Consider the following 54,208-nt stretch of genomic DNA (forward strand, 5'->3'; position numbering starts at 1 on the left):
CAGGCGGGCATGACGACCGAGCCGACGATCACCCGGCTGCTCAAGACCGGCGAGGCGTCGGTTCTCATCGACATGCGCACCGTGGAAGGCACCAAGGCCGCGCTCGGCGGCACCTATCCGGCTGCATCGCTCTACATGCAGACCGAGTGGGTCGACGCCCATAAGGACACCGTGCAGAAGCTTGCCAACGCCTTCGTCAAGACGCTGCAGTTCATCAACACGCATAGCGGTGCCGAGATCGCCGACAAGATGCCGAAAGACTACTATGTCGGCGACAAGGAAGGCTATGTGAAGGCGCTCGACGCGGGCAAGGCGATGTTCACCGCCGACGGCGTCATGCCGCAGGGCGGCCCGGAGACGGTGCTCGCGGTTCTTTCGGCATTCAAGAAGGAACTGCAGGGCAAGCAGATCGACCTCTCCAAGACCTACACCACGGAATTCGTGAAGAACGTGAAATAGCGAACCGGCCGGCGCGAGGGGTTCGACCTCGCGCCGGCGCCCAAACCTGTTTCTACGTCCGGTGATCCCCGCGCGGCGATCGCCTGTTCTTGGAGTATGCGCATCATGGCCACCGAAAAGATCGCTCCGGCGATCGAGCTGATCAATGTCAGCCGTCGCTTCCTTTCCCCCACCGGCAAATCGCTGACGGCGATCCGTGATTTCACCATGACGGTCGAGCGCGGCGAATTCGTCGCCGTGGTAGGGCCGACGGGCTGCGGCAAGTCGACGACGCTCAACCTGGTCACCGGGCTTGCCAGCCCGAGCGCCGGCGAGGTCCGCGTCATGGGCGCGCCGGTCAAGGGCATCGACCCGCGCATCGGCTTCGTGTTCCAGACCGACGCGCTGTTTCCCTGGCGCACGGTGATCGAGAATGTCATGGCCGGACCGCTGTTTCGCGGCAAGCCGAAGGCGGAAGCCCAGGCGGCGGCCCGCGACTGGCTGGCACGCGTCGGCCTTGTGCGTTTCGAGCAGCACTATCCGCACCAGCTTTCCGGCGGCATGCGCAAGCGCGTGGCGCTGGCCCAGACCTTCATCAACGGCCCCGAGATCCTGCTCATGGACGAGCCTTTCTCGGCGCTCGACGTGCAGACCCGCGTGATGATGCATGAGGAGCTTTTGCGCCTGTGGTCCGACGCAAAGGCCTCAGTGGTCTTCGTCACCCACGATCTCGAGGAGGCGATCGCGCTGGCCGACAAGGTCTATGTGCTGACGGCAGGACCGGCGACGGTGAAATCGGTCTACACGATCGACCTGCCGCGCCCGCGCGTCGTCGCCGACATCCGCTACGAGCAGAGCTTCATCGACTATTCGCGCACCATCTGGGCCGACCTCAAGGAAGAGGTCGAGACCAGCTATGCCCGCGCGGCCGCGTAAGGGAGGCTTGCATGACAGACGCTACCATCAACATCAGCAACGGAGCCTTCAGGCCCGGCACTTCGGATGCGGAAATCGAGGCGGCCGCCGCCAAGGCTACACAGCATCGCCGCCGCATGGTGATGTTCTGGCGCATTGCCATCCTGATCGCCTTCCTCGGCTTGTGGGAAATCGCCGGCCGCATGGCCTGGATCGATCCCTTCTTCTACGCAATGCCGAGCACGATAGCCGGACGCCTCTACGAATGGGCGACCGAGGGAACGTCGGAAGGCCCGCTCTGGTACCACCTCTATGTCACCATGGAGGAATCGGTGCTGGGCTTCGTCACCGGGTCGGTGGCCGGCATCATCATCGGCGTCGCGCTCGGCCGCAACCGCATGGCCGCCGATATCTTCTCCATCTACATCAAGGTGATCAATTCCATCCCGCGTGTGGTGCTGGCGCCGATCTTCATCATGATCCTGGGCCTCGGGCTTGCCTCGAAGGTGGCGCTGGCCTTCATCATGGTCTTCTTCGTCGTCTTCCACAACGCCTTCCAGGGCGTGCGCGAGGCCGACCGGGCGATGATCGCCAATGCCCGCATCCTTGGGGCTTCCGACTGGCAGTTGACCCGTTCGGTCATCGTGCCATCGGCGATGAGCTGGATCTTCGCCAGCCTGCATGTCAGCTTCGGCTTCGCCATCATCGGCGCCATCGTCGGCGAGTTTGTCGGCTCGCGCTACGGCATTGGCCTGTTGATCAACATCGCCAAGGGCTCCTTCGACGCGGCCGGCATGTATGCGGCGATCGTCATCGTCATGGTGGTGGCGCTGGGCGCCGAGTACCTGATGACGATGGTCGAGAACCGGCTGGCGAAATGGCGGCCGCAGCCGCTGCACGAGACCCAGTGAGCCCGATCAGTCCTGCCGGTATGCCGGCAAACTGACACATGCGTTCAGTCCGGGCGGCGGCTGCCGCCCGGAAAGCACAATCTCACCGTCATGCGATGAGACGATCTCGCGCACGATGGCGAGGCCGAGGCCGGTGCCTTCGCTGCCGGCATCGGCGCCGCGATAGAAGCGTTCGAACACCTTCTCCCGGTCCGCTTCGGCAATGCCCGGCCCGGTATCCTCGACCCGCAGCACAACCCGCTCGCCATCGCGGCCGATCCGTGCGGTCACCGAGCCGCCCTCCGGCGTGTAGCGCAGGGCATTGTCGACGAGGTTGATGACAAGTTCGCGCAACAGCGTCGGATGGCCCCACACGACAAGCCCCTCTTCCTCGGCCTCGAACCCGAGGTCGATGTGCCGCGACAGCGCCGCTTGCGTCAGTCCCTCCAGCGCATCCCTGGCCACGGCGCCGAAATCGACTTCCGACTTCATCAGCGACGAGCTGCCTTGCTCGGCACGGGCCAGCGACAAGAGCTGGTTCGACAGCCGTGCCATGCCGTCGACCGACCTGTCGGCGGCGGCCAAAGCTTCCTCCTTGGCGGCAACACCCTTCTCGCGCAAGCCGACGCCAACCTGTGTCTTCAGGAGCGCCAGCGGGGTGCGCAGTTGATGCGCGGCATTGGCGACGAAGCGTCTTTGCGCCGCCATCTGCCGCTGGATGCGCTCGAACGCCTCGTTGAGCGCCTCGACCAGCGGCCGCAACTCGCTCTGCACGGCGTTGGCGGCGAACGGCTTGAGTTCCGCCGGATCACGCTCCACCACATCATTGCGGAGCCTGAGAATGGGCGCCAGGCCGCGGCGCAGTCCGAAGACGCCAAGCAGGCCGGCCGCCGCCACCAGCAGCACCTGATCGCGCAGCGCCTTCAGCCACAGGCTGGTCATCAGCTGGTCGTGCGCCCGCAGCGTCTGCCCGACGGCGACGATCGCGCTGCCCGGGTTCTGCGCGCTGACGATCGGCTGGGCAATGGCGACCGCGCGCATCGGCTGCTCGCGAAACCTGGTCTGGAAATAGACCGGCTCGAGGCCGACAGGCTCCCCCGGCGGCGCGATCACGTCGGGATACCCTGCAATGATCCGGCCGCGCGGCGTCGCCACGCGGTAGACGACGCGGTCGGGCGGATCGGAGGCGAACATTTCGAGCGCCGCCGGCGGGATCGGCGCTTCGAGCACCCCATCATTCTCGCGGATGTTCTCGGCGATCACCCTGGCGGACGCCAGCAGCGTGCGGTCGGTGATCAGGTCAGCGGTTTCGGCCGCGTTCCAATAGGTCGTCCAGACGTTGAACGAGACGACCGCCGTCAGCGGCACGACCAGCCAGGCAAGCAGTTCGCGCTGCAGGCTTCTACTTGGCATCATCGATCCGGAGCGCGTAGCCAAGACCGCGCAGCGTGGTGATGCCCACTCCGCTGCCTTCGAGCTTCTTGCGGACCCGGTGGATGCAGATCTCGAGCGCGTTGGGATTGGTCTCGTCATCGAAGCCGAAGATGTTCTCGGCGAGCACCGTCTTCTGCACAGGCCGGCCCGCGCGCAGGATCATCGTTTCGAGAACGGCATGTTCCCTGCCCGTCAGGTGAAGCGGCGTCTCGCCCAGCATGAAAGTCCGACCGTGCGTGTCGAAGGCAAGGCTGCCGAAGCGCACCACGGGATCGAAATTCGCCCTGCCCCGCCGAAGCTGGGCACGCACACGCGCCTCGAACTCATCGACGTTGAAAGGCTTGACCAGGTAGTCGTCGGCGCCGCTGTCGAGGCCGCGCACGCGGCTGGAGACGGCGTCGTTGGCGGTGAGGATGATGACCGGCGTCGTGCTGCCGCGGCCGCGCAGCCGGCGCAGCACTTCGATGCCATCGAGATGCGGCAGCGCAAGGTCAAGGATCACCAGCGCATAGTCCTGGCTGGCGAGCGCGGCGTCGGCGTCGTCGCCGCGATAGACGCAGTCGATCACGTAATTATCGCGCCTGAGCAGGCGGGAAAGCCAGGTCGACAATTCGCGATTGTCTTCGGCAAGCAGAATGCGCATCACTCGTTCCGTCCGCAGCCTTGCGTGAGGTTGGCTGCCTTGCGGCGTATAAGAACATCAGCACCTGCGCAAAAGCGCAATCGCCGGCTCCCGGACGAACGAAAAAGAGCCCGGCCGTGGCGCGGCCGGGCTCTGCTGAATGGTGCAGGACCGCTCAGTGCAGGATCTGCGACAGGAACAGCTTCGTGCGCTCATGGCGCGGATGGTCGAAGAACTCGGCCGGCGTGTTCTGCTCGACGATCTGGCCCTGGTCCATGAAGATCACGCGGTTGGCGACCTTGCGGGCGAAACCCATCTCGTGGGTGACGCAGAGCATGGTCATGCCTTCCTCGGCCAGCCCAACCATGGTCTCCAGCACTTCCTTGATCATTTCCGGATCGAGCGCCGAGGTCGGCTCGTCGAACAGCATGATGCGCGGGTTCATGCATAGCGAGCGGGCGATCGCCACGCGCTGCTGCTGGCCGCCGGAGAGCTGACCCGGATATTTGTTGGCCTGTTCCGGGATTTTCACGCGCTTGAGGAAATGCATGGCGATTTCCTCGGCCTGCTTCTTCGGCGTCTTGCGCACCCAGATCGGCGCCAGCGTGCAGTTTTCCAGGATGGTCAGATGCGGGAACAAATTGAAGTGCTGGAACACCATGCCGACCTCGCGGCGCACCTCGTCGATCTTTTTCAGATCGTTGGTGAGTTCCTTGCCGTCAACGATAATCTTGCCCTTCTGGTGCTCCTCCAGGCGGTTGATGCAGCGGATCATGGTCGACTTGCCGGAGCCGGACGGGCCGCAGATGACAATGCGCTCGCCGCGCATCACCTTGAGGTTGATGTCCTTCAGAACATGGAACTCGCCATACCATTTGTGCATGGCGATGATGTCGATGGCGACATCGGTGGTCGAGATGTGCATCTTCTTGGCATCGACCTTGATTTCTTCCGCGCTGACGGCGTTTTCGGTGGCCATGGCCGGGTTCCCCTTTTTATCGTTGGATTTTGATGCATGTCGTTACCCCAAAACCGCTACACATTTCTGGGCGACATGCATCAGCGTTTGTAGCCGGTGTCGAGCCGGCGTTCGGTATACATTGAATAGCGCGACATGCCGAAGCAGAACAGCCAGAACACAAAGGCGGCGAAGATCAGGCCGGATTTCGCCGTTTGCGGCGTCGCCCAGTTGGCGTCCGACAGGTTCTGCTTGACCACGCCCAACAGGTCGAAGATCGAGATGATGAGCACCAGGCTGGTGTCTTTGAACATGCCGATGAAGGTGTTGACGATGGCCGGGATGACCAGCTTCAGCGCCTGCGGCAGCACGATCAGGCCCATCTTCTGCCAATAGCCGAGGCCGAGCGAATCGGCGCCCTCATACTGACCCTTCGGGATCGCCTGCAGGCCGCCGCGCACCACTTCGGCCATGTAGGCGGCGGCAAACAGCGACACGCCGATCAGCGCGCGCAGGAACTTGTCGAAGGTCACGCCCTCCGGCAGGAACAGCGGCAGCATGACGCTGGCGAAGAACAGCACCGTGATCAGCGGAATGCCGCGCACGAACTCGATGAAGATGACACACAGGAGCTTGACGATCGGCATTTTCGATCGGCGGCCGAGCGCCAGCACCGTGCCCAGCGGCAGCGATACCACAATGCCGACGAAGGAGAGGCTGAGCGTGACCAGGAGGCCGCCCCAGCGCGAGGTCTCGACATGCGGCAGCCCGAACACGCCGCCGGACAGCAGAAAGAAGGAGACGACCGGAAGCACCAGGAAGAGCAGGATCGCGTTCAGCCCCTTGCGCGGCACGCGCGGGATCAGCATCGGCACCAAAAGAACCACCAGCAGGACCGCAACCAGGATCGGCCGCCAGCGCTCTTCGATCGGATAGGTGCCGAAGATGAACTGCCCGAACTTGGCGTTGACGAAGGCCCAGCAGGCGCCGCTCCAGCCATCCGGCTGGATGCCGCCTTGCGCGACGGTGGCGCAGACGGTGCGGTTCGGCCCGGTCCACTGGGCGTTGATGAAAGCCCAGTTGATGACCTGCGGCAGGATCATCGCAACGATGGCGATGCCAAGCACGGTCAGGATCGTGTCGCCGACCGATCCGATGAGGTTCTTGCGCACCCAGGCGACAGGGCCGCGCACGCTTAGCGGCGCGGGTTCGGCCAGCGCCATTTCGGTGCGCACCCAGGACATATCGTGTTCCTGCATGGCCCTACCTCTCCACCAGCGCCATTCTGGCATTGACCACGTTCATGACCGCCGAGGTGACGAGGCTCAGCACCAGATAGGCAATCATCATGATGAAGACGCCCTCAACCGCCTGCCCCGTCTGGTTGAGGACCGTGCCGGCGGTGGCGGTGAGATCGGGATAGCCGATGGCGATCGCCAGCGAGGAGTTCTTGGTCAGGTTCAGGTATTGGCTGGTCATCGGCGGAATGACGATGCGCATGGCCTGCGGCACCACGACAAGGCGCAGGATCGGGCTGGAGCGCAGGCCGAGTGCCGCGGCCGCCTCGGTCTGGCCTTTGCTGACGCCCCTGATGCCGGCGCGCACGATCTCGGCGATGAAGGCTGCCGTGTAGAAGGAGAGCGCCAGCAAGAGCGACAGGAATTCCGGCTTGAGCAGGAAGCCGCCGGTCAGGTTGAAGGTCGACTGTTTCGGAAAATCGAAGGCGAGCGGCATGCCGGCAAGCAGGAAGGCAAGCACCGGCAGGCCGACAATCAGCGCGGCGGAGGTCCAGAACACCGGGAATTGCTGACCGGTCGCCATCTGCCGCTGGCGCGCCATGCGGGCGACGAACCAGGCCATGGCAATCGCCACAAGGAGCGCGACCAGGATCAGCCAGGAGCCAGCACCCCAGATAGCGCGCGGAAAATAGAAGCCGCGCTGGTTGAGGAGGGAGCCGAACGGCAGATGAATGCTCTCGCGCGGCGGCGGCAGCACGGCCAGCACGCCCGAATACCAGAAGAAAATGACGAGCAGCGGCGGAATATTGCGGAAGATCTCGACATAGACGGTGCAGATCTTGCGGATCAGCCAGTTGTGCGACAGCCGGCCGATGCCGATGATGAAGCCGACGATGGTGGCAATGACGATGCCGGCAACGGCAATGATGATCGTGTTGAGGAGGCCGACGACGATGGCGCGGAAATAGGTCGAATCTGACGTGTAGGCGATCGGCGTGTCGGAGATATCGAAGCCTGCCCTGCCCCTGAGGAAGCCGAAGCCCGACGCGATGTGGAGACGGTGAAGGTTATCGATAACGTTCAGCACGATCCAGTAGATCGAGCCGAACAAAAGGATGATCACCAGCGTCTGGAAGAAGAGACTGCGTATTTTCGGGTCATTGACGAAGGAGCCGCGGCTCGGCTCCTCGCGTAGGATTTCCTGCGAAGCCATGCGACCATCCCCTGGAAAGAGAAACCGGAAGGCAGAGGATCTGCCTCCCGGATCACATTTCAATCAGCGGATCGGCGGAGCGTATTGCAGGCCGCCCTTGGTCCACAGCGCGTTAATGCCGCGGGCAATCTTGAGCGGGCTGCCCGAGCCGACATTCCTCTCGAACATTTCACCGTAATTGCCGACGGCCTTGACGATGTTGACGACCCAGTCGTTGGACACGCCTAGATCGGTGCCGATCTTGGTGTCGGCTTCCTGGCCGAGGACGCGCTTGATCTCGGGATTGTCCGAATTCTTCATCTCGTCGACATTGGCCTTGGTGATGCCGAGCTCCTCCGCGTCGAGCAGCGCGAACAGGGTCCACTTGACGATGTGGTACCACTGGTCGTCGCCCTGGCGCACGGCCGGGCCGAGCGGCTCCTTGGAGATGATCTCGGGCAGCACGACATGGTCGGCCGGCGAACCCAGCGTCAGGCGGATGCCGTATAGGCCCGACTGATCGGTGGTGTAGACGTCGCAGCGGCCGGCATCATAAGCGGCGTTGACCTCTTCCAGCTTCTCGAACACGACCGGGTTGTATTCCATCTTGTTCGACTTGAAATAGTCGGCAAGGTTGAGCTCGGTCGTAGTGCCGCTCTGCACGCAGACGGCGGCGCCCGAGAGCTGCAACGCCGAGTTCACGCCCGGCAGCTTCTTGGCGTTGATCATGAAACCCTGGCCGTCATAGTAAGTGACGCCGACGAAGTTCAGGCCAAGCGCGGTATCACGGTTGATCGTCCAGGTGGTGTTGCGCGACAGGATGTCGATTTCGCCCGATTGCAGCGCGGTGAAACGCTCCTTGGCGCTGAGCGGCGTGAACTTGACCTTGGTGCCGTCGCCGAAGACGGCGGCCGCGACGGCGCGGCAGAAATCCGCGTCGATGCCTTGCCATTCACCCTTGTCGTCCGGTGCCGAGAAGCCGGCGAGGCCGGTCGAGACGCCGCACTGGATGAAGCCCTTCTGCTTCACGGTGTCCAGCGTGCCGGCCGAAGCGGCCGACGCCGCGAACCCGAATGCGGCGGCGCCAAGAATGCCGATTGCAATGTGTTTCATGACCCACAGACCCTTTTCTGCTTACAGGCGCCCCTGCTTCCCAGGCAGCCCTGATTTTTTCGAGTGTGAATGCAGCTCCCACTTACGGCCCACTCCCGGACCCGCATCATTGCCGATGCACTGCCTCCCATTCACGAAACGCATCGAAGGCGATTATTCCTGTGAGGTCAAGGGAAATGACCGGATGCGCACGCCTTTGAAAAGCAATTGCCGCAAATGCGCGGATTGCAGACAAACACGCTAACAAATCGGCTAATCTTGCCAATAAAGTCGGCAAAGGCCGGTCAGCCGGATCGGCATGATATTCTGGAAATTGCTGCTTCGGCTTTACTGCGGGTCACGGCGCTTTGCCAATTAACCGCTTTGTCGGCATTCTCGCGCCATATGGTAAAACCGCGGGACGGTCAGATCGTCACGACGACCTTGCCGAACTGTTCGTTCGATTCCAGGAAGCGGTAGGCGTCGGCGATCTGTTCGAAGGGGAAGGTCCTGGCGATAACCGGCCTGAGGTCACCCGCCTCCAGCCCTGCGAGGATGAATTTCCTGGCCTCTTCGAGCTTGCCTGGATTGCCGGTGATCTCATGGACGAGATAGCCGCGCAGTGTCAGGCACTTGGCGAGCACCGTGGATAGGGGAAAGGGCGTGGGTTCGGGGCTCAGGCCGCCATACTCCAGCAGAATGCCGCCGCGCGACATCGCTGCCGTCAGCGGCGCGAAAATCGGACCGCCGACCGCCTCGAGCACGACGCGCACCCCGTCGCGGCCGGCGATGTGCTTCAGCCGGGCCTCGAGGTCTTCCTCCGCCATCGCGATGACATGCGCAGCGCCCGCCTCGTGCAACGCCTGCCTTTTGCGGGACGTGCGGGTCACGGCGACCGCCGTTGCCCCGACCATATTGGCGATCTGGATTGCGGCGAGGCCGACGCTGCTCGAGGCCGCGGTAATGACGACGAAGTCGCCGCTGCCCAGCCTGGCAATGTCGACCAGCGCGCCGTAAGCGGTCAGATATTTCATCCACAGCGCCGCCGCGGCTCCCCAGCTAAGAGACGGCGGATGCCTGACGACAAGCCCGGCGGGAACGGTAACGAGCTCGCCATGGGTAGGCCAACGGATCATCGAGACCGGCGGCACGATGCTGACGGCGTCGCCCACGGCCAGCCCCTCGACGCCTTGGCCAAGGGACTCGACGACACCGGCAGCCTCCAGGCCGAGCCCGGAAGGCAATTGCGCGGTCTCGATGTAGGTGCCCGCCCGAAACGATACCTCGGCGCGATTGAGGCCCAGCGCTTTGACGCTGATCCGCACCTCGCCTGGAACTGGCGGCGGCACCTCTACATCCTCGATGCACAGAACCTCGGGACCGCCGAGGCGATGAAAGCGAACCACTCGTGCCATCCGGCCAACTCCAAAAAGATTGAACGGAATGAGCTATGCCGGCGGACTTCCTGACGATAAATAGCTCGCGGAACAGAACAGTCGAAACTGTGGGTTTTGAATATGGACCGGCTTGCCAGTATGGAAGTGTTCGTCAAGGCCGTCGACCAAGGCTCGTTCGCCGCGGCTGCGGCCGCGCTCGATCTCTCCGCACCGATGGTCGGCAAGCATGTCCGGTTTCTCGAAGAGCGGCTCGGCGTGCGCCTCATCAACCGAACGACGCGACGCCGGAGCCTGACCGATTTCGGACGCGCCTATTATGAACGATGCCGGGTAGTGCTCGCCGAGGCCGAGGCGGCGGACGCGCTGGCGGCCGACCAGCTCTCCGAGCCGCGCGGCAAGCTGCGCGTCACCATGCCGGCGCATTTCGGCCGGCGCTGCGTTTTGCCGATTCTGCTCGAGCTTGCGCGGCACCGTCCGACGCTGGAGCTCGATTTGTCGCTGAACGACCGCTTCGCCGACCTTGCCGAGGATGGCTACGATCTTGCCATCCGCACCGGCGACCTGGAAGACAGAGCCGGGGTGATCGCACGGCGCGTCGCACGCCAGCGCATGGTGGTGTGCGCGTCACCTTCCTATCTCGAAAAGCATGGCGAGCCGCGACAGATCGAGGAGTTGGACGGGCACGACGCCATCATCTATCGCCGCTCGGACCGCATCGTTCAACCGTGGCTGTTTCCGCGAAGCGGGCAACAGCAACTGGAGGTGATGCCGGCCAGCCGTCTGCGGCTCGACGACCTCGATGCAATCGCCGATGCCGCGACCGCCGGCCTTGGGCTTGCCTGGCTGCCCGTCTGGCTGGTTCGCGAGCGCATCCAGGCGGGCGCGCTGACCCTGCTTTGGCCGGACCGGCCGGAGTATCTCTACGATGTCCATGTGCTGTGGCTGCGAACGCCGCATTTGCCGCTCAAGGTCCGCGTCGCCGTCGACGCGCTGGCCGCCGGATTGCCGAAGCTTGTGGGCTGAGGCGAGGAATGGCGGGGGACAAATGGCCGCCGTCGGTTTGCGAGCTGCGCGCCATGAGGACGATTTGGCCCACCCGAACACCGCCGCTTGGCGGGTTCGCGGCGGTTGCACGGCCTTTGCCGCCGCTCTATGGCTGGGCCCTGACATCTTTCGACGGGTAACGAACCATGGCAACAAACGGCAGCGAGATCGGCATCAACACGCGGCTTGCCCATTCCGGCAACAACCCTCGCGACTATTTCGGCTTCGTCAATCCGCCGGTGGTGCATGCCTCGACCGTGCTCTATCCAGACGCCGCCTCGATGGTCACACGCGCACAGAAATACACCTATGGGACACGCGGCACGCCGACGATGGATGCGCTCACGCTCGCCGTCGATGCGCTGGAGGGTTCGGCAGGCACCATCGCCGTGCCGTCCGGGCTCGCGGCGGTGACGGTGCCGCTCATCACCTTCCTCGCCGCCGGCGACCATTTGCTGATCGTCGACAGCATCTACCACCCGACGCGCCATTTCGCCGACACGATGCTGAAGCGGCTCGGCGTCGAGGTCGAATATTACGATCCGCGCATCGGCGCCGGCATCGCCGCGCTGATCAAGCCCAACACCAGGGTCGTATTCACGGAATCGCCAGCGTCAAACACCTATGAGGTGCAGGACATTCCGGCGATCGCCAAGGCGGCACACGCGGCGAACGCCATCGTCATGATGGACAACACCTGGGCAACGCCGATCTATTTCAAGCCGCTCGATCATGACGTCGACATCTCGATCCATGCGGCGACGAAATACCCGGCCGGCCATTCCGACGTGCTGCTCGGCCTCGTCTCGGCCAACGAGGCGTGCTGGAAGCAGCTCTACGAAGGGTTCTGCACGCTGGGCTGCTGCTCCGGCCCGGACGACATCTATCAGGTGCTGCGCGGCCTGCGCACGATGGGGGTGCGGCTGGAGCACCACCAGAAAAGCGCGTTGGCGATCGCGCGCTGGCTGGAGGAACAGCCGGGCGTCGCGCAAGTGCTGCATCCGGCGCTGCCGAGCCACCCGGATCACGCACTGTGGAAGCGCGATTTCTGCGGCTCCAGCGGCATCTTCTCGATCGTGCTCAAGGGCGGCGGGCAGAAGGCGCAGCATGCCTTCCTCGACGCGCTGACGATCTTCGGCCTCGGTTATTCCTGGGGCGGCTACGAAAGCCTCGCCGTGCCGGTCTTCCTCGGCGACCGCACCGTCGCCAGGGGTTCCTATGAAGGACCGCTGCTGCGCCTGCAGATCGGGCTGGAGGATGTCGAGGACCTCAAGGCCGACCTGTTGCGCGGGCTCGCCGCGGCGGCCGAAGCCTGAGTGAGGGCCGACCGGCGGGAACTCTTAGGACCTGCCTGATGGTGACGTTCCTTCAGGCACAAGCCGGTTGCCGAACCGATTCCGCAAAAGGCCGTAACGCCTTGGCGCAATTGAGAAAGCCGAGGCCGCTAGCGGTGAGGCGCGTGTATCGTCTCGCGCAATAATATTCTTCCCGGTCGCGAATATACGAATTGGTTTGGCTTCCAAATCCGTGGCTTCGGCGGCATTGCGAGCAGCGCAAAATCATCATTCGATACCTCAAGCTACTGGGCCTGCCATGGCGTTCCGCCTCTTCGTTCCGATCCTGGCCGGCGCTACACTGCGCGAGCGGTTGCTCGCCTGCATCGGCGCCACCATCGGCATCGCGCTGACCGGCGTGATCAGCGGGCTCGCCATGGGTGGCGGCCCGCATGTGGCGATGCTGGTAGCGCCGATGGGCGCTTCGGCCGTGCTGCTCTTTGCCGTGCCGTCGAGCCCATTGGCGCAGCCCTGGTCGATCATCGGCGGCAATTCGATCTCGGCGTTGGTCGGCGTGACGGTGGCGCATTTCGTGCATGACCCGGTGATCGCGTCCGGCCTTGCCGTGGCCCTGGCGATTGCCGCGATGTCATTCACCCGCTGCCTGCATCCGCCGGGCGGTGCCGCGGCACTGACCGGCGTGCTCGGCGGACCGGCCGTGGTCAGCGCCGGCTTCCTGTTCCCTTTCGTGCCGGTGGCGCTGAACTCGACCATCCTCGTCGCGCTCGGCTTCTTCTTCCACCTGCTGTCGCGGCGCAACTATCCGCATGTCCATGTGCCGACCGCGAACAGCCACGGCACTTCCGACCGGCCGCCGACCGAGCGCGTTGGCTTCCGGCCCGAGGATGTCGATGCGGCGCTCAAGGCGCTCGACGAAACCTTCGACATCGACCGCGACGACCTCGAGCGGCTGCTGCGCCAGGTCGAGCTGCAGGCGATGGTGCGCTCGCACCGGACGCTGCTCTGCCAGGACATCATGTCCCGCGACGTGATCTCGGTGCCGGAGCATGCGTCGACCGACGAGGCGCGAATGCAATTGCTCGACCACAACCTTCGCACCCTGCCGGTGGTCGACGCCGAGGCAAGGCTGGCCGGAGCCGTCGGCCTGCGCGAGCTGACCAGGGCGATCGACACGGTGAAGAGCGTCATGTCGAAGGCAGGCACCGCTTCGCCCGAGACGCCGGCGATGAGCCTGCTTCCGGTGCTCACCGACGGGCGCAGCCACGCGGTGGTGATCGTCGATGCCGAGCGACGCATTCTCGGCCTGATCACCCAGACAGACCTTCTGGCGGCCGCCGCGCGCATGCCGGCGGCAGACAAGGCGCCGCTCAAGGCTGTAGCGTAGCGGCAGGCCGCCAGCTTCGGGAACCTTTTTCCGGCAGGCGCGTCCAATGCGCGACGGAATCGTCTGCAGGGAGAGATCAGGGTCACGATGAGGAAGCTTGCTATACCGGCGGCTGCGGTTGCCTCAAACGGCGACATGGCGCTGGTGCGCCGGGCGCTGGCCCGCGAGGCGGATGCCTTTCGCCTGATCATCAAGACGCACAACCAGCGGCTCTACCGCATCGCGCGCGGCGTGGTGCGCAACGACGCCGAGGCCGAGGACATCGTCCAGGAGGCCTATGTTCGGGCTTTTTCCAATCTTGGCGCCTTTCGCGGCGATGCCTCGCTCTCCACCTGGCTGTCGCGCATCGTCATCAACGAGGCGCTCGGCCGGCTGCGTAAAGGCAAGCGTACGGTGGTGATGGCAGACAATCCGGAGGCGCAGATCATCCGCTTCCCCTTGAATCCAAGCGACGATCCGGAGCGGACGATGGCGCAGCGGCAGATCCTCGGCCTTGTCGAACGGGCGACCGACAGTCTGCCCGATGTCTATCGCACCGTCTTCGTCGCTCGCGTCATCGAGGGCCTCAGCATCGAGGAAACCGCCGACCTGCTCGGCGTCAAGCCGGAGACGGTGAAGACCAGGCTGCACCGCGCCCGCGCGTTGGTGCGCAAGGCGCTGGACGACGAGATCGGGCCTGTGCTGCTCGATGCCTTCCCCTTCGCCGGCCGGCGCTGCGAGCGGCTGACCCAGGCGGTGATGAGAAGGCTCGGCGTCGAGAGCTGATTTTTGGGGAACGTTTTGCCGCCGCCCGCATCCAATGTGCGTCAACCCCAGATGAAGCCTTGGCAAAAGCTGCCGGGCGAAGGAGATGCCATGTTTAACCGACCGACCGCAGCCCTTGCCGGCCTGCTTCTTGTCAGCGCCGCACCGCTGGCGCAGGCCGCCGACAAGCCGACCGACCCGCAGATCGCCCATATCGCCTATACGGCAGGCACCATCGACATCGAGGCGGCCAAGCTGGCGATCAAGAAGTCGAAGACCAAGGAGATCGTCGATTTCGCCAAGGACATGGAGCGCGACCATGTGGCGGTGAACAAGCAGGCGCTGGACCTGGTCAAGAAGCTGAAAGTCACGCCGGAAGACAACGCCACCAGCCAGTCGCTGACCAAGGCGGCGAAGGAGGAACGCGCCAAGCTCGCCAAGTTGAAGGGCGCCGCTTTCGATAAAGCCTATATCGAAAGCGAGGTCGCCTATCACAAGCAGGTCGACAGCGCGCTGGAAACGCTGCTCATCCCCTCGGCCAGCAATGCCGAGCTGAAGAGCCTGCTCGAAACCGGCCTGAAGATCTTCCAGGGCCATGAGCAGCATGCCGAACACGTCGCCGGCATGCTGAAATGAAAGCGGGCGCGTTGACGCTTTTCGGCGCCCTGGCGCTGGCCTTCGTAGCCAGGCCGGTGTCGGCGGCCACGATCGAGGTGACGATCGACAAGCTGGTCTTTTCACCGGCAAGCGTCGAAGCCAAGGTCGGCGACACGATCGAATGGGTGAACAAGGACGCGCTTGCCCACACCGCCACGGTGAAGGGCGGCTGGGAGGTGATGATCGCGCCGAAGTCGAAGGGCAGGACGACGCTGAAGACGGCGGGAGCAGTCGACTATTTCTGCCGCTTCCACCCGAACATGAAAGGTCATCTCGACGTCTCGCCCTGAGCTGTCCGGACCGGCGGCCCGACTTGCCGCCGGCCCTTCTATAGACCGCTTTGCCAAGCGACCGCGTCGAGGCAGACGCCGACGAGATCCGACCTGGCATCGGTCAGATCCTCGAACACGTCGAAATGGTGTTTTCCGGTGGCCGGCGTCCAGGGGCAGTTCCATGCCTCCGACAGCAGCCTTGCCTGCCAAAGGAAGGACGGACGCTCCTGGGCGCCGACCCAGACATGGGCGGAGCAATCCGAACGCAGTGCCAGCCTGGCCGGGCTCTCGGCGGCAATTTCCGCCGCGTCGAGGCGCAATTCGGCGTTCATGCTGGTGGCGGCAAGTGGCTCCAGATCGGACAGCGGCGAGATCGGCACGACCCGCACGACATCGGCCGCGAGGCGCATGTCGGCGCAGCCCATGCGGGCTGAAAGATGGCCGCCGGCGGAATGGCCGGTCACCACCACCGGTCCGCTCACGAGCGTCGATGCGGCCTCGATGGAGCGTGCGACTTCCTGCGTGATGTCGCGTATCCGCGCGGCGGGCGCCTGCGTGTAGGAAGGCATCGAGACCGCAAAACCACGCTCGACGGCGCCGGCGGCGAGATGCGACCAGCTTTCGCGGCCGGTCTCCAGCCAGTAGCCGCCATGGACGAAGACCAGCAGCCCTTTCGCCTCGCCCTGCGGCAGGAACAGGTCGAAGCGGTTTCGCTCAAGCGGCCCGTAGGCGAGGCCGAGTTTTGCGCGCGCGCCGAGCGCGCTACGAAAGGCGGCCGCCTCGCGCTCCCAGCGCGGCGGATAGGTCTCGGCGCCGGCGATGAAGGCGCTATTGGCGTAGGCGCTGTCGTAATCCATGATTCCTCGTCTCAATGCCCGTTCCGCCAGTGTCCGCAAATGCCTGTTTCATTTGGGCTGGCTGCAACATCGCATGGCTTAGCCACATTGCGCCTCGGCCGTAAGCAGTGTTTTCTGCGCGGGCTGCCAAGACCGGCCAGATTCCATCAGGTTTCCAGATGACCGATTTTTCCAGGACGCGCCAGTTGTTCGATTTGCCCGACGGCGTCATCTATCTCGATGGCAATTCGCTCGGGCCGTTGCCCAAGGCGGCGGTGGCAGCGGTGAACCGGCTGATGACCGAGGAATGGGGCAAGGACCTGATCCGCGCCTGGAACACGCGCGGCTGGATCGCCAAGCCGCGCACGGTGGGCGACAGGATCGCCAGGCTGATCGGCACGCCGCCAAACAGCGTCGTCGTCGGCGACACCTTGTCGATCAAGGTCTACCAGGCATTGGCGTCGGCGCTTGCCTTGCGGCCGCAGCGGCGCGTCATTCTCTCCGACAGCGGCAATTTCCCGAGCGACCTCTATATGGCGGAAGGGCTGATCGCGCTGCTCGACCGCGGCTATGAACTGCGCACGCCGGAACCGGAGGATGTCGAGGCGGCGATTAACGAGGATGTAGCGGTGGTCATGCTGACCGAAGTCGACTATCGCACCGGGCGCATCCACGACATGGGCGGGGTCACCGCGAAAGTCCACGCCGCCGGTGCGGTCACCATCTGGGATCTCGCTCATTCGGCCGGCGCCATGCCGATCGATCTTGTCGGCGCGCGCGCCGATTTTGCCGTCGGCTGCACCTATAAATACCTCAATGGCGGCCCCGGCGCGCCGGCCTTCATCTATGTCGCGGAGCAGCATATCGCCGGCGCGCGCCCTGCCCTTTCGGGCTGGCTCGGCCATGGCGCGCCGTTCGATTTCGACCTGCACTACCGGCCGGCCGAAACCGTCGAGCGGTTGCGCATCGGCACGCCGCCGCTGCTGTCCTTCGCCGCACTCGAGGCGGCGCTCGAGGTGTGGGACGAGGTCGACCTGCACGATCTCCGCGCGCGCTCGATCGAGCTCTCCGAACTGTTCATCGCCGAGGTCGAGGCGCGCTGCCCCGAGCTGGCGCTCGCCAGTCCGCGCGACCCAAACCGGCGCGGCAGCCAGGTGTCGTTCCGTTTCCCGGACGGCTACGCCGCCATGCAGGCGCTGATCGCGCGCGGCGTGATCGGTGATTTCCGCGCCCCCGACATCATGCGCTTCGGCTTCACGCCGCTCTATATCGGCCGCGAGGATATTCTGGCCGCTGTCGACATCCTCGAAGACGTGATGACGAACCGGCTTTGGGACAATGCGACCTACAGGCGCCGCGCGGCGGTGACGTGACGGGCAGGCCGGCCTGAACTCATGACGGAAGCGGCTGGCGAAGGACGTGATAGAGGCCAGCCTCGTCGGCATCGGCCTTGCCTTGCCGAGTTCGCCGCACTCTATGGCCCGATGACCGTGTGCCCTTCTCTCTCCCCCGCTATCGTCGCGAACCACCGGGCTAGACTAGGTGCGGCCCGCACGCGTCTCGGCAGCCTTGCGCGCTGCTTTTTTTCGTCCAGCCGCCCCCTTGGTCTGCGCTGCCTTGCGCGCGGCGGCCGAGCGGCCGGATGCGCCCTTCGTCTCGGCGGCCTTCTTGGCCGCAGCCGAACGTTCCTTCACGGTCCGGCGTGATGCCGCGCCTTTGGTTTGCCGTGACAGCGCCTGATGTGATGCCGTGCTCTTCGGTTCATGCTCAAGCACCTCGGAGACAGCCTTCGAGACCTTCGGGCGGCGCTGCGTTTTGCGCTCTCCCTGGCCCGCCTCATAGGCGTATTCCGCGCTCTTGCGTGTACTCTCCTTGGCCTTGCCTTTCTTGGGCGGCGGCAGGTCGACCCCTGCGCGGCGCGCCTCGGAAAGGCCGATGGCGATGGCCTGCTTCGTCGAGCGCGCTCCGTGCTCGCCGCGGCGGATCTTGTCAATCTCTTCGTGCACAAACTCGCCGGCCTGGGTGGTCGGCGACTTGCCTTCGCGCTTGTCCTTTTGCGCCTTCTCGATGGTTTTCTTGTCCGGCATCGCGTTTCTCCTTTCTTGTTTTCTTGCTGCTCCGACTACTCGACAAGCATCCAGGTACCAATCAGGCGTTCTTTGATGATATTGATGGTATTTGTGTCGTTCATCGCGTTGCCTGCTGGATGCTGGACCGCGTCATGATCATCGGGAACCGGAGGCCTCGTTGTCCGGCGCCGGGCGTCAAACCAACGCCCCCGCGCGGTGGATGTTCCGCGGTTCTCAGCGCGGCTGGAACCGTGCCTCCGCTATTCTTTTCTTCAGGCACTCAACCTGTCCAGCCAGCATTCCGCCATTCGGCCTGTGCAAGTCCGCGAATCTCTGGCTTCGCAGCCGGCACTCGGCATTGCGGCTTTAGGCGCGTCGCTACGCGCCAAGTCCAAAGGGCGGCAGAAGACCTGAGAAGTTAGAGGAGCGCTGGACGGCACACGCAACAAGGACTTCGCCAGTAGATTGCCGACCGGCATGTCGCGGCTGAGCCCTATTTCGGCCCCGGCCGTCCCTGGGTCCACGCCCCACTCCCCCAAAGCGCCCGCTGGATCAAATTCCGTTTGCGCTTGAGCGGGACGAGGTTGACATCACTGACCAGCCTGGCGCCGCCCTTCTGCCGCTCCAGCGTGATCTTGCGGGTATGGAAGGCTTCGAGCTCGGCGCGGTGCGCCACGCTGACGATGGTGACCTTGGGCAATTCGCGCATCACGATTCCCATCATGTTGTCCTGGCTCTTCTCGTCCAGCGCCGAAGTCGCTTCGTCCAGCACGACGATGTCGGGGGCATGCAACAAGAGCCGTGCAAATGCCAGTCGCTGCTTTTCGCCGCCCGACAGCGTCTGGTCCCACGGCGCCTCTTCCTCAAGTTTGGCGGCGAGATAGGCGAGACCGACCTTGTCGAGGACAGCCTTGATTTCCTTGCTCGTCCAGTTGTCGGCGGCGGCGGGGTAGGCAACGGCACGGCGCAGCGTGCCTGTCGGGACGTAGGGGCGCTGCGGCAGCATGAACAGCCGCCTGTCGGGGCGGAAATCGACGCTGCCGCTGCCCCATGGCCATAGGCCGGCGATGGCCCGCACCAGCGTCGACTTGCCCGTGCCGGATTCGCCTGAGACCAGCACCCGCTCGCCCGGCTCGATCATCACCTCGGTTTCCTTGACCACGGAAGTGCCGTCGTCCAGCGTCACGGACAGATTGTTGAGGCTGAGGATCGCACCGTCTGCCGTTTCGCCGTGCTGGATGCGTCCCAGAGTGTCGTTCTGTTCGGCGCGCTCCAGCGCGTCGAGCGACATCATCAGCGAGGCGATGCGGTGGGCCGACGCGTTCCAGTCGGCCAGGCGCGGGTAATTGTCGACCAGCCAGCCGAACGCGGCCTGCACGATGGCGAAGGCGGAAGCCGCCTGCATGACCTGGCCGAGCGACATCGTGCCGTCGAGGAATTTTGGCGCGCTCAGCAGCACCGGCACCACCGGCGCGAACAGGCTCGAGCCTTGCGAGACAAGTGCGGTGCGCATGTGCTGGCCGGTGAGCCGCGCCCAGCGCCTCAGCACGCCACCAAAAGTCCTGTCGATGCCGCTGTTCTCCTCCTCCTCGCCGCCCAGCAGGGCGATGCTTTCGCCGTTTTCTCGCACGCGCGTCAGGACATAGCGGAATTCGGCTTCCGCCTGGTTCTTCTGCTCCGAGAGCTGCACGAAATCGCGGCCGATGACGAACATCGAGGTGGAGGTGATCACGGCATAGATTACGGCGGTTATGACGAGGAAGCCGGGCACGGTGATGGTCGAGCCGCCGAGCGTGAAGCTGAGTGCCCCGCCGATCGTCCACAGCACCACGATGAAGGTCGAGGCCGCCAGGAACGCGTTGAGCACGCCGGCGATGAATTCGACGGGCGACTCGGTGGCGATGCGCAGATCCTCCGAGATGCGGGCCTCGGGATTCTGATGGTCGCCGCTTACGAGGTTCAATTGATAGTAGCGGCCGTTGGCCAGCCAGCGCGCGATGACCGCGGTGGTGAGCCAAGAACGCCAGCGGCGCTCCATCGTCATGCGCAGGTAAACCTGCGCGACGACGAGGCCGATGCTGCCGGCGACCAGCGGCAGGAACACGGCGCTCAGCACATAGACCGTGTGGGCGTTGCGCTGCTCTATGGCGTCGAAGATCGAGCGGTTCCAGACATTGATGCCATACTGGAAGCCGACATTGGCGCTGATCAGGACCAGGAGCCCGATCGTCAACGGCCAGGCGAGCTTGTCGCCGTGCCTGCCCCAGTAGCCGCGCCCGCCGATCCAGAACCGCCGCAACAGGTATTTCTTGCGCGCCTGCGCGGCTTCTTCGGGCGTCAGCTCCGGATCGGGTTCGACCGGATCCGGCGGCGGCGGTGCAGCCTCGCCGACAACCTCGGAGGCCGCTTCGACGGCCGAATGCTTCTTCTCGCGGGGCTTGTCTTGGTCGCGGGGCTTGTCTTCGCCGGACTCGTCTCGGCGGAGCTTGTCTTCGCTAGGCTTCTCGCCGCGGGGCTGCTGTTGGCGCGCCTCCTCATGGCGCTTTTCTTCACTCGACGCCTTTTGGCGCGACGCATTCTTGCGCGGCGTCTGCCGCCGCGGTTTGCGGGCACTGCGCTGTCCGGCGCCGCCGGCCGGTTTCGGTTTGGGTTTCGCGTCGGACATCGCCGACAACGGCCTGGAAATCAGAAGGTTTCATGAGGCAGGGGATCCGGTTGCCTCGCCTTGTCGACAGGCGGGCTATGCCCGCCTGTCGACGATGCCACTGGGCGTGCTATCCGCTGAAGCCCCGGCGCGCCGCGGCCATGCCCTCGACCATCAGCTTCAGGCCGAGCGCTCCGACCACGGCGCCGGCGGCGCGGTCGATCCAGTGTTTGGCGCCGAGATAAGCCGAGCGCGGCCTGCTCGATGAGAAGGCGAAAGCGACGATCGCGTACCAGACGAACTCGTTGCAGAAGAGCAGCGGCGGCAGCACGAGCAGCATCCAGAGCGGCGGCGAGGCCGGCAGCATGGCGGCGAACATCGAGGCATAGAAGATGGCGGTCTTCGGGTTCGCGAGCTGCACGAGAACCGCGCGGCGCAGCGCCCGCCAGAACGAGCCGGCGCGAGCCGACACATCGGTGCCGATCTCGATCGGCTCGTTGGCGCCGCGCCAGATCTTTATGCCGATCCATAACAGATAGGCGCCGCCGGCGATGCGCAGAAAGATATCCAGCCAGGCAACCTGGACAAGCAGCGCGGTCAGGCCCGCGACCGCAATGGTGGCGAAGATGAAGCCGCCAATGCCCATGCCGATGGCGGCGGCCAGACCGTCCTTGCGTTCGCCGGCGACCGCGATGCGGGAGACGACGACGAAGCTTGGCCCGGGGCTCATCGCGCCCAACAGGAAAACGCCCAGGATGGAAAAGATCGTCACAAGCTCGGACAAGACTTCACTCCGTTAGTGATGCCGGTTGTGCTTGCGCCGATGCTGGCGCCACGCGGCTTGTCACCACCCTAGCGCGAGAATCCCTCCGATAGAAGGACCATGCCTTCGATTCCAAAGCCGCTCCGCCGCCGGAGCCCGGCGGCCGCCTCATCGCCATCGGCTGCAAGATGCTCCAGCTGCCATTCCAGCCGCCCGGACCTATCGATGGGCCGGCTGCTGCTTGGCGCGCGTGACGATCTGTGTCGGGCTGACGAAGCGCAGCGCAATCAGCAGCCAGATCAGCGTGGTGATCATGTAGATGACCGCCATGGCGTCGATCGACTGCCCGGCGCGGACACCGGCAGCGAACACGGCATAGTAAAGCGAGACGACGAGCGTCTGGCTGGTCGGGCCGGCGGTCAGGAAGGTCAGTTCGAACATGGCGATGGTGCGCACCAGCACCAGCAGCAGCGCCGCAAGCACGCCCGGCACAAGCAGCGGCGCAAGCACGTGGATGAACAGCCTGAGCGTGTTGGCGCCGAAAACGCGCGCGGCCTGTTCGATCTTCGGATCGATCTGCTCGATGAACGGGATCATCACCAGGATGACGAAGGGCACGGTCGGCACGAGGTTGGCGAGGATCACCCCCCACATCGTGCCGCCGAACGGCGTCGAATAGAGCACGGTGGCGAGCGGGATGCCGTAGGTCATCGGCGGAACGAGGATCGGCAGCAGGAACAAAAGCATCACGGCCCGCTTGCCGGGAAAGTCGCGGCGGGCAAGGGCATAGGCCGCCGGCACGCCGACCAGACCGGAGATGACGACCACGGCGCCGACGATCTCGAAGGTCGCGATCAGCACATAGCCGAGCTGGAACTCGCTCCAGGCGCTGCCATACCAGCGATCGGTGAAGCCGGCCGGCAGCCATGTGCCCAGCCAACGCGTGGCGAAGGAGTTGACGACAACCGTCGCAACAAGGGCGAAGATGTTGAGGACGAAGAAGGCGACCAGCATCCAGACCGCCGTCGCCCACAGCTTCTCGCCGACCGTCCGCCTGGTCCGTGCCGCCGCCATCGTCAACCCTTCCCGCCGGCGGCGGAGCCGCGATAGAGGAGCGCGCGTGCGCCAAGAACGGCAATCACGATGACGAGCTGGACCGCAGCCATGACCATCGCGATCGCCGAGGCCAGCGAATAGTCGTACTGCTCGAACGCCGCCTCGTAGGCGGCGATCGAGATGACGCGGGTCGGGCCGGCCGGCGCGCCGAGCAGCACGGCCGACGGGAACACCGCGAAGGCCTGAACGAAGGACAGGCAGAAGGTGATCGCCAGGCCCGAGGCAAGCAGCGGCAAGACGATGTTGACGAAGCGCTGGCGGGCGTTGGCGCCGAGCGTCGCCGCCGCCTGTTCGAGCGAAGGGTCGATGCCGGTGATGTAGGACAGGGTCAGCAGGAAGGTGAAGGGAAAGCCGGTGATCACCAGCGACAGGAACACGCCCCAGTAATTATGGATCAGCCGGATCGGCCGCCCGACCAGGCCGAACAGGATCAGCACCTGGTTCATCCAGCCTTTCGGGCCGAGATAGTTGAGCATGCCTTCGGCGACCAGCACCGTGCCCAGGGTGATCGGCAGGATCAGGATGGTGGTGAGCAGCCGCTGGTTGCGGAGCAGCCGCACGCGCATGGCGACCGGCACCGAGGCGATGACATTGAACAGCGTCGCGGGCACGGCGATCCACAGCGTCCTGGAAATCGTCTGGTAGAGGAACGGATCGGAGAAGAACCTGGCGTAGTTGGCGAACATGCCGCCTTCCTTCGGCTGGAACGACAGCCACAGCCCGTAAAGGAAGGGATAGACGAACAGCAGGATAACGAAAGCCGCGGCCGGCAAAACGAGCAGCGTCACACCGTCCAGCCCGCGCGCGGCGAGGCGGGCCGACAGCGGCGGCCGCTCATGGCGCCCTACCTCGACAGGCGGGACGGTGCTCACGGGGCCTTGTCTCCGGCATAGACGAGCACGTGGCCCGGATCGGCGGCGAGCCGCACGGTTTCGCCGTCGTGCACCGGCCGGTCGGAACGGAAGAACAGCTCCAGCCCCTGCGATGTTCTGGCGGTGCCGAAGAAGCTGCGACCACGATATTCGGAGGACTCAACAATTGCCTGGAGCGGACCGGCCTGGCGGACGACGAGATCCTCCGGCCGGATCGCCACCCGCGCATCCGCCGTCGCGATCGGCTCGACGGCCGTGCCCTCCATGGTGGCCGCATCGATGCTCAGACGCTGGAATGTGCCGTTCTGCCCGGCAATGCGGCCCGGGATGAGATTGCGGAAGCCCATGAACTCGGCCACGTCGGCATGCGCCGGCCGGGAATAGAGCTCGGCCGGCGTGCCAACCTGGCGCACGACGCCGTCGCGCATCACCACGATGCGGTCCGCCAGCGACAGCGCCTCGTCCTGGTCGTGGGTGACATAAATCGTAGTCGAGCCGAGCAGATTGTGGATGCGCCGTATCTCGCCGCGCATCTCGAGCCTCAGCTTGGCGTCCAGATTGGAAAGCGGCTCGTCCATCAAGACCAGCGGCGGCTCGATGACGATGGCGCGGGCGATCGCCACACGCTGCTGCTGGCCGCCCGAGAGTTGGCCGGGCAGCTTCGCAGCCTGCGCCTGCAGCCGCACCAGTGCTAACGCCTCGTCGACCTTGCGATCGGTCTCCGCCTTCGGCCGGTTGCGCATGGCGAGCCCGAAGCCGATATTCCTGCGCACCGTCATGTGGGGGAACAGGGCGTAATTTTGGAACACCATGCCGAAGCCACGCTCCTCCGGCCGCAGCCGGTCGATGCGGCGCTCGTCGAGCCGGATGGAGCCGTGGGTAAGCGGCAGCAGGCCGGCGATGCAGTTCAGCGTCGTCGACTTGCCACAGCCGGACGGCCCAAGCAGGGCGATGAATTCGCCCTGCCTGATCGTCAGATCGACATCCCGCAGTGCCGAGAGCCCCCCGAAATCGCGACCGACGCCGTCAAGGCGCAGCTCCCGGAATGCGCCGGACATTCCCGTCATTTCTTGACCTTCTGGCCGCCGACCTGCTCGTCCCAGATGCGGAAGGCGATAACCAGCTTGTCCGGGGCGAGCGGCAGTTCGATCGGATTGCCCGAGATCAGCGCATCATATTCAGGCCGGCCGAACTCCTTGATGGCGTCCTGGCTTTCCTTGGGCGCCTGATCGAGCGTGACGCCTTTCACGGCCGGACCCGGATAGAAGTAGCCGTTGTCGAACGTATAGGCCTGCTGGGCAGGCTGCAGCAGCCAGTTCATCAGGTCGAGCAGGACAGCGAGCTTGTCGTCGCCGACGCCCTTCGGCACGGCCATGTAGTGTGCGTCCGCAACCCAATGGAAGCCTTGCAGCGCAGCGACAGCTGCTTCCTTCGGCACGGTGCCGAGCACACGCGGATTGATGTCCCAGCCGGTGGTCGAGGCCGTCATAGAACGCGTACCCTCGCCGAGCTCCTTCATGGTCGCGCCCGTTCCGGTCGGATAGTATTCGATCGTTTCGCCGAGTTCCTTGAGATAGGCCCAGGTCTTGTCCCAGCCCTTCTCCGGGTCTTTCGGATCGGAATCGCCGAGAATATAGGGCAGACCCATGATGAAGGTGCGGCCGGGTCCCGAATTGGCCGGCCGGGCATAGATGAAGCCACCGGGATTGGCCTTCGCCCAGGCAAGCAGGTCCGCCGCGGTCTTGGGCGGCTGCGGCACGGCGCTGGGCATATACTCGATCAGCGGTCCGGACGGATAATAAGTGACGACCACGCCCTGGCCCTGCGCCAGACCTTGCATGTTCCAGGCTGCCGGCAGGTAGATGTCCTGCAGGTTCGGCAGCGAATCCTGGCGGTCGGGCAGCAACGGCACCCAGAGCCCTTGAGTCACCCCAGCCGAGAGTGCGTCGGTTCCGGTCAGCACGAGGTCGATGTCGACCCGGCCGGCGTCCTGCTGGGCCTTCAGCTTGCCCGGCAGTTCGGGAGCGGGAGCCTTGGTGAAGTTGATGCGGCCGACGACCTGCGGCTTGGCCGCGGCATAGGCCTCGATCGCCTTCTGGGTGAGGGCAAGGTTGCCTGCGACGTCGACCACGTTGAGATCGACCGGCGAGGTCGGCATGGCGAGCTTCGCGCCGAATGCCGGACGCCAGAAGGCCGCGAGGCCGGTTGCTGCTGCTCCGGCAGCGAATGTCCGGCGGCTGATATCACGGTATTTCAAGGTTTCCTCCCTTAATTTATGCGATTTCCGTCTCAGTTCCGATTGCAACTCATGGTCAGCCCGCCCTCGTCGGCGCGGTCGTTTCAGCGATGTCTTCGGCGAAGACCGCCTCGACATGACCGATATGGACAGCCATCGCCTGCCGCGCGGCTGCCGCGTCATGGCGGCCGACCGCGGCGACGATCGCCTCGTGGTCGGCGATGTTGGTGCGATGCTTGCCCGGGCGGTTGGTGAGGTCGTGGAAGCGCGTCAGGATCGGCCCGTTCATGCCCGCCCACAAATGGCTGACGATGTCGACCAGCACCGCATTGCCGGTGACCTCCGCCAGACGGCGATGGAAAGCGCCGTCAGCCTCGACGCCGGTCTGGCCCGAGGCGGTCTGGCGCCCGATCTCTTCATTCAACGCACGCAAGTCGGCAACGTCCGTTTCCGTGGCGGCGACTGCGGCGAGCGCTGCGACCTCGCCCTCGATGGTGCGGCGCGCGGCAAGAAGCTCGAAGGCGCTGGGTCCGGCATTGACGATCTTGAGCGCGGTCCGTCCGGAGGCCCTGACATAAGTTCCGGCGCCGCTGCGCACCTCGACCCAGCCTGCAAGCTCCAGCGCCACCATGGCCTCGCGCAGCACCGGCCGGCTCACCGCCAGCTTGCGGGCAAGATCGCGCTCCGGCGGCAAGCGGTCGCCGGCGCGGAATTCGCCGGCCGCGATCAGTCCGCTCACCTGCTCGGCGACCTGCTCATACAATCTTTGCGGCGCGACCGCCTGGAACGGCATCGCTTTTCCTCCATTCGCGAAAGCCATTCTAAGGCTTGCCCGGTCAACTGATCAAGAGGTAATGTGGCCTGACCAATTTCAGGAGGACATATGCGAGAGAGCTGGCGCTGGTTCGGGCCGAACGATCCCGTGAGCCTGAACGACATCCGGCAGGCCGGCGCAACCGAGGTCGTCTCGGCGTTGCACGAGGTGCCGGTCGGCGAGGCATGGACGACAAAAGCTGTCGAGGAGCGGATGGCGTTGATCGCCGACGGCAGCCGCTCGCCGCTTGCCTGGACGGTCGTCGAGTCGATCCCCATCCCCGACGACGTGAAGCGCCTGGGCCGGCAGGCCCGCCGTTCCATCGATGCGTGGATCGCCAGCCTGCAGGCGGTCGCGCGCTGCGGCATCCGCATCGTCTGCTACAATTTCATGCCGGTCATCGACTGGTGCCGCACCGATCTTGAATGGGAGTTGCCCAACGGCGCCAAGGCGCTGCGCTTCGACCAGACGCGCTTTGCCGCGTTCGACCTGCATATCCTGGAACGGCCGGGCGCCGAGGCCGACTACTCGCCCGAAATGCGCGAGGCGGCGCGGGCGACTTACGAGGCGATGACCCAGGCCGACATCGACTACCTGATCATGGTGATTGCCAGCGCGCTGCCGGGCTCGACGACCGAGCCGCTCACCATCGCCGCCTTCCGCGACAAGCTTGTCGCCTATCGCGACATCGACGCCGCCGTGCTGCGGCGGCACCTGACGGAGTTCCTGCAGGAGGTCGCGCCGGTGGCGGAAGAACTCGGCGTCACGCTGACGCTGCATCCTGACGATCCGCCGCGGCCGCTGTTCGGCCTGCCGCGCGTCGCCTCCAACGCGCAGGATTATGCCGCGCTGTTCGACGCCGTGCCCTCGCCCGCCAATGGCATTTGCCTCTGCTCCGGCTCGCTCGGCGTGAACGCCGGCAACGACCTGCCCGCCATGGCGCGCCGCTTCGCCCCGCGGATTGCGTTCGCGCATCTGCGCTCGACGCGGCGCCAGGCCGATGGATCCTTCCATGAATCCGATCATCTCGACGGCGACGTCGACATGATCGCATTGATCGCGGCCCTGCTAGAAGAAGACCGCCGTCGCCCGTCCGAGAAAGAGATCGTCTTCCGGTCCGACCATGGCCACCGCATGCTCGACGACCTCTCGCCGGCCAAACGCATTACGCCGGGCTATGCCGCGATCGGCCGGTTGCGGGGCCTGGCGGAACTTCGCGGCGCGATCCGCGCGTTGTCGCATGAGCGGTGATTGCCGCAACACCATAGCTCATTAAAGGCAACAAGGCCCAGTACCGGGCCTTCTGCGAAGCCGAAGCGGTTGCGATATTCTGTCGGGCCCGCGGAGATGGCGTCTGGTCGGCGCGGAGCCACGCCCTATCTCTTGCGCAGCCCGTCCAAGCCATCGGGCAAACCACCTCTGAGGAACAGCGGCGAGTGCTCGAGTTGGGTGCCGTGTCCAGCAGTTGTGTGGTATCTGGGGAAGTGTCTCAACGTCTGTCCGGGGAGACTTCAGATGGAAGATGCCGCAAGACGCGCCTCTCACCGAGGCGGGTTTCTCAAACGCCGACACCGTGCCGGCATTCACGGCCATGACATCCCACCGACCGTTCCTGCCGCGCATGATCCGTTCCAGCATCCGTAGACCCGGGCAAGGCCGCCTCTGGATCGCCGCGATCGCAACGCTCTCCGGCTGCGCGGGAGGCGTGCTTGACCCGCAGGGCCCGATCGGCGCAGGCAACCGCACGATCCTGCTCAACTCGCTGGCGGTCATGCTGGTCATCGTCATTCCGACGCTGGTGGCGCTGCTTGCCTTTGCCTGGATGTTCCGCGCCTCCAACCGCAAGGCCCGCTACGATCCGGAATTCACCTATTCGGGCCGCATCGAGCTGATCGTCTGGTCCATTCCGACGCTCACCATCCTCTTCCTTGGCGGGCTGATCTATTATGGGTCCTACCATCTCGATCCGCGCCGGCCGATCGCCTCCAGCCAGCCGCCGCTCGATATCCAGGTGGTGGCGCTCGACTGGAAATGGCTGTTCCTCTACCCGGACCAGGGCGTCGGAACCGTCAACCAGCTGGTCATCCCGGCCGGTGTGCCGGTGCGTTTCAAGCTGACCTCGGCCAGCGTGATGAACACCTTCTTCGTGCCGCAGCTCGGCAGCATGGTCTATGTCATGAACGGCATGCAGACGGAGCTCAACCTGCAGGCCGATCGCGAGGGCGACTATTTCGGCCTGTCGGCGCATTTCAGCGGCGACGGCTTTTCGGACATGAATTTCCGTGTGCGGGCGATCCCGGCCGACGCCTTCGCCAGTTGGGCCTCGTCCCTGCATGGCGGCGGCGGCGTGCTCAACGCCAGCGCCTATCGCCAGCTTGCCCGGCAGAGCATCAATGCGTCGCCGGCCTCCTTCGGCCACGTGCAGCCGGGCCTGTTCGAGGCGATCGTGCGGCAAACGCTGCCGCCAGGCCCGGGACCGGCCGAAACCGCCGCCGGCGAGCCGCAGGTAAGCCCGAAGATCAGGCCGAAGGCGGTGACGCCCCCCATGACTCTCGAGCCTAAACAGGGAGGATGACGATGCTCGGCAAGCTCGACTGGTCGGCCATTCCCTTCGATCAGCCCATCCCGCTCGGCGCGGCGCTCATCGTCTTCCTGGCCGCCGCCGCGGTGTTGATCTGGGTAACGGTCAAAGGATACTGGCCCTACCTGTGGCGCGAATGGATAACTTCGGTCGACCACAAGCGGATCGGCGTCATGTACATCGTGCTGGCGGCGCTGATGCTTTTGCGCGGCTTCGTCGACGCCATCATGATGCGCACCCAGCAGGTGCTCGCCATCCACGGGCCAGGTTACCTGCCGCCGGAGCATTACGACCAGGTCTTTTCGGCCCACGGCACGATCATGATCTTCTTCGCCGCGATGCCATTCGTCATCGGGCTGATGAATTTCGCCGTGCCGCTGCAGCTCGGCATCCGCGATGTCGCCTTTCCGACGCTGAATTCGGTGAGCTTCTGGCTGACGGCAACCGGCGCGCTGCTGGTCAACATCTCGTTGGTCGTCGGCGAGTTCGCGCGCACCGGCTGGCTGCCTTATGCGCCGCTGTCGGAGACGACCTACTCGCCGGGCGTCGGCGTCGATTACTATCTCTGGTCGATCCAGATCTCCGGTGTCGGCACCTTGCTCACCGGCGTCAATCTGGCGACGACCATCCTCAAGATGCGCGCGCCCGGCATGGGCTATCTGCGCATGCCGATGTTCTGCTGGACCTCGCTCGCCTCCAACATGCTGATCGTCGCGGCCTTCCCTATCCTCACCGCGACGCTCGCCATGCTGACGCTCGACCGCTATCTCGGCTTTCGCTTCTTCACCAACGAAGCCGGCGGCAACCAGATGATGTTCGTCAACCTCATCTGGGCGTGGGGCCATCCCGAGGTCTACATCCTCGTGCTTCCCGCCTTCGGGATCTATTCCGAGATTTTCTCCACCTTTTCGTCAAAGCCGCTGTTCGGCTACCGCTCGATGGTCGCGGCGACGATGTTCATCTGCATCGTCTCCTTCATGGTCTGGCTGCACCATTTCTTCACCATGGGCGCTGGCGCCGACGTCAATGCGGCCTTCGGCATCGCCACCTCGGTCATCGCAGTCGGCACCGGGGTCAAGATCTACAACTGGCTCTTCACCATGTATGGCGGGCGCGTGCGCTTCGACACGCCGATGCTGTGGGCGCTGGGTTTCGTCACCACCTTCGTCGTCGGCGGCATGACGGGCGTGCTGCTCGCCGTTCCGCCCGCCGACTTCATGCTGCACAATTCGCTCTTCCTCGTGGCGCACTTCCACAACGTGATCATTTCGGGCGTGCTGTTCGCCGCCTTCGCCGGCTTCACCTACTGGTTTCCGAAAGCCTTCGGCTTCCGGCTGCACGAAGGCTGGGGCAAGGCGGCGTTCTGGTTCACGCTTGCCGGCTACATGCTGGTCTTCGTGCCGCTCTATATCGTCGGCCTGCTCGGCATGACCCGACGCCTCCAGCATATCGACATGGACCTGTGGACGCCGTGGCTGATGGTGGCGGCCTTCGGCATCGCCGTGATGATCGTCGGCGCCGCGTGCCAGGTCACGCAGCTGGTTGTTTCGATCAGGCATCGCGACGAGCTGCGCGACGAGACGGGCGACCCGTGGGACGGCCGTACATTGGAATGGTCGACGCCCTCCCCGCCGCCTTTCTTCAACTATGCGCGATTGCCTGATGTCGAGAACGAGGAGCCCTACTGGACCGTCAAGCAGAGGGCGATAGACGAGCAAAGTGCAGGCGAGGAAGGAAGCTATGAGCCGATCGAGATGCCGCGCAACAGCCCGACGGGTTTCGTCGCCGCCTTCTTCAGCACACTGATCGGCTTCGCGCTGATCTGGCATATCTGGTGGCTGGCGATCGTCGGCTTCCTCGGCGCCTACGCCACCTTCGTCGTCTTCGCCTGGCGCGAGCATGGCGACTACGAGATCCCCGCCGCCGAGGTCGAACGCATCGACCGCGACGGCAAGGCCGCGCAGCTTGCCTGGATGCGCAGACGGGAGCGCATAGCATGAGCGACATCACCGCCGGCAGCGCGCGGCGCGATCCGTATCGGCTGAGCCGCACCGGCGGGCACGGTCATGGCCCGCTCTCAGCGACCGGCCACGGCCAAGGCGGCCCGGCCTCGAAATTCGTCACGGTCGCCTACGGTTTCTGGATCTTCCTGTTGTCCGACATCATCATGTTCTCGGCCTTCTTCGCCGCTTTCGCCGTCCTTTCCAAGGCGACGGCCAGCGGACCGACCGGCAAGGAGCTGTTCGAGCTGACGCGGGTTGCGGCGCAGACCGGGCTTCTGCTCACCTCGAGCTTCACCGGCGGCCTTGCGACGCTCGCGACCCACCGCCGGTCGATGGCCGCCACCCAGTTCTGGCTGCTCGTCACCGGCCTTCTTGGTGTTGCCTTCCTGTTCCTCGAAGTGCAGGAGTTCGCCGCGATGGCCAGCGAGCAGGCCGGCCCCTCGCGCAGCGCATTCCTTTCGGCCTTCTTTGCCCTTGTCGGCTGCCACGGCACCCATGTCGGGCTTGGCCTGCTGTGGCTCGGCACCATGATGGCGCAGCTCTGGGTGAAGGGCTTTAGGCCGGAGATGTTGCGGCGGCTCCACTGCTTCGGCCTGTTCTGGCACGCGCTCGACATCATCTGGGTCGCCATCTTCACCCTGGTCTATTTGCTGGGAGCATCGCCATGAGCGAAATCGACAGCCGAACCGACGAGGAGCTCGACCGGCGCGATTCAGCGCCCGGCGAGGAGCGCATCACCGAGCATGAACTGGCGGGAGGGCTCTCGGGCTACCTGCTCGGCTTCGGCCTGGCGATCCTTTTGACCATCGCCTCTTTCCTCGCGGCGCAGACCGGCCTGATCTACCAGCCGGCGGTGATCTCGGCCCTGGTGGTGCTGGCGATTGCGCAGATGGGCGTGCATCTCGTCTTCTTCCTGCACCTGACCACGGGGCCCGACAACACCAACAACGTGCTTGCGCTCGCCTTCGGCGTGCTGATCGTCGCGCTCGTGGTGATCGGCTCGGTCTGGATCATGGCCCATCTCAGCCTGAACATGGCTGCGATGAGCGCCCACCAGGCGGGGATGATGCCTTAAAACTCAGCCGAAATCGGCAGCTGTCAGCACATACATGCTCTTGTGCGTGCGGCCGTAGGCCTTTGCCGCCACTTCGCGGATGGCGTTGCTCTCGGTATCGAACGTGGCGAGGTAGCCTGCTTCGTTGGCGGCGGTTCCAGGCCGGATCTTCGCCATCGCATCGGCAGCGACCGAGAAGGAAATCTGGAACATGCCGTCATGGCCGACGAAACGGATGCGCCTGCCGGCTTCGTCATAACTGCGGTTGCGGTTGGGAAATGTCAGGCTCATGACTTGACCTCCGTTGCGGCAATTTTCTTGACCGCACGCTTCTTCTTCGGCGTCGGGTTCAGCGCTTCCGCCACGCGGTCGGCCTCTTCCTTGGCCAGCCGCAACTCCCTCAGCCTCGCCGTCTTGATCTCCCTGGCTTTCGCCTCGGACATGTACTCAGCGGTCGCCTTGTTTCGCTCCGCCGTCTTCTTCTGCTGTTCGACAAAGCGCGCTTGAGCTTTTTCCATGATAGTCTGGTTGCCTTCGGCCATGCAAGAAATCTCCCTTGAGCCTTAAAACGAGAAAACGAAAATCATCTGTTAGATAGGCACTTGGTCGTTAAAATTCAATTTTTTAGATATTTGACCAATTTTAGCTGTGACGAAAAGATACGGCAAAATAATACTCTTAGATATTTCGCGTCCGGTGGGAATAATTTTTGACGCTCTTATCTATCGAACACAACGCGCAAGGCGAAAGATCGCCGACACTGACGGCACCTTGTGGAGAGCGTCAACTTGCCGAAAGCCACTCTGATTTGACGATCCCGTGTCGGGCAGCTTCGCGACGCGGTCGTCAAAAACAGGGCCCCGCGTCGGGCTTTGCCGTATTAACTGGGCGCGGGGTCGGTGAGGAAGGGCATGATGTCCACGCCGTCTCCTGGAAAGACAGAGAAATGCGGGTGGTTCTCGAAGAGGCGGGCGGCGGCCTCGATGGTCTCGGCCTCAACGACAATATAGCCGCAGAAGGGATTCGCGGCGGCGGCGATGCCATGCTTGGTCACCCGCGTCGTCCTGCCGACCATGCCGCCACGATCGGGGAATGACGCAGCGTTCCTCTTCTCCCAGGCCACCCACTGCTTTAACCCGACGGTGTCGATCGCGTTCTGCTCGGGCTTGGGCAGGCTGCGAAAGCGGGCGAGGTCTTCGGGTTTCATGGTGTAGACGGCGAGAAAGCGGGGCATGCGGCGCGCTCTTCTTGTGCTGGTAGAAAGGCATTCGAGCCTAGACTCCCTATTGGCCGAAGTCACCTCGCATTCACGTCCTGTAAGTGCTCGCCGCCTATCTGCATCAGATCGGGAAGTCCGATTGCGCAAAGCGGCCTCAAGCAAGGGAACAAACGATGGCAGCTTGCAAAATGCGGACGTGGTCAGCGCGATGACCGAGATGCGGCGCAAAGCTGACGCCTTCCAGCCCTTGACGAAAATCACCCCGCCTGTTTGAGACTCCGGCGGCAAATCGACATTTGCTCCAAGCGGAGATGAGCAAGCGGTGAGCAACCTGTGAAGCGCTTTTTTCGATTGCTCGCTGCCGTCATCATGGCGTCCGCCTTGGCCGGGTGCACCAGCGTTTCCTATTACGCACAGTCGATACAGGGCCATGTCGAGATCATGGCGGCGCGCAGGAATGTCGGGGGGCTGATCCGCGATCCGTCGATGCCGAAGGCGTTGCGCGCCAAGCTGACGTCGGCCGCCTCCATACGCCGCTTTGCCACGGATGAGCTGGCGCTGCCCAACAACAGCAGCTACCGCTCCTATGTCGACATCGGACGGGACGATGTGACCTATGCCGTTTTTGCCGCGCCGCAATTTTCGCTGGCGCCGGTGACATGGTGCTTCCCGGTGTTCGGCTGCGTTCCTTACCGGGGTTATTTTTCTCGGAAAGCCGCGATTGAAAATGCCGCCGAATTGCAGGGAAAGGGGCTGGACGTCTACATCTCAGGCGTCACTGCCTATTCCACGCTGGGCTGGTTCAGCGACCCGCTGCTCAGCACCATGCTGCGCCAGGACGACACCTATATCGCCAGCCTTATCTTCCATGAGCTGGCGCATCAGAAAATCTATGTGAACAACGACTCCGCGTTCAACGAGGCTTTCGCGGTTTCGGTCGAAACCAGCGGTGTGCGGAAATGGCTGCGCGCCACCGGCAATCGCGCCGGCTTGCGCCGCTATGAAACCAACCGCAAGCGCAGCGCGGATTTTCTCGGACTGATAGCGAAAACGCGGGACGAGTTGCGGCGGGTCTATGGCAGCCCCCGGCCCCCGGAGAAGATGGCGGCCGCCAAGGCAGCCGCGATCGACAGGCTGCGGGTGCGCTACCGGCAGATGCGCGACGAGAACTGGGCTGGATATCGTGGATATGACGCCTGGTTCGCCGCCCCCATCAACAACGCAAAGCTCGCCGCGACAGCTGTCTACGGCGAACAGGTTCCGGCGTTCCTTCGCCTGTTCGATCTTTGCGGAGGCGATTATCCAAGGTTCTATGCCGCCGTTCGCAGGATCGGGGCTTTGCCCGCACCTTCCCGTGCGCAGGCACTGAAGGCGGCGACGTGCGATTCACTTCCGCAAGCAAGGCAGATCGCCTCGCAAGCCGGGCCCTGAGCAATGCAGGGTCGGCCGGCACGGCGGGCAATCGCATGGGGCGCTCCCCCTCGCCGTCTCGGCTTCGCCGAGCCACCTCTCCCCTTCGGCGGGGGCGAGGAACCCAGTTTTTCAGGCGCGCCCGGTCGGCGGGCTTGGCCCTATCAGCTCGAAAACGTCACAATCACGCCGCGCTGCCGAAAATAAGCCTGCATCAGCTTGCGGCCCGCGCGGTTGTTCTGCACCAGCCTGGCCGGATCGAACACCGCCTCTTTTATCCCCTCCCGCGCCAGCGCCGCCTTGAGCGCCGCGATATGCGCGTCGATGTCGGCATTGTCCGCCTTGAGCGAGGCATAGATGTTTTCGGTCGCCTGGGCCACGGTCGGTTCGCTCACTTGTGTCGTCCTTCGGTTGGTGGAGCGGCGGCTTAACATGGTCCATAAACAAAACAAGGCCCCTTGCGGGGCCTTGTCGCAACACATTCTATCGCAGAGCCTGTCCTACTTGCCGGAGAGCTGCTTTGCGTTTTCCGGCGTGATCGCGGTGGTGTCCACCGTCACCGTCGGCTCCACGGACGTCGCGCAGTCGAGCAGGATCTTCTTCGACATCTCGATCGCTTCCTTGGCGCCCGTCGGGTAGGTGAAGGTCGCCGCCCAGTCGCCCTTGGCCACCGCCTCGATGCCGCCGGCCGGACCGGGCAGACCGTCGGTGCCGATGATCTTGACCTCCTTGCCCGCACCCTTGGCGGCCAGCAGCGCGCCCGCCGCCATCATGTCGTTGGAGGCATAGAGCACCTTAATGTCGGGATGCGCCTGCAGCATGGCGGCAAAGGCCGTCTGGGCTTTATCCGGAACCCAGTCGGCGGCCTGCTCGGCCACAATCTGGATCTTGGAATTCGCCTTCACGCCTTCCTTGAAGCCGTTAAGGCGTTCCACCGCCGGCGTCGAGCTCGGCAGGCCTTCCAGCACCGCCGCCTCGCCGCCATCGGGCATCAGCTTGGAGGCGGTATACTTGCCGGCTTCCTCGGCAATCTTGAAATTGTCGCCGCCGATGAAGGCCGTGTAGTCCTTGCCGGGGTCGCCGACCGTCTTGCGGTCGAGCTCGATCACCGGAATGCCGGCGTCCATGGCGCGTTTAACGGCGGGCGTCAGCGGTGCGGCCTCGAAGGGCGAGATCAGCAGGACATCGACCTTCTGGGTGATGAAATTGTCGACCTGCGAGGTCTGCGTGTTGACGTTGCCGGCGCCGTCGGCGATCTGCAGCGTGAAGCCCGGCACTTCCTTGGCGGCCGCCGTCAGCTCGTCATTGACGTGCTGGCGATAGGGCTCGGCGTTGTTGGCCTGCGAAAAGCCGATAACGAACTGGCCGTTCTTGGAGCAGGCCTTCACCAGCGGGTCGGCAGCCTGGGCGGCTCCCGCAATGCACAGGCCCGCACCTGCCATGAGCGCGATCCGAAGCGCGCGCGATCCTCTCAACTTGGTTCTCATACTTTCTCCTCCTCGGCCGGCCGGGGTGCCGGACCTCTGGTTTCTTGCATTGTGGTTGCCGCCAGACTCCTATCGTCCCAAACCCTCGCGGCGGCGAACGAGGGATTGAAGCACTGCCGCCAGAACGATGATCGCGGCTGTCGCGAGCAACTGCGTGGCGGGGGTGATGTTGTTGAGCTGAAGGATGTTGGCCAGGGCGCCCAGCATGATGGTGCCGGCCACGGTGCCGACCATCGAGCCGGCGCCGCCGAACAGGCTGGTGCCGCCGATGACCACGGCAGCAATGGCCGTCAATTCATAGCCCATGCCGTCATTGGCACTGCCGAAGTTGAACTGGCCGGCATGCACGATGCCGGCAATCGCGGAGGCAAAACCGGTAATGGCGTAGACGGAGATCTTCACCATCGACACTGGCACGCCGGAGATGCGGGCGGCGCGCTCGTTGCCGCCGACGGCATAGACGTAGCGGCCGAAGCGCGTGGTATTGAGCACGAGTGTGGCGATCGCGGCGAAGATGATGAAGACGATGGTCGCCACCGGCACCGTGTTGTCGAACAGGCGCTCGCCCAGCACCGCGAACACCGGCGGCGCCAGGCCCGGCCCGTCGCCATAGGAGATGTTGATATACTGGTTGCCGGAAACGATGAGCGCAAGACCCCGCGCCGCCTGCAGGCCGGCCAGCGTGACGATGAACGGCTCCAGCCGGAAGCGCGTGGAGATCGTGCCCTGGATCATGCCGAAGACGATGCCCATGACGACCACCGCAAGAATGGTGGGGATCAGGCCGAAACCGCCGGAGATCATCATCGAGGCGGTGACGACGCTGGAGAGGCCGAGCACCGCGCCGACTGACAAATCGATACCGGCGGTGATGATGACAAAGGTCATGCCGATGGCGATGATGCCGGTCTCCGACACGGCGCGCACGATGTTGGCGATGTTGTCGGGATTGAGGAACAGGATCTCGCCATGGCGCCTGGGCGAGAAGATGACGCCGCCGATTGCCACCAGCACCAGACCGATCAGGCTCTGGAAGCGTACCACGATCGCCAACGGGTCGACGCGGCGCTTGGGCGCTGAAGGCACCGCCGGATTGGCCGCCACCGAAATCTTCTGCTCCGACATCAGGCCTCCCTGCCGTTAGCCGCGGCGAGCACGGTGTGCTCGTCGACGCCGCCTTTGAATTCCGCCACATTGCGCCCCTGGCGCAGCACCACGATGCGGTCGCACAACCCGATCAGCTCCGGCATCTCGCTGGAAGCGACCAATATGCCCAGCCCCTGCGCCGCAAGGGCTCTCAGCCGCGCATAGATCTCGCCCTTGGCGCCGACATCGACACCGCGCGTCGGCTCGTCGAGGAGCAAGAGCCTTGGGTTGCCGAGGATTTCTTTCGCCAGCACCACTTTCTGCTGGTTGCCGCCGGACAGCGCGCCGACGGCGATGTCGGGGTTCTTGGGGCGGATATCGAACTGGCCGAAGGATTGCCTGACCGCCTCGGCCTGGCGGCGCGGCGACATCAGGCCGGCCGGCGAGATGCGGCGGATCACCGACATGACAAGGTTGAGGCCGACCGCCATCCTCAGCATCAGGCCGCTGCCGCGCCGGTCGTCGGTGACGAAGGCAATGCCGGCATCGCGCGCGGCCTTGATGGAATTGAGCTTTACGGGCCGGCCGTCGATGGCGACGTCGCCCTCCCAGCGGCCGGCAAGGCCGGTGCCGTAGAGCGCCGACAGCAATTCGGTGCGCCCTGCCCCCATGATACCGGCCAGGCCGACGATCTCGCCCTGCTTGACGTCGAGCGAGACGCCCGTCGGCGGCTGCCACCCGGCGCTTTCCTGGGCGAGCCTGAAGCTCGCATTCTTCAAGCTGAGCAGCGTCTTGCCGGCAGTCTTTGAATGTTCGGGATAAAGCTCGTCCAGCGGCCGTCCGACCAAGAGCCGCACCAGTTCGGCCTGCGGCGCGTGCGGCTCCGTAACGCCGGCGACACGGCCATCGCGCATTACCGTCACGCGGTCGGCGATTCCGGGTACCTCCTCGAGGCGATGCGAAATGTAGACGATGCCGACGCCGGTGGCGGCGAGCTTGCGCATGATGTCGAACAGCCGCTCGACCTCGCCGACGGTGAGCGCCGCCGTCGGCTCGTCCATGATCAGCACGCGCGACGCATAGGATAGCGCCTTGACGATCGCCACCACCTGGCGCTGGCCGATCGAGAGGTCGGCGACGAGGCGTGCCGGGTCGATGGCAAGCTCGATCGCTTCCAGCCGTCTCTTCGCCTCGCGGCGCATCGCCGGCACGTCGAGCAGGCCGCCCGGCCGCATCAATTCACGGCCGAGGAAGAGGTTCGCCGCGACGTCGAGCGACGGCACCAGATCGAGCTCCTGGAAGATGGTGGCGATGCCGGCGGCTTGCGCCTCGCGCGGGTTGTTGAAGCGCACCGCCTTGCCGTCGATCTGGATCTCGCCTTCGTCCGGCGCGTAGACGCCCGACAAAAGGTTCATCAGCGTCGACTTGCCGGCGCCGTTTTCGCCGAGCAGCGCATGGATCTCGCCTGCCTTCAAATCGAAATCGACGCCGCGCAGCGCCTGCACGCCGCCGAAGCGCTTTACGGCGCCGGTGACCGAAAGCAGCGGCGCGCTCATTTCGGCCTCGCGCAGGATTGCCGCGCCTGCAATGTCGCCTGCAGCCGCACGGCGCGGGGCGCGGCAGCGTTGGCGGCGATGCGCGCGCTGAGCAAGGCGGCGGCCTGGCGGCCGATCTCGGTGCAAGGCTGCTCGACCAAGGTCAGCCGCGGCTCGAAACAGTCGGCCCATTCAAAATCGTCGAAGCCGACCAGCGACAGGTCGCCGGGGATGGAAAGCCCCTTCTCGCGGATGGCGCGGACTGCCCCGATCGTCGTCATGTTGTTGCCGGTGACCAAAGCGGTGGGCGGTGACGGCAGAGCGAGGATCGCATGGGTCGATGCCGTGGCGCTCGCCGTGTCGACATTCTCGGGCGAGACATAGCGCGGCAGGCAGTCAAGTCCATTGGCAGCGAGCGAGGCGCGGAAGGCGTCGATACGCTCGCGCGTCGTCGCAAGGCCGGGCTGGCCGGCGATGTAGCCGATGCGCTTATGGCCGAAGGAGGCGACATGGTCGATGAGCGCGCGCATCGCCGTTTCGTTCTCGACGCCGATCTGGTCGAAGCGGTCGTCGGCGAAGCGGTCGATCAGCACGCAAGGCAACTTCTTGTCAGCGAGATAATCGATCGCCCGCTCAGGCGAGCCCGACGGCGCCAGGATGACCCCGTCAACGCGGCGCTGATGAAAGGCGCGCACCACCGACAGCTCGCGGTCGGGGTCTTCCTGGGTGTCGGACAGGAACACCATCAGGCCAAGTCGGGTGCATTCAGCCTCGACGGCGCAGATGATATCGGTGAAATAGGGATTGGAGATGGCCGAGATGGCCAGCCCAACACTGTTGGTCGAGGCGACTTTGAGCGACCGCGCCAGCTCGTTGGGTTGGTAGCCCATGGCGGCGATGGCGTCGTTGATCAGCAGCGCCTTTTCGGGCGAGACGAAACGCGTGCGGTTGATGACATGCGAGACGGTCGAAACCGAGACGCCGGCGCGGCGCGCGACCTCAGCCATTGTCGGCATTGCTGCTCGAACGGAGTGCCCGCAAGCGCTCCTCCCTGTGATTGCGTTTCCCGCCCGCTCTTCGGCGGATCAGGCAAAACCATACGACCATCGAAACGTTTGCGCAATCGATTCGATGACGGGGCGCGAAAAGATTTTATCGCGTCAGAAAAAGCCGAAAAAACTAGGCGGTGAAGGCCAGCCAGGCGGTACCGGCAAGCAGCGTGACCAGCGTCAGCGGCAGGCCGACCTTGAAGAAGGCGGAGAAGGAAAGCTCCTTGCCGGCGGCCTTGGCCTGTTCGGCGACGATGAGGTTGGCGACGGAGCCAAGGAGCGTAAAGTTGCCCGCAAGCGTCGAGCTCATCGCCACGACCAGCCAGGCGCGTTCGGGGTTTTCCAGGCCGGGAATGAAGGGCCTGAGCGCCAGCACCGCCGGGACATTGCTCATGATGTTGGAGAGCACGGCGGTGAAGCCCGACAGCCGCCAGACATCGTCGAGGCCGATGGTCTTTGCCCAGGCGACCATCTCCGGCGTCAGCAGCGTGTGCTCGGCGCCCGCCACGACGACGAACAGGCCGGCGAACATGAACAGCAGCGGCCCGTCGATCTCGCGGTAGATGCGGTGCGGCTTGATGGCGCGGGTGACGAGCAGGAAGGCGCCGGCGATCAGCGCCACCTTGGCGACGGGGACGCCGGCGAAGAAGGCGATCGCAAGGGCAACGCAGACGATGGTCGCCTTCAACACCTGGCCGGGCAGCATGCGGCCGCGATAGACCTCGGGGCTGAGTTCGGCCGGGCGGGCAAATTCGGCGCGGTAGACGATGCGCACGATGACAATGACGGCGAGGAGGCCGAACAGCGCCACCGGCGCAAGCGCGGCGGAAAAGGCCGGATAGGAAATGCCCGACAGGGCGCCGATCACCATGTTCTGCGGATTGCCGGTGATGGTGGCGACGCTGCCGCAGTTCGACGCGGTGCAGGTGGCGATGAGATAGGGCACCGGGTTGCGGTTGATGACCCGGGTGACGTGGACGACGATCGGCGCCATCACGAGGCAGATCGCGTCATTGACCAGGAAGGCCGACAGCACGCCGGTCAGAAGCGTCACCATGATCAGGAGCATGAAGGGCGCGTGCGCGTGCTCGATGGCGAAGCCGCCAAGAGCGCGGAAGGCGCCGGACACCTTCAGATGCGCCACGACGATCATCATGCCGAGCAACAGCGTGATGGTGTCGAAATTGATGGCGCGGTAGGCGTCCTCGATGCTGATCGCTCCGACCGCGATCATGGCCGCGCCGCCGAGCAGCGCGATTCCGGCACGGTCAAGGCGCAGCCCGGGAATGCGGCCGACGGCAACGCCGGCATAAGTGAGCACCAGGATCAAAAGCGCGCCAGCGCCGGTCCATGTCATCGTCAGAAGATCCCGTCCGCCCTTGCCTTGCCTGGCAGACTCTGCCCGGCGTCTTCGCGCGACCACCTTTAGCAAGCGCGGCGCAAAGGGAAAGCGTGGAACGATCGATCAACGCCCCATGCGGACATTTTCCAGGCGGGCGGCTGAAACTTTCGCCACCGCGCCTTAATATTCAGACTTCGTTGATGAGGCGAATCTCGTCTCGCAGAGGGAGGAATTGATGCGCCCGCGAGAATGCCCGCGCTGTCACGGCGCACGGAAAGTCTTCGTATGCGGCCGCTGGCTGAGTTCCAACGGCCATTGCTGCCCGCAGGGAACACATCGGCTGAACTGTCCCGGACACAGCGTCGTCTGCCTGGACTGCTACGGACTCGGCAACGGATAAGGGTGACAGACGGTTTTTTGCGAATTGAAGAGCCCGTCGCAAACCCCGCCAGAAGCGACGGGCTCTCCGGGCGGCCGCGGCCGCCGCAAAACCGAGCTTTTTTGGCACGGTTCGCGAGGTCCCGTCATTAAAGTTTGACATAAGGCAAGCGCGGGCTGGAAACCCGCATCCTTGCGTTGCGCGCTGCCCATTGGCTTGTGCGCCGCCGCCCCCTTACCACTTGCGCAAATCTTCTCGGTTCGGCGAAGCATATGATCGGACTGGACAGCGATCAGAGCCGGCCAAGCACCACCAGGATGATTACGATAAGCAGAATCAGGCCTAGGCCGCCGCCACCATAATATCCCGTTCCATAAAATGGTCCGCCGCCCAAGCCGCTGAAGCCGCCCAGCAAAGCAAGAATAAGAATAATGATGAGAATTGTGCCGAGGCCCATGACATTTTCCTTTGTTTGCTGCGCGATCCCGCGCCATCGTGAGGTAAATAACTCGCAAACTGCGGACAAGTTCCGTAAAGGTGTTATCAGATACTGGTGACCCGAAAATAGGCAGCGCGGGACGTGGCGATCATTGCGGGCTGGCGACTTCTTTCGCCTTCCAGCATTCAATAATGTCCATCAACCAATAATGTCCATCAACGCGCCGCACCGTCTTCCCGTTCCCCGACTGCTGACCGCCGGAACCATTCCCACGCCGGCGACGTTGGAAACGGCCCGCTTGGGGCAGCACGGAGGCAGGCATATGGGCATATCGGTTCTTATCGGCATACTGATCACCTTCCTGGTGATCATCCTGGTGCTCTATCTTGTGCAGCGCCTGCCGCTCGATGCCCGCACGAGACAGATTGCGCAGATCATCATCATCATCATCGGCATTCTCTCGCTGCTGAAATACCTTGCGGTGTTCTAGCCGCGATCCATATCGTCAGCGCAAGCTCACGTCTCAAGCCGCGGTGTCTCATGAAAATTCCGTCGATCGTCCTTGTTGCCGGCGTCATCCTGTACGCCGCCAATGCCGCTCAAGCGCGGCCGGACACGCGTGCCATGACCTGCGCGCAAACTCAGGCGCTGATCCAAAGCCGCCATGCCGCGGTGCTGACCACAGGGCCTGACCTTTATGACCGCTTCGTGCGCCAGTTCGGCAATGAGTGCGACTGGCCCGAGGTGCCGATCTCCGTCTCGGTTCCGACCAGGGATGGCCCGTGCCGCGTCTATCGCTGCGAGGAGCCGGTCTTCGATTTCCCCGATTGATGAAAAGCTGCCGGCGTCGGAACCATATCGCCGTTGTCCGGATTTTAGCGCCAGCGACCTGGCGGCGTTGAAGGTGTCCTGCCGGGCGGTGGATGTGCGATCAGGAGGAACGGCCATGTCCAGCGACATTAAGCGAAGCGGCAGTTGCCTGTGCGGCGGCGTCCAGTTCCAGGTAATCGGGCAGCCGCTTCGGGTTGGCCTTTGCCATTGCAAGGATTGCCGCAAGACCAGCGGGTCGGCCTATCAGGCCTTTGCCGTGTGGCCGCGCCAGGCATTCGAATCGGAAGGAATCACCAGTACCTATGGCGGGCGCAGCTTCTGCCCGACTTGCGGCAGCCGTGTCCCGTCCATCGGCGGGGATGAGGTGGAGGTCATGATCGGCGGTCTCGACGTGGCGCCAACCGAAGGACTGAAGCCCAGCTACGAACTCTGGATCGGCCGGCGCGAGCACTGGTTGCATCCCTTGCCAGGAGCGCGTCAGTTCGAGCACGACCGGAGCGCCAGCGACCAGGCAGCCGATGACGGCGAATCGGAGACAGTCCGGGATCCGCTAAGGAAGTTAGCTTAAGTCGCCACGTCAATAAGACCTAGGTCCCTGGCGCGATGGGTCTTCTGCCCCCAGGGGCTGGCGATATACTTTGAAGATGACCGGCATTGTTGCCGCGGTCCTGTCTTTTTCTCGAAATACCGGCATTTTCAACCACAGGTAGGTTGCCGGCCAGGCAACGGCCGTTAGCTTTCGCGACGCGGCAGACCTTTTGGAGCCGCCTTGGCCGGCGCGACTCAGGCAATATCATCAGCATTCCCGCGCCGGCCTTGCGGGATACAAAAAACCTCCGGTCCTGGCCTTGCGCCCCAAACGAATACAACCTTTGAGGTTGTTGCGATCTCATTGTTATTTGCTATCGCACGAAATACCAAACAGCGTTTGCGACAAGGAATCAAAATTTTTTCGGCGAAAGAAATTTTTAGTCATTCGTCAACCTGATCATACCAACTATGCGGTCAAACTATGCAAGCAAGCATTGGGCCTTTATGATTTCCGACCTTGTACAAAAGACCAACTTTGTTTCTTGGAGAATTTTCGACATACTATTGTCGAATCTTGAGACCGAACGGGGCGGTTTTCATGACGCTGGCGCTTGAACGCAGCCGCAACATGCATATGCGGTATCCACCGATCGACGGGCTCTGGACCTGGGATATCAAGCGCGACCGGGTCTATGGCGATGCCAACCTGTCCGCCTATTTCGGCCTGACGAGCGACGAATTTTCGCGTGGCGCGCCACTGGAAAGGTGGATGCAAAGTATCGAACGGGAAGACAGGTCGAGGATAAGGCTGGCGATCCGCAAAGCGATAGAGCAAAGGTCCAGCTTCAGGGAAGTCTACAAGATCCGCTCCGAAAAGATTGGGCTGCGCACGATCCTGGCCGTTGGCCAATGCTGTGTCGACGACCTTGGCAAGGCGGCACTTTATCCCGGCTGGTTCGTCGACCTGACGCAGGAAGCCGCGAGCGAAGACGATTCGTTACGCGAGATCCACGGCCACGTCGAACAGGCGAGGGAAATCGCCCAGTCGATCGGGCACGATATGCTGTCCTATCTTCTGGACAACATTCAGGAAGAGGTACAGTTGAAGCTCGGCAACGGATCGAGGAGGCGCAAATCGTCCTGAGGCGATCCTTGCCGGTAAGTGGGCTAGCTTCTGGGCGGAAGCGGGCCGCGCCTGCCGACTTCGGCCGACACCATGCGCGCGAAATGCGACTGTGGAGATCGGCTCTCGATAAGCCTGGCTCGCTCGAGCGCGGCATCTCCATAGAATTCGATCAGCACATTGGCGGCCTTGACGGCGTCGGCCCGCAGCCGTCCGACATCGGCCTCCCCGCTCGAAAGTTCGCTCCCGGCAATCACGTCAAGCATGGCTTGCAACCTGTCGGGAGTGCTGCCCTCGTCTTCGTGCATGGTCGCTATCCGATTGGGTCCGGAAAAATATCGACATTTTGGCGCTATGTCCAACAGCTTTGTCGATCGAGCGCAGGGGCAACCGGAAACAGCTTCGCCGTTAATCAGACCACAATCTTCGTACAAGTATAGTGGGTCAAACTTCCCATACAGACATTGGGGGCACCAATGAACCAGCCAAGCAAAATGGAAAACCTGCAGTTTGCGCAGGGGATCTTGCGAGAACTTCGCCAGAGGGCTGAAGCCGATGGCGAGAAGCTTTTGACCTACCTCATCGACATGGCCTATCTCGAAGCCAGCGACCGCATCCGCGCCCACTGGATCGGCAGCCATGAGACCGAGAACCGCCGAGCCAAGAGCTGAGGCCGCCATCTTGCCGACACGCCCCGGCTAGAACAGCGCCCGGAACGCAAAAAACCCGCCACGCCTTTCGGCACGGCGGGCGTATCATGGACAAGAGGCTACCGCGTCAGCCGCTATTTTATGATGCGGCAGCCTTTTCGCGAACCGGAAGCTTCCAGCCCGGCCGGACGAAATGGCAGGTATAGCCGTTGGGATAGCGCTCCAGATAGTCCTGATGCTCGGGCTCTGCCTCCCAGAAGGCGCCGGCCGGAGCGAGCTCGGTGACGACCTTGCCGGGCCACAGGCCAGAGGCCTCGACATCGGCGATGGTGTCTTCGGCGATCCGCTTCTGCTCCTCGCTGGTGTAGAAGATCGCCGAGCGATAGCTCAAGCCGACATCGTTGCCCTGACGGTTCTTCGTCGTCGGGTCATGGATCTGGAAGAAGAATTCGAGCAGCGTGCGGAAACTGATCCTGGCGGGATCAAAGACGATCTCGATCGCTTCGGCATGAGTGCCGTGGTTGCGATAGGTGGCGTTGGGAACGTCGCCGCCGCTATAGCCGACGCGGGTGGAGATCACGCCGGGATAGCGGCGGATCAGGTCCTGCATGCCCCAGAAGCAGCCGCCGGCGAGGATCGCGCGTTCGGAAGAAGCCATGTCAAACCTCCTTTGGATTTCTCCATAGGTGGGGATTGTGGCCTGCTTCTTCCAGCGGCTCAAGCGGGTGCCGCAAGGATGAGCTGTGGTTGCCCTCCTCCGGCGGACACCCGCCGGAACGAGCCGGCGGGCGTCCGGCACCGGGACGATCAGCGTTTCTGACCGCGGCCGCCGTTGTCGTGGTTATGGTCGTGGCTTCCGCCCAGGCAGTCCGCGCTGCCGACGCCGCAGCAGCGCGCGGTCCATAGCGTGTTGCCCGACTTGTTTTCGCATTCGGTTTTGACAGTCTGCTGGCCGGCCATCGCGGATCCGGCCAGGGCCGAGACCGCCACGGCGGCAAGAAGTGTATTGCGCAGGATTGCAGTCATCTGAAAATCTCCATTGGCTGTGGTTTTCCGTCTACGGCCATGTGTCGCCGGGCGGCATGAATTGGTTCACGGAGCTGCAGAAAAAATTTTGCCGGCGGGTTCGGGTCTGCGCGATATTCCGGGTTGACGGCGGCGCCTTGCAGATCACGCGTCACTCATCCCGCGCCGCCTTGAACCTTCGCACCACGACCTCGAAGACGATGTCGGAGATCCACATGGCCGAGACGCCGATGAGAAAGGCGGCGGCGAGCGTGGTGGTGTCGTCGGCCGCGTCCGGCATGGGCAGGCCGCTTGCCTCGACCCAGGCGACCACAGGCAGCGTCAGATAGGCGGCGGCGAGCGCGCCGCAGATCGGGGAAGCAACCATTTCGCGCAGCTTATAGCGATGCCGCGACAGCGCCCGCAGCGCGCCGCCGGCAAGACCGGCGGCGACCACCTGGCCCTTGATGCCGAGCAGATCGAAGATGTCGTGCATGATCAGGACCTCCAGCCGCAGAGTTTTGCGCCCTTGCGGTTGTGCGCCAGAAGCGCCCTCGCCTCTTCGTCCGACAGCGCATCGACAATCTTGCCGGAGAGCCGCAGCGGCGAGGCGACCGCGCAGAAGCCGCCTTTCGCAGTGCTGCAGCCGGCAAGTGCGGCGGCGATGGCCGCGATGATCAGCCCCTTGCCCATGATTTGAGCTCCTTTCGCGCCGCCTCGCCGGGCAGCGTGCCGATGTCGTTGTCGACGCGGTCGGCAATGTCGCGGGCCGCCGCCTCGCTCGCTGCTTGCCGGGCGCGCTCGGCGCCGGCGCCGGCAAGCCGCTGGTGAAAACCCCAGCCAAGCGCTGCAATGACGGACGCCAGCACGCCAAGGATCGCCGGGTTGGAGAGCAGGGAGGAAAGGAGCGCCGTCATGACAGCCACCACACGGCAAGGGCGCCGACGAGCAGCAGCGCGCCGATGACCCAGGGCAAGGCCTGGCGGATGAGTTCGGTGAAGACCTCGACCATTTCGCAACCTCATTTCGACCAGTGGAATTTGTGGGCGAGCGCGTACCAGGCTTCGGTTGTTGCGCTGATGAGCAGGCCGATGCCGGTCTCGAGCGCCATCTGGATGTCGGGATCGGCCGAGAGTGCCGAGGCGTCGCCGGCGCCGAGCAGGCCCCGCGCGACGAGAACGCCGGCGCCGTAGCGCAAGCCGATGCGGATGATGACGGCGATCATTGGCAGAACACTCCAAGCAGGTGACAGGTAAGATGCGCGGCCCAGGCGGCGATCGAGCCGACCGCCAGCACCACCGCAGCGACGATGCCGGTGGCCTTGCCGGGCGATGCCGGCCTCGCCGAGCCCGCGGGTGGACCGCCGCCATCCGGGGGGCTCGCCGTCGGCGGCTCGGCGGCGGGCACCGGGGCCTGCGGCGCAGGCTGAACACTCGCCTCCGGCCGCGCCGAAAGCAGCAGCGCCTCCCGGCGCACCGAGAGGACACGCGCGCTCCAGCCCTTGCCGAAGGTCGGCCAGGTCGGCAGCCGTTGGAGAAAGGCGAGGCGCGCGTCGCAAAGCGCGTCGATGACGATGCCGGCGGGCTTTGCCCCGGCGGCGGCAAGCGTGGCCGGACCGATGCGGCCGTCCTCGGCGACGCCGAGCACGGCCTGCAGGTATTTCGCCGCCCTGCCCGGCCCGCTGTTCACGGCGAAGTCGAAAACGGCGTAGTCGATGCCGGCCGGAAGCTCGGCGCCGACAACGGCATCCCAGTAAAAGCGCCGATAGACCGTCGCGATCTCGGCATCGCTGATCTTGCGCAGCTCGGCCTTGCCGGCGTCGGCCTTCACGTAACGGCGGAAATTGGCGAGCGTGACGCCACGCATCGTCGCGCCGCCGGGATCGGCGGGGTTGTCCGACCAGCCGCCCTCGGATTTGAGCACGAGCGCAAGCGCCCGCGCAAAGTTGCGGTCCATGGGTCATGTTCCTTGGTGTGGGAGGAAAATTTTGCCGGCGAACGGTAACGGCGCAAATTGCGCTTTAGAAAAGCCTTAATTAACATATGATAACGTTGGTGGACGGTGGGTGGGGACCCGCCGGGCGGTGTTCATAAATGGGGCAGCGGCGTTGCCTGGCACGCCGAAGGGGTTTGGGGCAAAATGGCGTTTTCTGAAACAGGCGAGTGCCGGTGTTGCGGCGGCAGCGGCATGACGTTCGAATGCCCCAGATGGCGAAGCTCGAACGGCCATTGCTGCCCGGCGGGCACGCATCGGCAGCGGTGCCCAGGCACCAGCATACGCTGTGCCGAGTGCGAGGGGACGGGCAAGCCGGGGCACGCCGCCGAGGCGTATGCCAGGGCAAGCACCGCCTGAGGATTGCTGTCGCTCGGTCAGACCTCGATCAGACGTTCCGACGGCCCGTCAAAATAGCGCGACCAGATGTGGTCGGTCAGCAATCGCCGGTATTCGGGAGCCGTGGATGGTCCCATATACGAGGCCTTTCCGATATGCAGCATTGCCCCGTCCAGGATCTGGTATTTGACGTCGAGTTGGCCGAGATGGATGGGCAATTCACCCTCGCTCGCCAGTTCGAAACAGTCGGACGAAAGCCGCGAATAGATCGGATCCCAATTGCTGCCGCCGGTATCGAGACCACGGGCGCCGTTCCCCCTGAAATCCAGGGCCAGACCTTCGAAATCGCGATATCGGAAGAAGCACAGCCCCGCCCAAAGGAACCAGCCCGGATCGTCTGCGGACCTGGTGAACTTGTAGTTGGAGGCGGACATGAGCTTCAGGCCGTAGCCGGTCTTGCCCGCCATGCGCGCTGAAATATCCAGCGGCGCGATCGGCAGGCAGTCGTGATCGAGGAAGCCGAATGTCTCCGGCTTCAGGTGGCGAACGATGTTGTAATAGGTCCAGTTCATAGCGTTGCCGTGCGAGCGGCTCGGGTGACGCTCCGGATTCCTCGGCAAGCCGAGATAGGGAACGCCTCTGGCCTTGCAGACCATCTCGATGGCGCGCCTGGCCTCCGGCGACCTGGAATTGTCGACAACGACAAGCAGCATTCCGCTTGCGTATTTCTGCCAGCCCTTGGTCAGGGCATCGATGACCCATGGGGTGTTGAATGCCACGACGAAACATAAGCGGCTTGCTCCGGTCTTTCGCAGTTCATCGGCAAAAGCGCGCCCTCTGGCGGGGCTCATCAGCCGAAAGAAACGGTAAATGAGCCAGTCGCGCGTCAGGATGGCGCTGTAGATGACGGGATTGCTGCGGAACGCCTCCACAAACTTTTTCGAAAGCCGCATTTTTTCACTATCCCCGGGATCGTCCCGCCGCGCTATAGAATGAAAATGGCGGGATGGAAATGGCGCGCGGGGCAGGACGGGCGCGCCAATGCGCACGCGATGCGCCGCCGCCGGAGCCAGGGCTGGCGGGCTGAGCGAGCATGGCCCGCGAGGCCACGGCGAGCCCCGCCTGGCATGCGGCCGTCCGGCAGCCGGGAATGCCTCCGATCCGGCAAGCTTTGTTCGAAGGCTCGCCGTGGCTCCGGTGGGTTTGAGTTATCGACGGCGACTTCGGCATCCCGCTTGATCATCGATCACCGAATGCCCGAGACGAAACGGCTTGTTCCCATCTTGCGCAACTCATCGGAAAAAACGCGGCGTCTGGCTGGCTATGGTTCTAGCGGCTAGTCCGTGAGAGCTCCCGGCAGCAATACCTAGCCGTTGCTCGGATCGAGGATTGCCCAGCAGCGCCCGACTATCAAAACCGGGAACGCCTTCGCGACAAGCTTCTTGATCAGCGCAACTTCCTCGACAGGAAGAGTCAGTTCCTTTGCCGAGCAGACACGCATGGCCAATTCAAACCGCTTGACCTTTTCCTCGCCGGGTAGGTTCTGTTCGTCAGCAAACGGTGCCAAAAGCGCGTTGGCTGCCGCTCTGCCAAGAGTGGCGTCAACACCGTTCTCGACAATCGGGGTCCCATCCACGTCGAGCAGTTTGGTAGAAAAATCGATCATGTTGTTCTCCAGTTTGGTGATCAAGTTCCGATGAGCCCGTGACCGGCCGTACCGTGAAGATCGGTGATGAGGGCAGCCAGGCGCTGCGACACGTTTCGGCAGGCATCATCGAGCGCCTGCACCGTCGCCTGCACGTAGGACGCTGTGTGGGTCTGGCCCGCATAGGCGGCATAAGTAGTGCGCGCCAGCGTTCCGGTCGGCACTGCCCAGCCAGTCTTTCGTCCGCCGACGACTTGGAGGCCGCCGGATTTTAGGGAGAGCAAATTCGCGTTGTCCCACGACATCACAACATCGGAAGAGGTGAAGTCGCTCGTGTCGGTTGTGATGCGATTGTAGAGTGCAAGCGTGCCACAGCCCTGGGTCGCCGACCTGGTCAGGCCGATGCCGGCTTTCGCAGCGCGCGTTTCGGCGCCCGAGCTTGTGACAGAAAGTCCAAGAGCTGCCGTCTGGGTGCCGCCATTGTCATTTTCCAAGCGACCCACGATCTGGAGACCGCTCAGGGCGAGATAGCCGTGAATTATGCTCTGGCGAGCTTTGGAGACGGAGCCTGCCATTATGCCGGCCTGGCCAGTGAAACTGGTGACAGCCGTTGAAGCGTCGATGAAGCCAGCGTCGGCGATAGTGCCGGACACCGCAAAGCCGTGATGCCAGCCGCCAGGCGCTGTGTTGCCGAACGCCCAATAACCGGCTGTGCTTTTAGCCAAGCCCGACGCAACCGAGACGAAGCCGTAGGCCGCCGTGCTCACGCCGATCGTCGGCGCGTCGGCTCCGACGTTATTGATGTCGCTTTCTATGCCGGTGACGAGATACCCGCCTGAGCCAGCATGGCCTTGCGTGATCATGTTGGCGCCGTAAACCGACGCCGAGTTGGCGCCGCCAATAACGCTCGATGTCAGGCCAATTTTGTACGCCGTGGTCGTATTGGCCAACCCGGTGTTGCTGGTCATCGTGAATTGGGCGCCGATCTCTGGCAATGTCGCGCTGGCCGCTGTGGTGACCTGGTTCAGCCCGACGAGGGCAGAAAGGCCGGAGCCGATGAAGGTAACGCTGGCGGGGGTGCCAATCGTGATGCCGGGAAGCGTGGTCGTTCCTGTCAACGTCGGCGAAGCGGAGAGGACGACGTTGCCGGTTCCCGTCGCCGCGACGGTTACATAGGCCGTGTTGCCGGCATTGCGCTGCAGGAAGGTGCTTGCCGCCGGCGGCGGTAGATTGATGGACGAAGCCGATGCCGCCGCCGCGGTTGCCGAGCTCGCGGCATTGGTTGCGGACGTGCCGGCGGCCGACGCCGATCCAGCCGCCGCCGTGGCGGAATTGCCGGCATTGGTCGCCGAGGTCGCGGCGGTCGTGGCTGAACCCGCGGCGGCGGTAGCTGCGCCTGCCGCGCCGGCGGCGCTGGTCGCGGCCGCATTTGCCGACCCTGAAGCCGCCGAGGCCGAGGCGGCCGCGGCTGTCGCGGACCCCGCCGCGGCCGATGCGCTGGCCGCCGCCGCGGTCGCCGCATTCTGCGCATCGCCAAGAACGTCTTCGGAGACATAGAAGTCGATGTCGATATCGTCGGTGCCGATAATCGGGTCGAGGCTCCCGAATACATAGACAAAGCCGGCCGAGGCGGTTCCCGCCTGCACGTGAACGGTCGTGCCCCTCTGCATCGTCCTTGCGCTGCGCGCGTCGGAGGCTCGATACCATTCGCCTTCGCTCGCCGTGTAGATGCCGTTCTGGGCGGCGGCGGCCTGGTCCTTGACCAGCACGCGGTCACCGACCGCGACCGCCACGCCGTCGATGGTCTGCAGGCCGTAAAGGGTAATGTTTCCCGTCGTCGCCAGGCGCACGGGTTCGCGCTCGCCCGTCAACAGGCGAACGGCGGCGGTTGCAGGTCGGGCCATAAGGCTTGCTCCATGAAAAAAGCCCCGCGGAAGCGAGGCTTGAAAGGACTGAATTTTCGCGAGTTCATTGGTCGCGGCAGCCCGCGCGAAACTGATGCGACGGGCGTCGTTTGAACCTAGGGGGTATGCGCCAACTTTGCCTGTTCCCTCGACTGATATCGATGGGATTTTCCTGCAGTCATGATGCCACTCATGCTCGACAAGATGAAACGGACAATATCCAATCAGCTCTTTAAAGCACGGTAGTGCAGGCGCAGCGTTGGACTACGCCTGTCGTCTATTCCCAGGAGACTCAATCGAAGATCGGATGCGACCGGCGCCACCATCGGAATGCCTTTCGCAACGACTACAGGCTCGATTGCCAAAACCACCTCGTCGATTAGCCCCTCCTGAACGAATGCGGCGTTGAGCTGCGAACCACCGGCCAGCAAAATTCTGTTCGATCCAGGCCGCGTCAGAAGTGCAACCGCTTCCTGCGGCGACGACGCGCGGATAGAACCCGGCTGGGTGGCGAACATGGTGTCCCGCGTCACGACGACCAATGGCAGTTCGGCAAACTGGCGGCGTACGGATTGTTCGAAGAGCTGATGTGTCACGCGGCCCCAAATGATGCCGTCACAGGCGCCAGCGAGCTCGAGAAACATCTCCCAATCAGTCTTCGACAGGAAGTCTTCCGATCGATCCTCGCGCGCGGCCATCCCGTTCAATGAGACGGCCATCCACAGCGTGACAGTCATGACGACCCCCGCCTCTCGAATGCGATGGCTCCAAACTACCGCGACAGCGTCGCTCCGAAACCGCGCCGTGCCTTCAGGTCAAGACGCCGGCCTTGAACCGTATTTGCCTGGATGAAGATATAATTAGAGATTGCTGATGCCAAGGACGGAATCGAACCGGCATCATGATTTTCAGTCATGTGCTCAACCAACTGAGCTACCTGGGCGAGAGCCCGAGCCTGCTTATGTACGCGGGAGGCACGTCACCTACGATCACCCATACCCACGAAGGTACATTTGGACCGGCTGGCACGAATTCAAACAGAAAGACATATATAACGCCTTCGAGGCAATTTGAAGTCGCTCATTTTCGCTGTGGTTGCAGTGCTGGCATTGCCATGTGGGGTAGCCTGGTCGGATGGTTGGATCAGCCGGAAACTCTGACGAAGAGCTGCCCCAAGGGCGTGCTCTTCAAAGCATTTGAGTCGGGGGTTGTCGTAACAGTCATCAGACAAGGCTCCGGCGAGGCCTGCTTCTCGGATGATTGCTCCCACCTGCAGGCGGCCACGGCAGCGGAGTTGTGACGAAAGGAGGCGAACATGGATTCATCGCCGGTCAATGCTCTCTTACATGTTCGCGGTAAATCCGAATATCGTTAAGAACTTCGAGTGGAGGCCGGCTGAAATCGCATCCACCACATTCTACACCGTCCGCACCGATGATGGCGCCGAGGTGGACTTCATGCTTGACGATATTGGGTGCGCTCCTTAGTCCGGCGAAGACTGCTACCTGCACCGACTTCGCTGGACTCAACCGTGCTCTTCTCGATCGTCGAACGGTTTGAAGCTGGCTAAAGGAAGCCCCAGTTCATCCAGCACGTCCAGGATGCGCTCCGACATGACGAGATGGAGATTCGAGGCGATGCCGAAGTCGTCACGACCTGCCTTTCCATCTACCTTCAGCCAG

At 63.9% G+C, this 54,208-nt stretch carries 61 protein-coding genes and 1 tRNA gene (2 of these 62 cut by a window edge); 22 read left to right on the top strand and 40 right to left on the bottom strand.

The window, feature by feature from the left end:
* The 3 genes from FJ974_RS20575 to FJ974_RS20585 all read left to right on the top strand — a co-directional run.
* Positions 1–459, top strand: the 3' end of a protein-coding gene (locus tag FJ974_RS20575) for an ABC transporter substrate-binding protein (RefSeq protein WP_140536583.1). It extends 555 nt beyond the left edge of the window; the window shows 459 of its 1,014 coding nt (coding positions 556–1,014); its start codon lies beyond the left edge, outside the window; the stop codon is at positions 457–459.
* A gap of 105 nt (positions 460–564) precedes the next feature.
* Positions 565–1,374: an ABC transporter ATP-binding protein gene (locus tag FJ974_RS20580; protein ID WP_140536586.1), complete on the top strand. Its 810-nt coding sequence runs from the start codon at positions 565–567 to the stop codon at positions 1,372–1,374.
* Positions 1,375–1,385: 11 nt separating this feature from the next.
* A complete protein-coding gene (locus FJ974_RS20585; protein WP_140536589.1) occupies positions 1,386–2,264 on the top strand; it encodes an ABC transporter permease in 879 nt (292 codons plus the stop codon).
* 6 nt (positions 2,265–2,270) lie between these two features.
* Here the strand turns inward: FJ974_RS20585 and FJ974_RS20590 are convergent, their stop codons facing one another.
* The 7 genes from FJ974_RS20590 to FJ974_RS20620 form a co-directional block, all read right to left on the bottom strand.
* Positions 2,271–3,659, bottom strand: a complete 1,389-nt coding sequence (locus tag FJ974_RS20590) for a sensor histidine kinase (protein ID WP_140536591.1) — start codon at positions 3,657–3,659, stop codon at positions 2,271–2,273.
* A complete protein-coding gene (locus FJ974_RS20595; RefSeq protein ID WP_140536594.1) occupies positions 3,646–4,320 on the bottom strand; it encodes a response regulator in 675 nt (224 codons plus the stop codon). Before FJ974_RS20595 ends, FJ974_RS20590 begins: the two co-directional genes overlap by 14 nt.
* 154 nt (positions 4,321–4,474) lie before the next feature.
* A complete protein-coding gene (locus FJ974_RS20600) occupies positions 4,475–5,278 on the bottom strand; it encodes an amino acid ABC transporter ATP-binding protein (protein WP_140536596.1) in 804 nt (267 codons plus the stop codon).
* Positions 5,279–5,358: 80 nt separating this feature from the next.
* Positions 5,359–6,516 carry an amino acid ABC transporter permease gene (locus FJ974_RS20605; RefSeq protein ID WP_140536599.1) on the bottom strand — a complete coding sequence of 386 codons (1,158 nt, stop codon included), beginning with the start codon at positions 6,514–6,516 and terminating at the stop codon, positions 5,359–5,361.
* A 4-nt stretch (positions 6,517–6,520) separates the two neighbouring features.
* Positions 6,521–7,708: an amino acid ABC transporter permease gene (locus tag FJ974_RS20610; protein ID WP_140536601.1), complete on the bottom strand. Its 1,188-nt coding sequence runs from the start codon at positions 7,706–7,708 to the stop codon at positions 6,521–6,523.
* 63 nt (positions 7,709–7,771) lie between these two features.
* Positions 7,772–8,800, bottom strand: a complete 1,029-nt coding sequence (locus FJ974_RS20615; RefSeq protein ID WP_140536604.1) for an amino acid ABC transporter substrate-binding protein — start codon at positions 8,798–8,800, stop codon at positions 7,772–7,774.
* 404 nt (positions 8,801–9,204) lie between these two features.
* Positions 9,205–10,194, bottom strand: coding sequence for a zinc-dependent alcohol dehydrogenase family protein (locus FJ974_RS20620; protein WP_140536606.1), 990 nt, complete (start codon positions 10,192–10,194; stop codon positions 9,205–9,207).
* A 102-nt stretch (positions 10,195–10,296) separates the two neighbouring features.
* Between FJ974_RS20620 and FJ974_RS20625 the strand changes: the two genes are divergently transcribed.
* The 6 genes from FJ974_RS20625 to FJ974_RS20650 all read left to right on the top strand — a co-directional run bounded on the left by FJ974_RS20625 (position 10,297) and on the right by FJ974_RS20650 (position 15,590).
* Positions 10,297–11,199: a LysR family transcriptional regulator gene (locus FJ974_RS20625; protein WP_140536609.1), complete on the top strand. Its 903-nt coding sequence runs from the start codon at positions 10,297–10,299 to the stop codon at positions 11,197–11,199.
* A 167-nt stretch (positions 11,200–11,366) separates the two neighbouring features.
* Entirely contained in the window at positions 11,367–12,536 is a 1,170-nt protein-coding gene (locus FJ974_RS20630; RefSeq protein WP_140536611.1) for a cystathionine beta-lyase, read from the top strand.
* Between the two features lie 277 nt (positions 12,537–12,813).
* Positions 12,814–13,899 (top strand): HPP family protein, encoded by a 1,086-nt coding sequence (locus tag FJ974_RS20635; protein ID WP_140536614.1) that lies wholly within the window; start codon positions 12,814–12,816, stop codon positions 13,897–13,899.
* 87 nt (positions 13,900–13,986) lie between these two features.
* Positions 13,987–14,664: an RNA polymerase sigma factor gene (locus FJ974_RS20640; protein ID WP_140536616.1), complete on the top strand. Its 678-nt coding sequence runs from the start codon at positions 13,987–13,989 to the stop codon at positions 14,662–14,664.
* A 90-nt stretch (positions 14,665–14,754) separates the two neighbouring features.
* Entirely contained in the window at positions 14,755–15,279 is a 525-nt protein-coding gene (locus FJ974_RS20645; protein ID WP_140536619.1) for a DUF4142 domain-containing protein, read from the top strand.
* Positions 15,276–15,590 carry a cupredoxin family copper-binding protein gene (locus tag FJ974_RS20650; RefSeq protein ID WP_140536622.1) on the top strand — a complete coding sequence of 105 codons (315 nt, stop codon included), beginning with the start codon at positions 15,276–15,278 and terminating at the stop codon, positions 15,588–15,590. Before FJ974_RS20645 ends, FJ974_RS20650 begins: the two co-directional genes overlap by 4 nt.
* Positions 15,591–15,628: 38 nt before the next feature.
* On the opposite strand, the gene FJ974_RS20655 is transcribed toward FJ974_RS20650, so the two are convergent.
* Positions 15,629–16,429: an alpha/beta hydrolase gene (locus FJ974_RS20655; protein WP_140536624.1), complete on the bottom strand. Its 801-nt coding sequence runs from the start codon at positions 16,427–16,429 to the stop codon at positions 15,629–15,631.
* A gap of 158 nt (positions 16,430–16,587) precedes the next feature.
* On the opposite strand from FJ974_RS20655, the gene kynU reads away from it, so the two are divergent.
* Positions 16,588–17,781 carry a kynureninase gene (gene kynU / locus FJ974_RS20660; protein WP_140536627.1) on the top strand — a complete coding sequence of 398 codons (1,194 nt, stop codon included), beginning with the start codon at positions 16,588–16,590 and terminating at the stop codon, positions 17,779–17,781.
* Positions 17,782–17,946: 165 nt separating this feature from the next.
* On the opposite strand, the gene FJ974_RS20665 is transcribed toward kynU, so the two are convergent.
* The 8 genes from FJ974_RS20665 to FJ974_RS20700 all read right to left on the bottom strand — a co-directional run bounded on the left by FJ974_RS20665 (position 17,947) and on the right by FJ974_RS20700 (position 26,901).
* Positions 17,947–18,495 (bottom strand): DUF6496 domain-containing protein, encoded by a 549-nt coding sequence (locus FJ974_RS20665; RefSeq protein ID WP_140536629.1) that lies wholly within the window; start codon positions 18,493–18,495, stop codon positions 17,947–17,949.
* Between the two features lie 475 nt (positions 18,496–18,970).
* Positions 18,971–21,142, bottom strand: a complete 2,172-nt coding sequence (locus FJ974_RS20670) for an ABC transporter ATP-binding protein/permease (RefSeq protein WP_226891316.1) — start codon at positions 21,140–21,142, stop codon at positions 18,971–18,973.
* Positions 21,143–21,251: 109 nt separating this feature from the next.
* Positions 21,252–21,905 carry a LysE family transporter gene (locus FJ974_RS20675; RefSeq protein WP_140536632.1) on the bottom strand — a complete coding sequence of 218 codons (654 nt, stop codon included), beginning with the start codon at positions 21,903–21,905 and terminating at the stop codon, positions 21,252–21,254.
* 198 nt (positions 21,906–22,103) lie between these two features.
* A complete protein-coding gene (locus FJ974_RS20680) occupies positions 22,104–22,958 on the bottom strand; it encodes an ABC transporter permease (protein ID WP_140536634.1) in 855 nt (284 codons plus the stop codon).
* A 2-nt stretch (positions 22,959–22,960) separates the two neighbouring features.
* On the bottom strand, positions 22,961–23,824 hold the full coding sequence (locus FJ974_RS20685) for a carbohydrate ABC transporter permease (RefSeq protein ID WP_140536764.1): 864 nt from the start codon (positions 23,822–23,824) through the stop codon (positions 22,961–22,963).
* Between the two features lie 44 nt (positions 23,825–23,868).
* Positions 23,869–24,939 carry an ABC transporter ATP-binding protein gene (locus tag FJ974_RS20690; protein ID WP_140536637.1) on the bottom strand — a complete coding sequence of 357 codons (1,071 nt, stop codon included), beginning with the start codon at positions 24,937–24,939 and terminating at the stop codon, positions 23,869–23,871.
* On the bottom strand, positions 24,936–26,129 hold the full coding sequence (locus tag FJ974_RS20695; protein ID WP_226891318.1) for an ABC transporter substrate-binding protein: 1,194 nt from the start codon (positions 26,127–26,129) through the stop codon (positions 24,936–24,938). Before FJ974_RS20695 ends, FJ974_RS20690 begins: the two co-directional genes overlap by 4 nt.
* Positions 26,130–26,184: 55 nt before the next feature.
* Positions 26,185–26,901 carry a FadR/GntR family transcriptional regulator gene (locus FJ974_RS20700; protein ID WP_181177231.1) on the bottom strand — a complete coding sequence of 239 codons (717 nt, stop codon included), beginning with the start codon at positions 26,899–26,901 and terminating at the stop codon, positions 26,185–26,187.
* Between the two features lie 90 nt (positions 26,902–26,991).
* On the opposite strand from FJ974_RS20700, the gene uxuA reads away from it, so the two are divergent.
* From uxuA to cyoD, 5 genes are all read left to right on the top strand, one after another.
* The gene (uxuA, locus tag FJ974_RS20705) at positions 26,992–28,173 is read left to right on the top strand and encodes a mannonate dehydratase (RefSeq protein WP_140536642.1); all 1,182 of its coding nucleotides are present in this window, start codon (positions 26,992–26,994) and stop codon (positions 28,171–28,173) included.
* Positions 28,174–28,513: 340 nt separating this feature from the next.
* Positions 28,514–29,497: a ubiquinol oxidase subunit II gene (cyoA, locus tag FJ974_RS20710; protein ID WP_140536644.1), complete on the top strand. Its 984-nt coding sequence runs from the start codon at positions 28,514–28,516 to the stop codon at positions 29,495–29,497.
* A 2-nt stretch (positions 29,498–29,499) separates the two neighbouring features.
* Positions 29,500–31,503 (top strand): cytochrome o ubiquinol oxidase subunit I, encoded by a 2,004-nt coding sequence (gene cyoB, locus FJ974_RS20715; RefSeq protein WP_181177232.1) that lies wholly within the window; start codon positions 29,500–29,502, stop codon positions 31,501–31,503.
* Complete coding sequence (locus FJ974_RS20720) at positions 31,500–32,174, top strand: cytochrome c oxidase subunit 3 (protein WP_140536650.1); 675 nt, start codon at positions 31,500–31,502, stop codon at positions 32,172–32,174. The genes cyoB and FJ974_RS20720 overlap by 4 nt, the downstream gene beginning before the upstream one ends.
* Complete coding sequence (cyoD, locus tag FJ974_RS20725; protein ID WP_140536652.1) at positions 32,171–32,581, top strand: cytochrome o ubiquinol oxidase subunit IV; 411 nt, start codon at positions 32,171–32,173, stop codon at positions 32,579–32,581. Before FJ974_RS20720 ends, cyoD begins: the two co-directional genes overlap by 4 nt.
* A gap of 3 nt (positions 32,582–32,584) precedes the next feature.
* Here cyoD and FJ974_RS20730 read toward each other — a convergent pair whose 3' ends face one another.
* The 3 genes from FJ974_RS20730 to FJ974_RS20740 form a co-directional block, all read right to left on the bottom strand.
* Entirely contained in the window at positions 32,585–32,851 is a 267-nt protein-coding gene (locus FJ974_RS20730) for a DUF1488 domain-containing protein (RefSeq protein ID WP_140536655.1), read from the bottom strand.
* Positions 32,848–33,102 carry a hypothetical protein gene (locus FJ974_RS20735; protein WP_140536657.1) on the bottom strand — a complete coding sequence of 85 codons (255 nt, stop codon included), beginning with the start codon at positions 33,100–33,102 and terminating at the stop codon, positions 32,848–32,850. The genes FJ974_RS20730 and FJ974_RS20735 overlap by 4 nt, the downstream gene beginning before the upstream one ends.
* A gap of 338 nt (positions 33,103–33,440) precedes the next feature.
* Positions 33,441–33,794 carry a hypothetical protein gene (locus FJ974_RS20740; protein ID WP_181177233.1) on the bottom strand — a complete coding sequence of 118 codons (354 nt, stop codon included), beginning with the start codon at positions 33,792–33,794 and terminating at the stop codon, positions 33,441–33,443.
* A gap of 124 nt (positions 33,795–33,918) precedes the next feature.
* Between FJ974_RS20740 and FJ974_RS30200 the strand changes: the two genes are divergently transcribed.
* Entirely contained in the window at positions 33,919–34,053 is a 135-nt protein-coding gene (locus FJ974_RS30200) for a hypothetical protein (RefSeq protein ID WP_264296772.1), read from the top strand.
* A gap of 95 nt (positions 34,054–34,148) precedes the next feature.
* A complete protein-coding gene (locus FJ974_RS20745; protein ID WP_140536772.1) occupies positions 34,149–35,210 on the top strand; it encodes an aminopeptidase in 1,062 nt (353 codons plus the stop codon).
* Between the two features lie 143 nt (positions 35,211–35,353).
* On the opposite strand, the gene FJ974_RS20750 is transcribed toward FJ974_RS20745, so the two are convergent.
* The 7 genes from FJ974_RS20750 to FJ974_RS20780 all read right to left on the bottom strand — a co-directional run bounded on the left by FJ974_RS20750 (position 35,354) and on the right by FJ974_RS20780 (position 42,524).
* On the bottom strand, positions 35,354–35,623 hold the full coding sequence (locus tag FJ974_RS20750) for a hypothetical protein (protein WP_181177237.1): 270 nt from the start codon (positions 35,621–35,623) through the stop codon (positions 35,354–35,356).
* Between the two features lie 66 nt (positions 35,624–35,689).
* Complete coding sequence (locus FJ974_RS20755) at positions 35,690–36,676, bottom strand: substrate-binding domain-containing protein (protein ID WP_140536662.1); 987 nt, start codon at positions 36,674–36,676, stop codon at positions 35,690–35,692.
* Between the two features lie 69 nt (positions 36,677–36,745).
* A complete protein-coding gene (locus FJ974_RS20760; RefSeq protein ID WP_140536665.1) occupies positions 36,746–37,801 on the bottom strand; it encodes an ABC transporter permease in 1,056 nt (351 codons plus the stop codon).
* The gene (locus tag FJ974_RS20765) at positions 37,801–39,318 is read right to left on the bottom strand and encodes a sugar ABC transporter ATP-binding protein (protein ID WP_140536667.1); all 1,518 of its coding nucleotides are present in this window, start codon (positions 39,316–39,318) and stop codon (positions 37,801–37,803) included. The genes FJ974_RS20760 and FJ974_RS20765 overlap by 1 nt, the downstream gene beginning before the upstream one ends.
* Positions 39,315–40,313 carry a LacI family DNA-binding transcriptional regulator gene (locus FJ974_RS20770; protein ID WP_140536670.1) on the bottom strand — a complete coding sequence of 333 codons (999 nt, stop codon included), beginning with the start codon at positions 40,311–40,313 and terminating at the stop codon, positions 39,315–39,317. The genes FJ974_RS20765 and FJ974_RS20770 overlap by 4 nt, the downstream gene beginning before the upstream one ends.
* Positions 40,314–40,476: 163 nt before the next feature.
* Positions 40,477–41,703, bottom strand: a complete 1,227-nt coding sequence (locus tag FJ974_RS20775; protein ID WP_140536673.1) for an anion transporter — start codon at positions 41,701–41,703, stop codon at positions 40,477–40,479.
* Positions 41,704–42,359: 656 nt separating this feature from the next.
* Entirely contained in the window at positions 42,360–42,524 is a 165-nt protein-coding gene (locus FJ974_RS20780) for a DUF3309 family protein (protein WP_140536675.1), read from the bottom strand.
* Between the two features lie 304 nt (positions 42,525–42,828).
* On the opposite strand from FJ974_RS20780, the gene FJ974_RS20785 reads away from it, so the two are divergent.
* The 4 genes from FJ974_RS20785 (at position 42,829) to FJ974_RS20800 (ending at position 45,012) form a co-directional block, all read left to right on the top strand.
* Positions 42,829–42,996 carry a Thivi_2564 family membrane protein gene (locus FJ974_RS20785; protein WP_140536678.1) on the top strand — a complete coding sequence of 56 codons (168 nt, stop codon included), beginning with the start codon at positions 42,829–42,831 and terminating at the stop codon, positions 42,994–42,996.
* 50 nt (positions 42,997–43,046) lie between these two features.
* Entirely contained in the window at positions 43,047–43,337 is a 291-nt protein-coding gene (locus tag FJ974_RS20790) for a hypothetical protein (protein WP_140536680.1), read from the top strand.
* A 115-nt stretch (positions 43,338–43,452) separates the two neighbouring features.
* Entirely contained in the window at positions 43,453–43,905 is a 453-nt protein-coding gene (locus tag FJ974_RS20795) for a GFA family protein (RefSeq protein ID WP_140536683.1), read from the top strand.
* Positions 43,906–44,466: 561 nt separating this feature from the next.
* Complete coding sequence (locus FJ974_RS20800) at positions 44,467–45,012, top strand: PAS domain-containing protein (protein WP_140536685.1); 546 nt, start codon at positions 44,467–44,469, stop codon at positions 45,010–45,012.
* 23 nt (positions 45,013–45,035) lie between these two features.
* On the opposite strand, the gene FJ974_RS20805 is transcribed toward FJ974_RS20800, so the two are convergent.
* The gene (locus FJ974_RS20805; RefSeq protein ID WP_140536688.1) at positions 45,036–45,299 is read right to left on the bottom strand and encodes a hypothetical protein; all 264 of its coding nucleotides are present in this window, start codon (positions 45,297–45,299) and stop codon (positions 45,036–45,038) included.
* Positions 45,300–45,467: 168 nt separating this feature from the next.
* Between FJ974_RS20805 and FJ974_RS20810 the strand changes: the two genes are divergently transcribed.
* Positions 45,468–45,662, top strand: a complete 195-nt coding sequence (locus FJ974_RS20810; RefSeq protein ID WP_140536691.1) for a hypothetical protein — start codon at positions 45,468–45,470, stop codon at positions 45,660–45,662.
* 118 nt (positions 45,663–45,780) lie between these two features.
* Here FJ974_RS20810 and msrA read toward each other — a convergent pair whose 3' ends face one another.
* The 13 genes from msrA to FJ974_RS20875 all read right to left on the bottom strand — a co-directional run.
* Complete coding sequence (msrA, locus tag FJ974_RS20815; protein WP_140536693.1) at positions 45,781–46,299, bottom strand: peptide-methionine (S)-S-oxide reductase MsrA; 519 nt, start codon at positions 46,297–46,299, stop codon at positions 45,781–45,783.
* A 149-nt stretch (positions 46,300–46,448) separates the two neighbouring features.
* Positions 46,449–46,667, bottom strand: coding sequence for a hypothetical protein (locus FJ974_RS20820; protein WP_140536696.1), 219 nt, complete (start codon positions 46,665–46,667; stop codon positions 46,449–46,451).
* Positions 46,668–46,818: 151 nt separating this feature from the next.
* The gene (locus FJ974_RS20825) at positions 46,819–47,142 is read right to left on the bottom strand and encodes a hypothetical protein (RefSeq protein ID WP_140536698.1); all 324 of its coding nucleotides are present in this window, start codon (positions 47,140–47,142) and stop codon (positions 46,819–46,821) included.
* A 2-nt stretch (positions 47,143–47,144) separates the two neighbouring features.
* On the bottom strand, positions 47,145–47,339 hold the full coding sequence (locus FJ974_RS20830; protein ID WP_140536701.1) for a hypothetical protein: 195 nt from the start codon (positions 47,337–47,339) through the stop codon (positions 47,145–47,147).
* The gene (locus FJ974_RS20835) at positions 47,324–47,563 is read right to left on the bottom strand and encodes an ABC transporter permease (RefSeq protein ID WP_140536703.1); all 240 of its coding nucleotides are present in this window, start codon (positions 47,561–47,563) and stop codon (positions 47,324–47,326) included. The genes FJ974_RS20830 and FJ974_RS20835 overlap by 16 nt, the downstream gene beginning before the upstream one ends.
* 104 nt (positions 47,564–47,667) lie before the next feature.
* Complete coding sequence (locus FJ974_RS20840) at positions 47,668–47,871, bottom strand: hypothetical protein (RefSeq protein WP_140536706.1); 204 nt, start codon at positions 47,869–47,871, stop codon at positions 47,668–47,670.
* The gene (locus tag FJ974_RS20845) at positions 47,868–48,602 is read right to left on the bottom strand and encodes a glycoside hydrolase family 108 protein (RefSeq protein WP_140536709.1); all 735 of its coding nucleotides are present in this window, start codon (positions 48,600–48,602) and stop codon (positions 47,868–47,870) included. Before FJ974_RS20845 ends, FJ974_RS20840 begins: the two co-directional genes overlap by 4 nt.
* A 413-nt stretch (positions 48,603–49,015) precedes the next feature.
* Positions 49,016–49,930 carry a hypothetical protein gene (locus tag FJ974_RS20850; protein WP_140536712.1) on the bottom strand — a complete coding sequence of 305 codons (915 nt, stop codon included), beginning with the start codon at positions 49,928–49,930 and terminating at the stop codon, positions 49,016–49,018.
* A gap of 413 nt (positions 49,931–50,343) precedes the next feature.
* Complete coding sequence (locus FJ974_RS20855) at positions 50,344–50,643, bottom strand: hypothetical protein (RefSeq protein ID WP_140536715.1); 300 nt, start codon at positions 50,641–50,643, stop codon at positions 50,344–50,346.
* Positions 50,644–50,663: 20 nt separating this feature from the next.
* Positions 50,664–52,526 (bottom strand): hypothetical protein, encoded by a 1,863-nt coding sequence (locus tag FJ974_RS20860; protein WP_140536717.1) that lies wholly within the window; start codon positions 52,524–52,526, stop codon positions 50,664–50,666.
* A 224-nt stretch (positions 52,527–52,750) separates the two neighbouring features.
* Positions 52,751–53,263, bottom strand: a complete 513-nt coding sequence (locus FJ974_RS20865) for a dihydrofolate reductase family protein (RefSeq protein ID WP_140536720.1) — start codon at positions 53,261–53,263, stop codon at positions 52,751–52,753.
* A 136-nt stretch (positions 53,264–53,399) separates the two neighbouring features.
* A tRNA-Phe gene (locus FJ974_RS20870) sits at positions 53,400–53,470 on the bottom strand.
* A gap of 581 nt (positions 53,471–54,051) precedes the next feature.
* Positions 54,052–54,208 carry the 3' portion of a hypothetical protein gene (locus tag FJ974_RS20875; protein ID WP_226891320.1) on the bottom strand. 287 nt of this gene lie beyond the right edge of the window, so 157 of the gene's 444 nt are visible here — the last part of the coding sequence; the start codon falls outside the window, past its right edge; the stop codon is at positions 54,052–54,054.

It is taken from the genome of Mesorhizobium sp. B1-1-8, assembly GCF_006442795.2.
Lineage (GTDB): Bacteria > Pseudomonadota > Alphaproteobacteria > Rhizobiales > Rhizobiaceae > Mesorhizobium.

Excerpts from the sequence above, each read along its gene's own strand:
- FJ974_RS20580 (WP_140536586.1), top strand. The coding sequence starts at position 565 with ATGGCCACCGAAAAGATCGCTCCGGCGATCGAGCTGATCAATGTCAGC.
- FJ974_RS20585 (WP_140536589.1), top strand. The coding sequence starts at position 1,386 with ATGACAGACGCTACCATCAACATCAGCAACGGAGCCTTCAGGCCCGGC.
- FJ974_RS20590 (WP_140536591.1), bottom strand. The coding sequence starts at position 3,659 with ATGATGCCAAGTAGAAGCCTGCAGCGCGAACTGCTTGCCTGGCTGGTC.
- FJ974_RS20595 (WP_140536594.1), bottom strand. The coding sequence starts at position 4,320 with ATGCGCATTCTGCTTGCCGAAGACAATCGCGAATTGTCGACCTGGCTT.
- FJ974_RS20600 (WP_140536596.1), bottom strand. The coding sequence starts at position 5,278 with ATGGCCACCGAAAACGCCGTCAGCGCGGAAGAAATCAAGGTCGATGCC.
- FJ974_RS20605 (WP_140536599.1), bottom strand. The coding sequence starts at position 6,516 with ATGCAGGAACACGATATGTCCTGGGTGCGCACCGAAATGGCGCTGGCC.
- FJ974_RS20610 (WP_140536601.1), bottom strand. The coding sequence starts at position 7,708 with ATGGCTTCGCAGGAAATCCTACGCGAGGAGCCGAGCCGCGGCTCCTTC.
- FJ974_RS20615 (WP_140536604.1), bottom strand. The coding sequence starts at position 8,800 with ATGAAACACATTGCAATCGGCATTCTTGGCGCCGCCGCATTCGGGTTC.
- FJ974_RS20620 (WP_140536606.1), bottom strand. The coding sequence starts at position 10,194 with ATGGCACGAGTGGTTCGCTTTCATCGCCTCGGCGGTCCCGAGGTTCTG.
- FJ974_RS20625 (WP_140536609.1), top strand. The coding sequence starts at position 10,297 with ATGGACCGGCTTGCCAGTATGGAAGTGTTCGTCAAGGCCGTCGACCAA.
- FJ974_RS20630 (WP_140536611.1), top strand. The coding sequence starts at position 11,367 with ATGGCAACAAACGGCAGCGAGATCGGCATCAACACGCGGCTTGCCCAT.
- FJ974_RS20635 (WP_140536614.1), top strand. The coding sequence starts at position 12,814 with ATGGCGTTCCGCCTCTTCGTTCCGATCCTGGCCGGCGCTACACTGCGC.
- FJ974_RS20640 (WP_140536616.1), top strand. The coding sequence starts at position 13,987 with ATGAGGAAGCTTGCTATACCGGCGGCTGCGGTTGCCTCAAACGGCGAC.
- FJ974_RS20645 (WP_140536619.1), top strand. The coding sequence starts at position 14,755 with ATGTTTAACCGACCGACCGCAGCCCTTGCCGGCCTGCTTCTTGTCAGC.
- FJ974_RS20650 (WP_140536622.1), top strand. The coding sequence starts at position 15,276 with ATGAAAGCGGGCGCGTTGACGCTTTTCGGCGCCCTGGCGCTGGCCTTC.
- FJ974_RS20655 (WP_140536624.1), bottom strand. The coding sequence starts at position 16,429 with ATGGATTACGACAGCGCCTACGCCAATAGCGCCTTCATCGCCGGCGCC.
- kynU (WP_140536627.1), top strand. The coding sequence starts at position 16,588 with ATGACCGATTTTTCCAGGACGCGCCAGTTGTTCGATTTGCCCGACGGC.
- FJ974_RS20665 (WP_140536629.1), bottom strand. The coding sequence starts at position 18,495 with ATGCCGGACAAGAAAACCATCGAGAAGGCGCAAAAGGACAAGCGCGAA.
- FJ974_RS20670 (WP_226891316.1), bottom strand. The coding sequence starts at position 21,142 with ATGTCCGACGCGAAACCCAAACCGAAACCGGCCGGCGGCGCCGGACAG.
- FJ974_RS20680 (WP_140536634.1), bottom strand. The coding sequence starts at position 22,958 with ATGGCGGCGGCACGGACCAGGCGGACGGTCGGCGAGAAGCTGTGGGCG.
- FJ974_RS20690 (WP_140536637.1), bottom strand. The coding sequence starts at position 24,939 with ATGACGGGAATGTCCGGCGCATTCCGGGAGCTGCGCCTTGACGGCGTC.
- FJ974_RS20700 (WP_181177231.1), bottom strand. The coding sequence starts at position 26,901 with ATGCCGTTCCAGGCGGTCGCGCCGCAAAGATTGTATGAGCAGGTCGCC.
- uxuA (WP_140536642.1), top strand. The coding sequence starts at position 26,992 with ATGCGAGAGAGCTGGCGCTGGTTCGGGCCGAACGATCCCGTGAGCCTG.
- cyoA (WP_140536644.1), top strand. The coding sequence starts at position 28,514 with ATGACATCCCACCGACCGTTCCTGCCGCGCATGATCCGTTCCAGCATC.
- cyoB (WP_181177232.1), top strand. The coding sequence starts at position 29,500 with ATGCTCGGCAAGCTCGACTGGTCGGCCATTCCCTTCGATCAGCCCATC.
- FJ974_RS20720 (WP_140536650.1), top strand. The coding sequence starts at position 31,500 with ATGAGCGACATCACCGCCGGCAGCGCGCGGCGCGATCCGTATCGGCTG.
- cyoD (WP_140536652.1), top strand. The coding sequence starts at position 32,171 with ATGAGCGAAATCGACAGCCGAACCGACGAGGAGCTCGACCGGCGCGAT.
- FJ974_RS20730 (WP_140536655.1), bottom strand. The coding sequence starts at position 32,851 with ATGAGCCTGACATTTCCCAACCGCAACCGCAGTTATGACGAAGCCGGC.
- FJ974_RS20735 (WP_140536657.1), bottom strand. The coding sequence starts at position 33,102 with ATGGCCGAAGGCAACCAGACTATCATGGAAAAAGCTCAAGCGCGCTTT.
- FJ974_RS20740 (WP_181177233.1), bottom strand. The coding sequence starts at position 33,794 with ATGCCCCGCTTTCTCGCCGTCTACACCATGAAACCCGAAGACCTCGCC.
- FJ974_RS20745 (WP_140536772.1), top strand. The coding sequence starts at position 34,149 with ATGGCGTCCGCCTTGGCCGGGTGCACCAGCGTTTCCTATTACGCACAG.
- FJ974_RS20750 (WP_181177237.1), bottom strand. The coding sequence starts at position 35,623 with ATGTTAAGCCGCCGCTCCACCAACCGAAGGACGACACAAGTGAGCGAA.
- FJ974_RS20755 (WP_140536662.1), bottom strand. The coding sequence starts at position 36,676 with ATGAGAACCAAGTTGAGAGGATCGCGCGCGCTTCGGATCGCGCTCATG.
- FJ974_RS20760 (WP_140536665.1), bottom strand. The coding sequence starts at position 37,801 with ATGTCGGAGCAGAAGATTTCGGTGGCGGCCAATCCGGCGGTGCCTTCA.
- FJ974_RS20765 (WP_140536667.1), bottom strand. The coding sequence starts at position 39,318 with ATGAGCGCGCCGCTGCTTTCGGTCACCGGCGCCGTAAAGCGCTTCGGC.
- FJ974_RS20770 (WP_140536670.1), bottom strand. The coding sequence starts at position 40,313 with ATGCCGACAATGGCTGAGGTCGCGCGCCGCGCCGGCGTCTCGGTTTCG.
- FJ974_RS20775 (WP_140536673.1), bottom strand. The coding sequence starts at position 41,703 with ATGACATGGACCGGCGCTGGCGCGCTTTTGATCCTGGTGCTCACTTAT.
- FJ974_RS20780 (WP_140536675.1), bottom strand. The coding sequence starts at position 42,524 with ATGGGCCTCGGCACAATTCTCATCATTATTCTTATTCTTGCTTTGCTG.
- FJ974_RS20785 (WP_140536678.1), top strand. The coding sequence starts at position 42,829 with ATGGGCATATCGGTTCTTATCGGCATACTGATCACCTTCCTGGTGATC.
- FJ974_RS20790 (WP_140536680.1), top strand. The coding sequence starts at position 43,047 with ATGAAAATTCCGTCGATCGTCCTTGTTGCCGGCGTCATCCTGTACGCC.
- FJ974_RS20795 (WP_140536683.1), top strand. The coding sequence starts at position 43,453 with ATGTCCAGCGACATTAAGCGAAGCGGCAGTTGCCTGTGCGGCGGCGTC.
- FJ974_RS20800 (WP_140536685.1), top strand. The coding sequence starts at position 44,467 with ATGACGCTGGCGCTTGAACGCAGCCGCAACATGCATATGCGGTATCCA.
- FJ974_RS20805 (WP_140536688.1), bottom strand. The coding sequence starts at position 45,299 with ATGCACGAAGACGAGGGCAGCACTCCCGACAGGTTGCAAGCCATGCTT.
- FJ974_RS20810 (WP_140536691.1), top strand. The coding sequence starts at position 45,468 with ATGAACCAGCCAAGCAAAATGGAAAACCTGCAGTTTGCGCAGGGGATC.
- msrA (WP_140536693.1), bottom strand. The coding sequence starts at position 46,299 with ATGGCTTCTTCCGAACGCGCGATCCTCGCCGGCGGCTGCTTCTGGGGC.
- FJ974_RS20820 (WP_140536696.1), bottom strand. The coding sequence starts at position 46,667 with ATGACTGCAATCCTGCGCAATACACTTCTTGCCGCCGTGGCGGTCTCG.
- FJ974_RS20825 (WP_140536698.1), bottom strand. The coding sequence starts at position 47,142 with ATGCACGACATCTTCGATCTGCTCGGCATCAAGGGCCAGGTGGTCGCC.
- FJ974_RS20830 (WP_140536701.1), bottom strand. The coding sequence starts at position 47,339 with ATGGGCAAGGGGCTGATCATCGCGGCCATCGCCGCCGCACTTGCCGGC.
- FJ974_RS20835 (WP_140536703.1), bottom strand. The coding sequence starts at position 47,563 with ATGACGGCGCTCCTTTCCTCCCTGCTCTCCAACCCGGCGATCCTTGGC.
- FJ974_RS20840 (WP_140536706.1), bottom strand. The coding sequence starts at position 47,871 with ATGATCGCCGTCATCATCCGCATCGGCTTGCGCTACGGCGCCGGCGTT.
- FJ974_RS20845 (WP_140536709.1), bottom strand. The coding sequence starts at position 48,602 with ATGGACCGCAACTTTGCGCGGGCGCTTGCGCTCGTGCTCAAATCCGAG.
- FJ974_RS20850 (WP_140536712.1), bottom strand. The coding sequence starts at position 49,930 with ATGCGGCTTTCGAAAAAGTTTGTGGAGGCGTTCCGCAGCAATCCCGTC.
- FJ974_RS20855 (WP_140536715.1), bottom strand. The coding sequence starts at position 50,643 with ATGATCGATTTTTCTACCAAACTGCTCGACGTGGATGGGACCCCGATT.
- FJ974_RS20860 (WP_140536717.1), bottom strand. The coding sequence starts at position 52,526 with ATGGCCCGACCTGCAACCGCCGCCGTTCGCCTGTTGACGGGCGAGCGC.
- FJ974_RS20865 (WP_140536720.1), bottom strand. The coding sequence starts at position 53,263 with ATGACTGTCACGCTGTGGATGGCCGTCTCATTGAACGGGATGGCCGCG.